The following is a 57671-nucleotide window of genomic DNA, read 5'->3' as shown; positions in this document are numbered from 1 at the left end:
AGCAATTGAACCTTTATCAAATGGTGAAATCAAAAGGACACGTGCTTCAGGAACCGTAATTGAAGCCAATTGGTTAAGTGGTGTTGGAGCACCATAGTATTCTACAGTGATGCGGTCAAGAAGTGAGGCATTGGCACGACCTGCACGGATAGAGCCAAATTCACGGGCCAATGACTCGTGTGAGTGGGCGAAACGTTCTTTTGCTTTTTCAATAATTGCGTTTGTCATAAATTCTCTCTTTCTTACTTGTGTGATTCTGCTTTGTTAGATACAGTTGTCCCAATTTGCTCACCAAAGATAACACGTTTGATGTTTCCTGGTTCGTTCATGTTGAAGACAACAAGGTCAATGTCATTATCCATTGAAAGGGTAGAAGCTGTGGCATCCATAATTTTCAAACCACGTTTGATAACTTCCACGTGTGTCAATTCATCAAATTTGACAGCATCAGCGTTTTTACGAGGGTCGTCATTGTAGACACCATCAACGCCGTTTTTGGCCATAAGAATAGCATCAGCTTCAATTTCAGCTGCACGAAGAGCCGCTGTTGTATCTGTTGAGAAGTACGGTGAACCAATACCTGCTGCAAAGATAACAATACGACCTTTTTCAAGGTGACGAAGGGCACGACCACGAATATAAGGCTCTGCCACAGATTTCATATCAATCGCTGTCTGAACACGTGTATCAACACCGAGTTGTTTCAAACTATCTGCCATAACAAGGGCATTCATAGTTGTTCCAAGCATACCAGTATAGTCCGCTTGAACACGATCCATTCCTGCTTCAGCTGCAGGTTCCCCACGCCAAAGGTTACCACCACCGATAACTAGAGCAATTTGAATACCTGAATCCGCTACCTCAGCAATTTCTTTAGCCATAGCTTGGACAGTTGGAAGATCAATCCCAACACCTCGTTCACCAGCTAGAGCTTCACCTGAAAGCTTAATGAGGACACGTTTGTATTTTGGTTCTGCCATGATTTCTCCCTATTAACTATTTTGTTTTATGATTTAATTCTTAGCTGAGATTCATCTTTCCTAAGTCGTCAATTACCATCCTTTAAAGATGGTTAAGGGGCTTATTCGAGCAACTCCTTTTTATGATTAGGATAGGAAAATGTTTTCTTTTTTTGCAAAGAAAACACTAAATCTTCATCCTTACTATTTTATCATAAATTAGGGTTTTCACCTAGTCAAATATTTAAAAAATATCCTTACAAGATAACTGTAAAGGTGATGGTGTCATTTTTATAAGAGGCAAAGATACGCCCCTTAAATAATTTGACCATACTTTGAGCCATGGACAGGCCAATGCCAAAACCTTTGTGTTCTCTGTTATTATGGGATTCTTCAATACGATAAAAACGCTCAAAAAACTTGCTATAGTCAACAGCCTTACCTTCTTTATAGGTGTTTGACACTTCTAAACGAGCCCGTTTTCGCGTTCTTCCAATCTGACGAAGTCTTACCGTAACTGTCCCTTCTGGATCACAATACTTGTTAGCATTATCCACAAGGAGAGTCACAAGTTCAAAGAGAGACTTCTCCTCTGCTTTTACATGAATATCCGGTGTGATGTCCATGACAAAAGATTTACCGTCTCGAACGACAGGTCCCTTAAAGTCCTCTGCTGCATCCTCAGTAATATAGGAAAAATCGACATCTTGAAGAACAATATCCGGCTGCTCCTCCAGACGAGATAGGGCTACCAGAGAATTGATTAGAGTGGTCAAACGTGCCACCTGGTCATTCGTTGACTTGGTCCATTCGTTCTCTCCAGTCATGAGTTCCTGTAGCTCCGTATTGGCAGAAATAATGGCCAATGGTGTCTTTAATTCATGACTAGCATTAGTAATAAAACGTCGCTGCTTTTCGTAGTTTCGAATGAAGGGACGAATGACGATTCCTGATAAGGCACTGACAATGACGACAAAAAAGATAAACCCAAACAGTGATAAAAGGATAGAAAGACTGAGCAAAGCTTGGGAAGAATTGTAATAAGAGGTCGTGTCCAGAAAGACCACCAGAATCTTATCTTTGCTGACTTTACTAACCTGATAACTCAGATTGATATTTTTTTCTCTAATTGTTCCAAGATTATTGGTTAAGCGACTAACTGTCAGGGCATATCTAGCCGCTTCCTCGTCGTTTATTAGGGACGTATGGCTGGTATCCTGGCTAACAATCTTATCATCAGACAAGGTCACACTGAAAAAACGAAAACTATCCGATGGAATTTCACGCCCTTGATTGGTCTCAATTTTTTTAGTTTTTCCGAAACTACCATTATTTTCTGTAAGCGTGTTGAGAACCTTACTAATTTCCTGTTCTGTCTGAAAGGACCTCACAGTATTGATGATTCCCACTGTAAAAACCAAGATAAAGAGAATAGCCAAGGAAGCAATCATAATAAATTGAAGTCGTAAACGTCTAAACATGAACTACTCCTCTCTAATTGGCAAGAAGGCAAAAGTCACCACCCTTTTCACCAAGAATGCTGATATCAGCCTGGATGGCTTTCAATTTCTGACGCAAATAGGAAATATAGACCCAGACAATCGATTCGTCCACATCTTCCTCATCATCCCAGATGGTCTTAAAAAGGTGCTCAGTCGTTAATTTCTTGGCAGGATTGAGCATGAAGTGAGCCATTAACTTGGTCTCTCTGCTCGAAAGTCTAATGGCGTTGCCAGCTACCAACTCCTGTTCCTCCTGATCCAAACGTACAGAACCAAGTGTCAAAATTTTGGCAGTAAAGGTCTCACTAACACGACGCTCTAGCGAGCGCAAACGAGCCAAAAGTTCCTTAAGAGAAATCGGCTTGGTCAAGTAGTCGTCTGCCCCAGCGTCAAGTCCTGTCACACGATCATCAACTTCAGCCATGGCCGTCAACATAATGACATGCGTCGTATTCCCAGAGGAGCGAATCTCTTTCAGGGCCTCAATACCTGTTTTAATGGGCATCATGATATCCATAATCATTACTTGATAGGCATTCTGTGCGGCTAGGTCAACTGCCTCTTGACCGTTAAAGGCCTGATCCACCTCATAGCCTTGATGCTCAAGAGCCGCCTTGTAAACTCGAGAAAGAGCTTCCTCATCCTCAGCTAGTAGAATTTTCAAAGCCATTCTAGTCCCCTCCTTCTTGAATTAAGTTACGGATGGTCTGCATGGTCAAATCACATGAAGCTAATTCATCCGCACAGCGCTTAAGCTCACGGGTAATCATTTCTGAATTCTTGATATCGTGCTTGTACTTCATCTGATGCTCCAAACTGGCCCACGAATCCTGAGCGATGGTCCGAAGCTGAACCTCAACAAAATAGGTCCCTTTATCATTACCCAGGACATCTGGAAAGTCTGTTTCCATTTCTAAAATGAGGTGGTAAGAACGATAGCCATTTGGCTTGGCATTTAGAATATAATCCTTCTCATTATAGATAGAGACTCCTGGAATAGCCTTGATTACATCGATAGTCTTGTAAATATCATCCACAAAACCACAAACAATTCGGATACCAATACTATCCCGGATTTCCTTGAGGGCAGACTGGCTGGTCTCAGGCAAATTTTTCCTACGACATTTTTCACGCATAGAATCACTTTCCTTAATTCTGGAAATGAAATGTTCATAGAGTTTAAAGCCTGTTTCTTTTTTGCTAGCAATATTAGCCGCAATAATTGGGTCTGTTATTTCTTGTAAAATTTTTGGGAGATACTGAGCATATTCCCCATAAATACTTGGAGTTGACATATAAACCTCCTCTAATATCATTCCTTAATTATAGCATAGATAGGCTTAAAAATAAGGAAAAAGCCGGCTTTGAGAAAGTCTTAAAGAATAAGAAAAACCTAGCCGAAGCCAGATTCATTTTTCCTATCTCAGTTTAATTTTCACTTAACTATTTATCAAGAGATTTGACAAAAGGCCAGTTGCCCAATTTGTTCTTCTCGTAAGTCAAGACCTTATAACCACATTGCTTGTAGCCATTTTTCTCATAGAAAGGCACATTGTAATCGCGATTGGTAATCAAGCCAAGACTACGACCTCCTGTACGACGTACAAAAGGTTCAACCCCTTCAAGCAAGAAACGACTTCCTATACCTTTTCTTTGATAATCTGGAGTTACTGCTAACATCATCAGGTACCAATCGTATTCTGCAGAATCCTCCAGATGTCTTTCAGACTCTTCAACAAAATTAAAGTACTTAAACAACTTAGTGATGCTTATGAAACGGAAAAGCTTGGTCGCTCCGTTCTGGAGATAGTTAAGCATAGAAATCGTCTGATGCTGTAAAATAGCTGCCGCAACAATGCGACCATCCTTTTCAGCCACTAAACACGAATCCATCTTTATAGCTAAACGCACCAACATTTCCTGCAAGGCTAAGACAAATTCCTCATACTGTTCAGGCTTCTTTAAATTAGCGGCAATCATTGAAAGATAGGGATAATCTTCAAAGGCATCTGCACATACTTGTGCCACTTCCTGAACTTCGTCTAGTCTTGCTTTGCGATATTGCATCTTAATCTCCTAATCTGTCTGTTTTTTTCAGTATAACACAAAACGCATGACTGACAGTCATACGTTCTATGGTTTTTTGTAAAATCTTATAATTTTATAAGAAAAGTTTAGGCAACTTCTTCTGTAAATTGACTATTATAAAGATCAGCATAGAAACCATCTGCTGCCATGAGCTCATCATGATTTCCTTGTTCAATAATATTCCCATCTTTCATCACAAGGATTAGATCAGCATTTCGAATGGTTGATAAGCGGTGAGCAATGACAAATGAAGTCCGACCTTCCATAAGTTTGTCCATGGCTTTTTGAATCAATTCTTCTGTTCTGGTGTCAACAGATGATGTCGCTTCATCCAAGATAAGAAGAGGGGCATCCTTCAGAAGGGCACGTGCAATGGTCAAGAGCTGTTTCTGACCAACTGATAATGTCACAGAATCATCCAAATAAGTGTCATAACCTTTTGGAAGTGTGGTGATAAAGTGGTGAACACCGACAGCCTTGGCTGCAGCAATAACTTGCTCGTCAGAGACATTTTCTTGGTTGTAAATTAAATTATCCCGAATCGTTCCTTCAAAGAGCCAAGTGTCTTGAAGTACCATAGAAAATTGGTCATGAACGGTCTCACGCTTCATGTCGTTCGTATCCACACCGTCAATGGTGATACGACCTTGATCGATGTTATAGAACTTCATAAGCAAGTTAACAATAGTCGTCTTTCCAGCACCTGTTGGACCAACAATCGCAATCTTTTGTCCTGGCTTAGCAAGAGCTGAAAAATCATGAATAATAGTCTTTTCAGGAGTATAGCCAAAGGAAACATGATCAAAGACAACTTGACCTTTAGTATCTGTCAATTCAGCTGTCTTGGCTGACTCATCGTCCATATCTTTTTCTTCCAAAAATTCAAAGATACGACCAATAGCTGCAGTGGCTGACTGAAGCTGTGTAATCCCTTGTGCAATTTGAGAAAGAGGTTGTGAGAAAATACGAACATAAGTCATGAAGGCTACCACATCACCAATAGTCAAGCTACCATCAATAACCTTAATAGCTCCCACAAGACAGACAATGACGTAACCAAAGTTCCCAATGAAAATCATAAGTGGCATCATAATACCTGAGATAAACTGAGATTGCCACATCGATTTATAGAGCTTATCATTAAGCTCCTTGAAAGCTTGACTACTTTCTTCAGATGCATTGTAACTTGTTACAACTGCTTGACCTGTGTAGATTTCTTCAATGTACCCGTTAATGTTAGCCAAATTTTCTTGTTGGCGTTTGAAAAGGGGTTGTGAGAAACCCATGATGAAGGCTACTAGAACAAATCCTATCAAGACAGAACCAATCGCAGTGAAAGCCATAGTGACATTTGAGTAAAACATCATAATAATGGCTGCGACCAAGAGAACACTTGAAGTAATTAGGGTACCCAGACCTTGACTAAGAGATTGTCCCAAAAGGTCAACGTCATTAGTCACACGAGAGAGGGTGTCCCCTTGAGAATGACTGTCAAAATAATTAAGGGGAACAGTGTTGATTTTCTTTTGGATAGCTGTACGGAAACGTTGTGAAAAGCGTTGTGTAACCGTCGCAACCGTAAAGCTTTGTAAGTAACCCACAATCGCTGAAATGGCATAGAGAACAGCTAAGGTCATAGCAATACTTGCCACCTTGTCCAAGTCAATGCCTGGAATCGTCCCCATTTTGGTAGGTGTAATACCTTCAGTAATAGTATTGGTAATTTCTTTAAGCTTATCTGGTCCAATAACTGTAATGACTGCTGAAATAATGGCTCCAACAATCGCAAGGACAAAGGGAACTTGGAAACCTTTAATATAGGGTTTTAAACGTTTATAGGACGATGTTTTTGGCTTATTTTCCATTTTCTAGCTCCTCCTTAGACAATTGTGAATAGGCAATTTCTTGGTAAACTTCATTATTAGCCAAGAGTTCCTTGTGGGTTCCTTGACCAACGACCTTACCTTTATCAAGAACCAAGATTTGGTCAGCATCCATTATAGTAGAGATGCGTTGCGCAACAATCAACTTGGTCATATCTTGTGTTTTTTCAGCCAATTCTTGACGCAACTTACGATCGGTCTTATAGTCCAAAGCTGAGAAGGAATCGTCAAAGATCAAGATTTCAGGCTTACGGGCAAGTGCACGCGCAATAGCCAAACGTTGTTTCTGACCACCTGAGAAGTTAGACCCAGCTTGAGCCACTTCTGCCTTAAGTTGACCTTCTTTATTTTCAACAAAGTCTTTTCCTTGAGCCAATTCGAGAGCTTCCCAAATTTTAGCGTCATCGAGAGGACTGTTATTGCTAGTTCCCATTGTCATATTTGATGTGATATCACCTGAGAAAAGCACAGCCTTTTGTGGAATATAACCGACAATATTGTGCAAGGTGTCATGATCATAATCTCGAACATCAACGCCATCAACCTTGATAGTTCCTTGCGTTGCATCGTAGAAGCGTGGGATAAGATTAACAAGCGTTGATTTACCAGATCCCGTTGAACCAATAAAAGCAACCGTATCTCCTTTTTTAGCTTTGAAGCTAACATGCTCCAAAACAGGCTCTGAAGTTTCAGAATAACGGAAGGAAACATCTTCAAATTCAACAGTTCCGACTTCTTTAGGCTTTTCAGAACTACGTTCAGGGTAAGCAACTGAAGATTGAGTATCTAAAACTTCATTGATACGTCCAGCTGCTACAACTGCTCGTGGAAGAAGGAAGAAGACAACAATCATCATCATGAATCCCATAACAACCTGCATGGCATAAGATGAGTAAACCACCATATCTGAGAAGAGATGGACCTTATTTTCCATGGCACTAGCAATCTTAGTTGGATCAGTTGGAATCTTAACATCTTCAATCAGATGCGCACCAATCCAATAAATAGCTAGCGTCAAACCACTAGATACAGCAGTCATTACCGGTGTCAGCAAGGCAAAAGAACGACCGATGAAAAGATTGTTTTGGGTCAGATCAGTATTGGCCTTTTCAAATTTATCCTCTTGATAACTCTCAGCGTTATAGGCACGTACCACACGAATCCCAGTAAGAGATTCACGCGTCACACTATTGAGTTTATCTGTCAAAGTTTGAATCAAGCGTTGCTTAGGCATGACCATAATCAAGAGGAAAAGCATGAGAATGGCAATTACTGCCACAGCCACAAGCAAAGCAAGAAGCCAATTTCCATTTTTATCAGCAATCTTTGTAATAGCCCAGATTGCCATAATAGGTCCCTGTGTAATAACCTGTAACCCCATGGTCAGTACCATCTGTAATTGTGTAATATCGTTTGTCGTACGGGTCAAAAGACTAGGAATAGAGAATTTCTTAATCTCGGCATCCGAAAAATCTAAAACCTGATGGAAGATATCATCACGAAGACGAGTGGTAAAACTAGCTGCTGTTCTGGCAGCTAGAAAACCAACCACTACAGAGGCCATAAAGCCCGCAAAGGACATTAAAAGCATTCGCATCCCTGGGGCATCCGTATTCCAAGCAAAAATATCCGACGCCTTAGTCCCCTTGGTTGATAAGAGGGTTGTAATGTCAGACATATAGTCTGGAATTTTCAAGTTTAGATAGACGTTCAAACAAACAAATATCACAGCTAAGACAATCATACTTAACTCTTTTGCCGTCAAACGTTTAAAAATTTTAAACATAAGTTACTCCTTATTTTTCTCTAAATTCTTACGAATTTGGTGAAAGACTCGAAAAGCTGTTTCTGCATCTTCTTTCGAAATACCATCTAACAACTGTCCATGGATAGCCTCTCGGAAATGTCCGACGTCTTGAGCCTTCTTTTTACCCAAGTCTGTCAGATGAACATACTTGTAGCGTTTATCCTTGTCAGATGTCACCAATTCAACGAAACCATTTTTCTCCATACGTTTGACCAAATTACTAGCCACTGACTTGGAAATAGATAGTTTTTTCTCAATATCTTTGATAAATATTTCTTTATCTTGGTTCTCAAACAAGTACCTGACGGCAAATCCTTGCGGGCCAGCCAGATGCTCAACGCCATACGCTTTACCTAACTCTTGCACGCGAGATTCCATAGTATTGATGAATTCTCTGAAGTCACTAAAAGGATCTTTTCCATGCATCGCAAGCTCCTCCTTAAATAATTCTCATGGAAACTATTTTAGTTCTTATGAGAACTATTGTCAAGAAAAAGTTCCTATGAGAACTAAAAAAGAGTGAGGTAGAAATTTTTAGTTCCTACTCTCACTCCCATAACTATTCTAATCGATGTTTCAAAGTCTAATGTCAGGCACTTCCTAAACCATGCTAGCTATATAATAATACCCTCCAAATGGTCCAATTCATGTTGAATAATTTGGGCTGGCATGCCAGAAAAGCTTAACTGTTTAGGCATCCATTGTTCATCTAAATAAGCTACCTCAATCGACTCATAACGTCTGGTTGGACGACTTCCTTCTAAAGATAAACAAGACTCCTCTGTTTGAAAAGGTGAGGATTTGCTGACTAAAACAGGATTAAACATGACTAGATTAACAAAACCGATATTTACGATAATGACACGCTTTTTAACTCCAATCATATTGGCAGCCATACCCACACAGGCATCCTTATGAAACTCCAATGTATCACGCAAATCTTTAGCCAAATAGAGGTCTTCTTTAGTCGCTTCTGTCGATTTTTGTCCAAGGAAAAAGACATCCTTTACGATAGTTTTTATCATCTATTTACTCCCTTTTCTTATCTAAACTATGAAATGATATATCCTTCTTTTATCGAAACCAAAGGTCTTCATTCCAAATAAATCACCTTGACCTATTATATCAAAAGGCCCACCCTCTAGTAAAACAGACAAAAAAAGAAACCCGCAGGCTCCTTTTTAGTCATCTTTCTTCACTCTATACAAATAACCAATAAAAACCAAAAGACTAATAGTTGAAACACTCATTGCCACTTTAGCAACTGTAGTATAGCTATAGGTCAAAACAACACCATGTTTACCTGGTGGTAAGACTAGATTAGTTGGATTCTTTTCCTTAGCTAAGTAAGTGGTTACTCGCTTCCCATCAATCCTTGCTTCTTGTCCTTTGTAGTAGAAAACTGGCAACGACAAGACCTTAGATTCTTTAGACTCGTTGGTCACTGTAAGTACTAGCTCGTTGGGAGAACGGCTGATGAATGGCTTGATTTCCTGATTATCCAAGAAAAGGTGTTTGTCAAAGACAAAGCCAAAAGGCACTTCTTTATTGGTATAATCCCCATTTATATTTTTATAAGTTCCCTTGGCCAGCATTTCTCTCGTGACTTTGGTATCGCTTGGCAATATATTCTTTGCTTTAGTCATCTTATCTTGAACAGTAACAATCTGAAACATATTTAGACAAAGACCTAACAAGACAAGTATTGTCGATGCCTTTATAGAAATATTTTCCATGATATTCGCCAAAGCTAAACTGAAGAAAAGCAGAGCAAAACTCCATAATCTCCAAGGAAATTGAAGGTTGGACACTGGACTTGCCTGTAAAAACTGCCAAGGAAAACTTTTCAAGGTTAAAAAAGCTAAAATAAGAGAAATAAAAAGGTAAATTCTAGCTTCCCCAACCTTAACAAAACGCTTAGTAAAAATCAGGCTTAGCACTAGGCCCAGGAGGTAGAGAAGATTAACTGATGGAGTCCTTAAATCACTTTTTAGAATCAACTCCCAGTTGTCTGCCAGACTTAAAGCTGTCTTTGATAGGAGCGGTTTAAAAGTCGTTCGTAGAGTGACAAACTTGAATTGCTCTATCATAGGAACAAAGAAAGCTAGAGACATACTAAGAGTGACAAGGGTGCCCTTAAGAAATCCTAGGACACGTTCTTTTTTATTATCCCAAATCCAAAAACTAGTTACCACCGCAAAGAAAATCCCAACAGAAGCCAAAAGGACCGATAAGACATGGGAATAAACTAAACCAAGCATCCCAAGAGTCAAGATCCACCATTTCTTGTAATCTCCAAAAGTTATCAAACGAACGCCAACGAAAACTAGAGGTAGAAAAATCATCGCTAGCGTTTCGCCAACGGCTGCCCGGTAATAAGAATTGTGCAAGAAATACCCCGAAAAGAGATAAAAGGTAGAAAATATCGTCACCTGTTTATCAGAATATTTCAATAAACGTAATCCGTAAAAACTAAGCAAACAAGTTACAAAGCGAACAAGAAACTGAAAACTCATCCAGGCTACAAAGACCGACTGAGTCAGCTTATAGATTATGAAAATTGGATAATAAGTTAACCAGGGATAAAAGGTATTGATTAATTGTCCGGTACCTCCGTTAGTCGTAAAATTAATAGGACTCTTCCAGACAGTATCCAAAGATAACAGTCGGTTAATGTGAAAGACAATATCATCACCATAAAGCTTGTCTCTAAAAAAGAACATAGGCAGTATTGACACCATACTGATTAAGAAACTTATTAGAATGATTGTCTGATTAGTATACTTCTTCTTTTTTAGCCCACAGGGACCCTTTCCAACACTCAAAATTATTCCTCTCATATTCTAATTCATAAAAATCTGCTCTAGAAAGAGATTTCTTACAAGGTCATTATACCAAAAAAAGCACAGAACTCCTCTTCCTCCTAAGTCTGTCTAAACAAAAAAAGAAACCCGCAGGCTTCTTTTCTTATTTTATCGAGAGGCTTATTAATCAGGTCAAGGCTGTTAATTAAACAATACCTTGAGCTGACATAGCGTCTGCAACTTTAAGGAATCCAGCGATGTTGGCACCCACAACAAGGTTACCTTCATGACCAAATTCTTTAGCAGCTGCTGCAGCATTTTCGTAGATACCTTTCATGATATCGTAAAGTTTAGCATCAACTTCTTCGAATGTCCATTGTGTACGTCCGCTGTTTTGTGCCATTTCAAGAGCTGATACAGCAACACCACCAGCGTTAGCAGCTTTGGCAGGACCAAATGATACACCAGCTTTAAGGAAGACATCAATAGCTCCCAAAGTTGAAGGCATGTTAGCACCTTCTGAAACAGCCAATACACCATTTGCTACAAGTGTTTCTGCATCTGTTTCATCCAATTCATTTTGAGTTGCACATGGGAATGCCAAGTCAGCTTTAATAGACCAAACTGTCTTTTCACCACCAGCAGGTGTGAAGGTTGCATTTGGACGAGCTTCTGCATATTTAACGATACGTTCACGTTTAACTTCTTTGATTTCTTTCAACAAGTCAACGTCGATTCCGTCTGGATCATAAACAAAACCAGATGAGTCAGAACATGTTACAGCTTTAGCACCTAGGCTTTGCAATTTTTCAATAGCGTAGATGGCAACGTTACCAGCACCTGAAACAACTGCTGTTTTACCGTTAAAGTTTTCACCACGTGCATTAAGCATTTGTTCTGCAAAGTAAACAGCACCGTAACCAGTTGCTTCTGTACGAGCAAGTGATCCACCCCAGTTCAAACCTTTACCAGTAAGAACACCTGTGTACTCATTACGAAGACGTTTGTATTGGCCATAGAGGTAACCAATTTCACGTCCACCAACACCGATATCACCTGCAGGTACGTCTGTATCTGCACCAATGTGTTTGCTCAATTCAGTCATGAAGCTTTGGCAGAAACGCATGATTTCGTTATCTGATTTACCTTTAGGATCGAAGTTTGATCCACCTTTACCACCACCGATTGGTTGACCAGTCAATGAATTTTTAAAGATTTGTTCGAAACCAAGGAATTTAATGATTGATTGGTTTACTGATGGGTGGAAACGAAGACCACCTTTGTAAGGACCAATAGCTGATGAGAATTGTACACGGAAACCACGGTTTACTTGTACTTGTCCTTTATCGTCAACCCATGGCACACGGAATGAAACGATACGTTCTGGTTCAACCAAACGTTCCAAAAGGTTTTCTTCAATATATTTAGGATATTTGTCGAAGACAGGAACAAGTGAATCGAAAACTTCTTCAACTGCTTGAAGGAACTCAGCCTCATGGCCATTTTGAGCTTTCACTTTTTCAAAAACGCTAGCAACGTACTCTTTACCTGTTGTCATATCAATTTTTCCTTTCAAATAATTACCTTAGTAATTTAATTACATGAATAGTATAAATTTTCAGAATCTTCTTGTCAAGTATTTTCTGCTATTTTTTTGATTTTTATGTTAGGTTTTATGACATAGCAAGTAATCTATCTTTTTTAAGCTACTCCTAAAAAGTTATCAATTCAACAATGTAAGCGGATTCTATTTTTCTAGTTTTTCTCCAAAATTTTTTAAACTTTTTTTCAACTTTAAAGCTAAAATAGCCTAAAAAATAATTTAGTAGATTTACTATTTTTACATTTACAAAGATCCCCAACTATGTTATTATGAATTTAGTAATTTTACTAAATCTTGAAAGGGATCATTTTTTATGAAAAGAAAGCAATTATCAGGAAAGCACATCGGCATTGTTTTTGGAACTTTCGCTCCAATGCATGTTGGGCACGTTGACCTTATTACCAAGGCAAAACGCGCTAATGACAATGTGCTCGTCATCGTAAGTGGCAGCAACACACAAGAAGATCGAGGGACACGCGCAGGCCTATCGCTCAACCGCCGTTTCCGTTATGTTCGAGAAGTTTTCTATGATGATGAATTAGTCGTTGTGGATAAACTGGATGAGGCTGGAATGCCAGCCTATCCCGAGGGATGGGTACCTTGGGTTAATCGTGTCAAAGAGCTTATCTCTAAAAATACGGATAATCCTGAAAAGATTACCTTTTATGTTGGAGAGCCAGAGTACGTGACTGAGCTCAATCGCTATTATCCTCAAGCTCAGGTAGAACTCATCGAACGCTCTATTATCAACATCTCTGCTACCGAGATTCGCGACAATCCTATGGAAAATTGGCGTTTTATCACCAAGCCTTTCCGTCGTCACTTTACTCGTAAGGTCCTTGTTGTGGGCTCTGCTAGCGGTGGAAAAACTACTCTTGTTAAAGATTTGGCCCGAACTTACAACGCTCCCTGCTCTCTTGAATATGCTAGGGAGTATCAAGAAAAGTATAATGTACGAGATGACGAGTTAGATACTAACGATTATATTCACCTCCTGACAGATCAATATGCCCAGACCTCTGATATCATTGATAAAGGGCAGCACTCAGGACTTATCTTTGCCGATACCAACTCAACCGTCACAAAAGTTTATATCGACTACTATTTGAAAGAAAATATTTCTAAAGAAGAATTTGATATGCTGGATCGGCTCTATCAGGTAACTCAAGCCCGTGAAAAATGGGATTTGATTTTTGTAATTCTGCCAAAATCAAACTATGTGGATGATGGCTTCCGTGACATGACTATGGCTGATAGCCAAACACGTGACTGGTTTACCAAGCATCTCTTAGACCTCCTATCACCATTCAAAGATAAAATCGTTATTTTAGGGGAAAATAGTAATAGTGACAGCTTCTTTGCGGATAACTACCACAAAGCCAAAAAAGCAATCAAAGAACGTCTACACATCGAGATTTAAAAGACCAATCCAACGTAATCATCACTTAAAACTTACAATACAAACATGGAGGAAACATATGACTAGAACCTTCGAAAACTCTGGTAGCGAAAAGGAATTTTTGGACATCTATCAGCGAAAGGAAATGGATAAGTACGTTAAGCCCTCAGTGACCGTTGACTCGGTCATCTTCCGCTATTATGAAGGAAGAGTCCAAACCTTACTTATCAAGCGAAAAAACCATCCTTTCATGGGGAAATACGCCTTCAGTGGTGGCTTCGTTCAGGAGCAAGAAGATCTCAATCTAGCTGTCTGTCGCGAAGTACAGGAGGAAACATCCATTACACTCAATCCTGATCATATTGAGCAACTCATTACTGTGGGAACACCTTATCGGGATCCTCGAATGTGGACCATTACAGTGGCTTACCTCTGCTTCATGACCTTCAATGACATTCAAGTGGAAAAGGCTGCCGACGATGCCGCGTCTACGCATTGGTTAGACATTGCCATGGTAGACGGTCAACTGCAACTTGTTGATGGTGATAAGACGCTGTCACATGATGACCTTGCCTTTGACCATTGGGAAATTCTCTTAACAGCTATGGAACGTATCAAGGGACGACTCGAATACTATCCAACTATCCTTTCCATTATGCCCGAGGAAAACACCTTGACCACCTACCGCCAACTTTTTGGTACCTTCAATGAAGACTACCTCAAGATGGATTCCACAAATTTCTTGCGTCGCTTTAAACACCTCTTCCAAAAAACAGGTCGTCAGGTAGCTACTAGAACCAGAAAGGCTGCCACCTACACTTATCATATCAAGCCACTCTAAAGTAAGGTCTTTGTTTGACAATTTGATACTTACATAGTAGTATTAAGAAAATTAATAAGAGGTATCCTATGAAAAGTTTTACATTGATTAGTGGAATTCTCATTACACTCTTGGGTGTCTTTTTCTTCGCTAATCCTACAAATCTTCTTGCCATCGTTGGTTGGCTATTTGCCCTAGTGATGCTGGTATCTGGTGTTTCAAGTCTCATGGTTTATTTTAAACGAGATAACGAAAACCGTTCCTTCTTCCAACTGCTTCAGAGTATCATTTCCATCGTTTTTGGTATTATCCTGCTATCAACATCGGCATGGGTGCTCTCGGGCGTAGCTGTAACCATTATCGCTTGGTGGCTTCTTGTCTCAGCATTTACGCAAGGCTTTCAAGCTTATCGCCAACGTCAATTCGGATTCTCAGGTCAACCTGCCCTATCAATCGCCTTGATTTGTCTAGTATTTGGACTCCTGCTCTTTAGCGCACCATTTTTCTCAGCCTTTCTTATTGGGCGCTTGGTAGCTTCCTTAATTATCTTCGCGGGGGTCTCTGTTCTCTCCTTTTCGTTCCGCTTGTGGTAGGAAGAAAATAGTCACTACATAAACATAAAAAAGCCTTGCAATTCACATTTGCAGGGCTTTTGTCATACTTTGATTACTAAAGAGCTTATCCTTCTAGCTCACTCAAATACTCATAGCGTTCATACTTTTCAAGCAAGGTTTCGTTAGTAGCATCCAAGTCTCGTTGGAGGGTGGCTAACTGTCCATAATCGCTAGCATTTTCAAGCATTGCTGCTTCAATCTCTTCGATTTTGGCTTCAAAATCAGCAATCTCATCTTCGATGGTCGCCCACTCTTGTTTTTCAAAGTAGCTCATGCGTTTTTTGTCTTCTTTGACTTTCTCAACTTTAACGCTAGCTTGCTCTTTTTCCTTCTCTAAGAGGGTTGCTTGCTCTTGGAAGAAGGCTTTTTCATCAAGGTAGTCAGTGTAGTTACCAAAGAACTCTCGCACACCACCCTCTTCAAAGGCTAGAATCTTGTTAGCCACCTTGTCCAAGAAATAGCGGTCGTGACTTACGGTAACGACAGGGCCACCAAAACCATTGAGAAAGTTTTCCAAAACCGTCAAAGTCGCAATGTCTAAATCATTTGTCGGCTCATCCAAGAGCAGAACGTTAGGCTTTTCAATCAGAATCTTAAGTAGATAAAGACGTTTCTTTTCCCCACCAGAGAGCTTGGCAATCTGTGTCCCATGGGTAGAACGAGGAAAGAGGAATTGCTCCAAGAGCTCTGTGATACTGGTTGTCCCAACCGTTGTCTTAACTTCATCTGCAACTTCTTGCAAGTAGTTAATGACACGCTTGCTCTCATCCATATCTTTAATTTGCTGTGAGAAATAACCAATACGTACCGTCTCACCAATATCCAGAACACCAGCTGTAGGCACAAGGTCACCATTAATCAGATTAAGCAAGGTCGATTTCCCGACACCATTATCCCCAACAATACCGATACGATCACGGTTTTGCATGATAAGATTGAAATCACTGAGAATTTGCTTGCCATCTTCATAAGCAAAATCGACATGCTCGAAGTTCACTACTTTCTTACCAATACGGCTAGTCTCAAAGTTAATTTCAAGATCGTCATTATTGATCGTTTGGTGAACCTCACCCTTAAGCTCCTTAAAACGATTGATACGAGCTTGTTGCTTGGTCGCACGTGCCTGTGGTTGCGTTCGCATCCATGCCAATTCCTGCTTATAGAGTTGCTTTTTCTTGTGAAGAGCTGCTGCATCTCGTTCATCTTGTTCAGCCTTTAGACGAACATAGTCTTGATAATTTCCCTGGTATTCAATCAGATTAGCCTGGTCTAGCTCAAAGATACGTGTGGCCACATTGTCCAAGAAATAACGGTCGTGGGTAATAAAGAGGACCGTTTTTTTAGAAGACTTGAGAAAATTAGTCAACCAAGCAATAGTATCAATATCCAAATGGTTAGTTGGCTCATCCAAGAGCAAGAGATCTGCATCATTCAAGAGAACCTGAGCCAACTGCACACGGCGACGAAGACCACCTGAGAGGTCCCCGACCTTTTGCGAGAGGTCTGACAATCCCAACTTAGACAAGACTGTCTTAACCTCGCTCTCAATGGACCAAGCATCTAGACTATCCATCTCAGCCATTACCTTCTCCAAGCGAGCCTGATTCTCCTCAGAATATTCTGCCATAAGGGTTTCATATTCTCGAATCAAAGCCATCTCACGAAGGTCTGATGACAAGACAGTTTCAAGAACCGTCTTGCTATCATCAAATTCTGGCTCTTGAGTCAAATAAGAAATCTTATAGCCATTAGCCTTGGTGAAAGGTGACACATCACCATCAAAACCAATACGCTCAGATACAACATCTAGCAAGGTTGTCTTACCTGTCCCATTGACACCAATAATCCCGATACGATCTAGATCATGGATAATGAATGAAATCTCTTTAAAAACCGTCTTGTCCCCAACGGACTTGGTTAATTTTTCAACAATAAAATCTGACATCTTTCTTCCTTTTTACAAATAACACCGCTACGGATCCTACGCATGCTCTGTAGCGGTGTGTCATTTTTATCACGTCTCTAGACTTATTTCATAGCTTGAACAAAGGCCATGATGGCTTCCTCGGCATTAGCTAGTTGACCATCAACGATGGCATTTTCGATAGCCTTAAGTGCACGACCAAGGTCCGGACCAGGTTTGAATCCTAGCTCCTTCATCAGTGTGCCACCATTCACAACGATTTCGTGCTTATCATGGATGAGCAACTGACCATCCAACTCGGCAATACGCTCATAATCGACGTCCAAGCCCTGAGCCCGTCTCAAGGTTTCAGCCTCCTCTATGAGTTCCTTACCATACTGATAAACATCTTGCTTGGTCACAGCTCTCTCCAAACGGAAATTGAAAATGTCAACCAGGGACTGAACTGTCTTTTGGAAATTAACAGACGTCTTCCATTTTTTAAGAAAAGAGCGTGGATTATCGTGCTTGAGAGCCAAAAGAGTTGCCGCCCAAGCCTGCTCAGAACTTGTAAATCTAAAGTCATCAGCATAATCTGATACAAAAGACTGCCATTTCTCTGCTGTCTCTTGAAAATCTGGAAGATACTGATAAGCCTTAGTCGCTAGAAGTGCCTTAACCCCTTTTTTCCAATGTGTTGCCAAGAGCAACTTATCAAATTCGATGAAACTTCGCTCAATCGAAATCTTTTCCAAAAGAGGAGCATGGCTGGTCATAGCCTCAAAAGTCTTTTCTTCGATATCAAAGTCTAAACTCGCTGCAAAACGTAGGCCCCGCATGATACGAAGAGCATCCTCGTTAAAGCGTTCCTCAGCCTTACCAACAGCCCTTAAGACACGGTTGTCTAAATCATCAAGACCGTTGAACTTGTCAATAACCTCAGCATTTTCATTAAGAGCAAAAGCATTGACTGTAAAGTCACGACGCTTGAGATCCTCTTCCAATGAACGCACAAAGGACACGCTAGACGGACGACGATAATCCACATAGACGTCCTCTGTTCGGAAGGTCGTCACCTCATACTCACCGCCATTTTCCAAGACCAAAACGGTCCCATGCTCAATACCAATGTCTACCGTACGTTCAAAAATCTGTTTAGTCTCCTCAGGATAAGAAGACGAAGCAATATCAACATCGTGAATGGGACGGTTGAGAAGGGCATCGCGGACCGATCCACCAACAAAATAAGCCTCAAACCCTGCAGCCTTAATTTTCTCTAATATTGGTAAAGCCTTCTGAAATTCAGAAGGCAAATAACTTAATCTCATAGTAAATGTTCCAAACCATAAACAAGCTGATTACGTTTAACAACTTCTTTAATCCCAAGATTAACACCACCCATAAAGGAAATGCGGTCGTAAGAGTCGTGACGCAAGGTCAATCCTTCTCCTTGGGCACCAAAGATAACCTCTTGGTGAGCCACAAGACCTGGCAAACGCACACTGTGAATACGGAAACCATCAAACTCCACACCACGTGCCCCAGCAAGTGTTTCCACCTCATCCTCAGCTCCCTGACGTTTAGTCTCGCGAACCTCACGAATAAGTTCAGCCGTTTTCACTGCTGTACCTGATGGCGCATCTTTCTTTTTATCGTGGTGAAGCTCAATGATTTCAAGATCTGGGAAATATTTGCTAGCTTCTGCCGCAAACTTCATAAGTAAAATAGCACCGATAGCAAAGTTAGGCGCAATCAAACCACCAATAGACTTGTCTTTAGAAAGGTCTGTTAATTCCTGAATTTGTGCTTCAGTAAATCCTGTTGTACCCACAACTGGTGCAAAACCATTCTCCAAAGCAAAACGAGTATTTTCATAGGCAACAGCAGGCATAGTGAAATCCACCCAGACATCTGCATCAAAGCCAACCAAATCCGATTTATCTGTGAAGACAGGAATACCGTCCACTTCTTTTTCTGTCGCAAATGGGTCAAGCAAGGCAGCCAAAGTCAATTCGTCATCTCCCTTGACCATCTCAACCGCAGTTGAACCCATTCTTCCTTTAAATCCAGCAACAATAACTCTAATAGACATGTCATTTTTCCTCTCTATTGATCTTAATCATAGACAAGCCCCCATCCCACATGGATAGTACTTATTTGGTAAATTTAGGTGTTAGACCTAACACTAGTGCTCCTTCACCCAAGTGTGTCGCAATTACGGCACATAAGGATACCACTGTTGAAACGCTAATTCCCTGTGCTTCTAGCTGTCTTTTAAATTCCTCAGCTTTTTCAGGAGCATTAGTGTGAAGGATACTAAACTCCATTTCACGATTTTCCTCAGCTAGGGCAACCAAACGTTTCACAGCTTTCTTCTCTGTACGCACCTTTTCAAAAACAACGATTTTTCCTTCGTCATTAAAATTCAAAATAGGTTTGATAGACAAAAGATTTCCTAAAATCGCCGAACCATTCGACAAACGACCACCCTTAACCAGATGATTAAGATCATCCACAAGAATATAGGCCGTCGTTTGGTCAACTTGCTCCTCAAGCTTCTTCAAAATGTTCTCAAAAGACATTCCTTGGGCTGACCAATGCAAAACGTTTCTCACCATAGCTCCCATAGGAGCTGCTGTGATTTTTGTATCAGGAAAAGCAATCTTCAACTTGGCATGGTCCTCAATCAAAAACTGACTATTGGCCCAAAAACCAGAGATTCCTGAAGAAAGGAAAAGCCCAATGACATGGGTATAACCTTCTGCCTCCAACTCCATAAGCAAGTTATCCAAGTCAGCTAGATTTGGTTGTGACGTCTTGAGCAGTTCCTCAGAGTTTGCCATTTGTTCATAAAACTGATTGACATCCAAGTTTTTTCCTTCAACAAAAGGCTGCCCCTCAATGATGACTGGAATATCTAAAACATAAACATCAGCATGGCCCTGAATCTCAGCAGGGAGATTAACCGATGAATCCGTAATAACTGCAAGAGACATCTTAGAACTCCAAGTTTATACCTGGGCGATCCAAGGCAATTTCAGTTACTTCATAAGTCAAACGTTGAAGCGTATCCAAGAGCGGTGCAGCCAAGGCTTCTGCTTCTTCTTGTGAGAAGTCTTTTGGTTCATTGACGATACGGTTTTGAATATGGTCCATTTGAGAAACAATCCCTGAGATAACAAACTCATCACGGACAATCATAAATTGCAAAACAGCTACAACAGACGTATTGTTAGCTTCTTCATCTTTATTGTGCAACTGGAAAGTTACTTCAACATTTGTTTTAGGCACACCATTCTCTTTTTCCCACTCATGGTTACGAACATCATAGTGGTAACGGTTAACAAATACTTTTTCGCGAATTAAATCCATTAGTCATATTCTCCTTGATACAATTACTCTTTATTATAGCATAAATATGCTTTATTATGGGAATATTATTGACAGAAAAATGAGTATTTAGACCGAGTTTGACAGCAATAATAATCACTAGAAAAGTAGGAGCTTTGATTTAGGTCTAAGAACACTAAAATAAGGCTCCTTCATCAGAAAAGAGCCTTACATTGACAGCTAACAGTCCCTCAAAGAACGTTTCTGCTGTCCCTGTTCATCAAAATTCTCAGGAGACAACCAATTCTCAAATCGTTTCTTAAGCGCTGGCCACTCACTATCAATAATCGAGAACCAGTCCGTATCACGGCTACGTCCCTTATAGATAGCATGGTTACGAAAACGCCCCTCATAGGTGAACCCTAAACGCATGGCTGCATTGGCAGAAGGGCGGTTGAGACTATCACATTTCCACTCATAACGACGATAGTTAAGATCCTCAAAGACATATTTCATAAGCAGGTATTGAGCTTCTGTGGCTGCTCGAGTCTTTTGTAAGACAGGTGCCAAAATCACTCGCCCCATCTCAACACTGCGATTTTTGGGTGTAATAGCCATGAGTGAAAAGGTTCCTAGAACCTTACCTGAAGCCTTATCCCTGATGGCAAAGAAATAAGGATTCTGGGATTGCTCATAATCCTCCAAACACTGACGTACAGCTTCTTCAGATTCAAAAGGGTCCGCATACATATAGGTCCAATCCGAAAGAATCTGATTAGTAAAGTAAAAGTCTAAAATGTCCTCATAATGCTCTGCCACTGTCAAATGTTCAACGCTACAATAACGACCTTCTAATAGAGCAACATCTGGCATTTTACCCAGACTAGCATCTGCTAGACTTGGCCCTACTTCTTGTTGGTAGTGATTTAAAGGCATAGGATTCTCCTTTTTTCATAAAGAAAAGCCTACACAAAAGTGCAGACTTTAGCTTAATTATTTAGCAACTGGGTATACAGATACTTGTTTTTTGTCGCGACCTTTACGTTCGAAACGTACAACACCTTCAACTTTAGCGAAGAGTGTATCGTCACCACCACGGCCTACGTTTACACCTGGGTAGATGTGTGTACCGCGTTGACGGTAAAGGATTGATCCACCTGATACAGTTTGTCCATCAGCTGCTTTAGCACCAAGACGTTTAGCTTGTGAATCACGACCATTGGAAGTAGAACCCCCACCTTTTTTGTGGGCGAAAAGTTGCAAGTTTTCAAGAGTTTTCAACATAAGATTGTGTCCTTTCTTAGTGATTAGTCGCTAACTTACGCGTTGATAGCGTTGATAACAACTTTTGTATAAGGTTGACGGTGACCTTGTTTACGGTGGCTACCTTTTTTAGGTTTGTATTTGAAAGTAACAACTTTCTTTTGTTTACCTTGTTTTTCGATAGTTCCGACAACAGTAGCTCCCTCAACAACTGGAGTACCTACTACAGTTTTATCACCACCGACAAGAACAACTTCGTTAAAAGTTACTTCTGATCCAGCTTCAGCGTTGATTTTTTCAACGTAGATCGCTTGACCTACTTCAACTTTAACTTGTTTTCCACCAGTTTTGATGATTGCGTATGTGCTCATGATGCACCTCCTATTAAAATTTTTAATGTGTCTGAGGTTTCCCTCTGTGAAGACTCGCCTAGTACTGCGGGGACGAACCCACTTGCAAACAGTAGTCGTGCGGTTGCACAGGACGTGCATTTAGTCAACGTTACAATTCTATCATTTTTTCCCTCTAATGACAAGAGAAAAAGTTATTTTGATTATTCTTATTCTGCTCATTGAAATTTATCAAAGTAACGATTACCCTAATCAACTCTTATTCCATATCTTCCTAGGAAAGTCTTAGCTAGAGCCCGCTCCAGATTAACTAAGGAAAGGCTCTTATCCGTTGTCAAAATTTGATAGCGTTCACTTCCTTCGAAATAGAAGTGATTCAATGCCTGATAGCCATTTCGTTCATAAAATGCTAAACGTTTTAGACGTTGAGCCCTATTAGAGACTTGCTCCTCATCCATAGGCTCAATCGTAAGCACACACGGTCGTTCTCCTGCTTCTTCCCTAACTTGTGCCAAAATCTGACTGCCATATCCCTGAGACTGTTTACTTTCTTTAACCGCGAGAAAGAGTAGGTAGACCAGGTTATCAGTACAGATTGCATAGGTAAAACCAATAAAAACTCCCTGATCAAAATAAGCCAAGAAAGATTGTCCATTTTTCAAACTGTTCCAAGACAAGTGCCAGAGTGGGAGCCTCTCCTCCACAGGAAAAGCCGCTTCATAAAGTGAAGCGACCTTCTTGAATGTTGGTGTCAGAGGATAAATGTTACGAACCTCTAGTGTCATTTTCCTAACCAATAACCTTCTTATAATCTTCTGGTGTTGCTACATGAGCGTGCTCACGTTGACGATCAAGCAAGTGACTAAGGAAGTCACGGTTGCCCAAGGCTTCTTTAAGGGTTTGCTTAAATTGCCCAGCATTCATTGGTGAGAAGATATTGCTTGGTGCAGTATAATCTAGACCATGGCTTGTATTCGTGAAAGCCAGGATAAGCAGGTTATTTTCAAAGGCAGCACGTGTCGCTGACAGGATTTCATTTTGGTGGTTAATATCTAAATAGAAATCAGCCTCTTGATAGAGACGCTTAACCTGTTCTGTTGTAATATTCGGATAAAGGCTAACATTACTATATTTAGCTAAATCCATCAAACGACTTGACATTTCAGTGATTGCGCCAATATGGTAGTGCATGGTAGGCACTTCACTAACAATGCTTTCCAAGTGTTCAATCTGATCTGAGTTGGTCAAGATCAGTGCTTGATTTTGGAAATTATTCTGACGAGCAAATGGATACATGAAGCCAAGGAAAGCCACGCGAGAAGCCTGCTCTGGACTAACCAACTTTAGAAGATTCGTATATGCTGTGTATTCTTGCACTACAATCTTAGTTTGACGGTGATTGCTATCAAGAAGGAGGCGCATATTCCCAGGGACTGAATCAGTGATAGGCTCTTGCCAGAAGAGGACATCTTGACCAGAATTCGGAAGATTCATAGCTGTCAAGAAAGGCGTTGACAAGGAGTTATAAAGGATACGTCGCAAATCATAGCCAGCTTCTTTAAGATAAAAGACTACAAACTCCGATTTGTTTTTGAAAATGTAGACCTTGTCTTTCCAATTCAAGATAACGTCTTTGGTCAAATGGTTAATGACGATAACTTCCTTGTTATCTGGAGTGAAATAACTAGTAATGGTCGCTTCTTGCTTAACATTGTAAGTTGTTTGTGAGAAACGATAACCCTTATTATTGTAGCGATCAGTCACACGCAGGCGACCTGACTCATCATACCAATCCACAGCTTTAACTAGACGCTGATGAGCAGGATGTGCATAGTGAATATGACCACGTTTCTTATCAAAACGGAAGATTTCCGCGTTGCTATTTGTTCCTAAAATTTCCCAGTAATCAGGCACAGGAACCTGATTAAAGTAAAGTGCAGAACCTTGAACCTTGTCAAAACCAGTGAAATAAAGGTAAGGTGAGGTCACATCACTAGGCAGAAAGCCATCATCTGAAAGACAAACTGTTGTATTTACATAGCCAGCGACAATCAGCGAGTAATGGAGATCCCAACTACCTTGACTATAGTTCTCAAATAAATTAATCATGATTAGTCATCTCCTTTACTAAGTTAAGCCACTTCTGCTCGATTTCCTCTGTCAAAAAGCCTTTGGCGATATCATAAGAGACTTGATGAACATGATCTAAATCTGAACGATTGAAGAAAGCTACAATTTTCTCTGCCAAGGCAGCCACAATAGCAAGCTCGTCATCTTTTTCAAATCGAGGGATTAAGTAACCATTTTCATTATCCTTGATAAAAGTTTGGTTCCCATAACGGACATCAAAACCAATCATACCAAGGCCCGATCCAACAGCTTCTAGAAGTGTCAAGCCAAAACCTTCACTCTTAGAACCTGATAGGTAAAGTTCGTAATCCTTGTAGACTTCTGTTAAATCTTGGTGACCCTTAAGATGGATGTAATCCTGAGCGTGATTTTCCTCGATAATGGCCTTAAGCTTAGCTTCTTCAGCACCTGTACCAAAGATATCAAAGTTCACTTGTGGCAGACTTTCTTTAGCCTTAACAACAGCCTTAGCCAACCAGTCTACGTGCTTTTCATTGGCCAAACGTGAAGCTGTGATGATTGAGAATGGTTTACGCTCTCCCTCAGGCTCTCTCAGTTTATCCAAACTTCCCACAGGAATCGTTACGATATTAGGTGTAAATGGTGTGTATTTGTTGAACTGATCTAGCATAATGCTGCGTTGACGCTCTGTCGCTGTGATGAAGAAATCAACCTTATCTGCATTGCTGAATTGGTACTCATAGAAGTTATTCCAAAGAATAGTCTTGTCTGTCACAGCATTTTCACTAAAGTGCTCTGCATGGACAACAACTCCAAGCTTAGCAGGTTTAGTATTACGGAAAACAGCCTGCCCTGTGCCAGTTGCACGGTCCAAAATGACAATATCTTGGTCAGTTAGACCAAGTTGCGACATGAAGTAGGCAATAAATTCATGTTTAGATGACAAAATCTTATCTGGGAAACGGAAGACACTATCCTTACCATCAACAATTTCATCATAAGCAACACTACCATCCTCATTGAAGAAACGACGTTGATAGAGGTGGGCCTTGTTATCTACAGGGGTGTAGTACTCCGTGAACATCTTAGTGTAAGAGTAAAAGTCTTTACGAATTAAGCAACCACGCGATACTTTTTCCACACGGTGAACGATATCTTCACCCTCTTTACGCAAGTAGGCTGCATAAAAAATATCTTCCTTGGCACAAAAGAGCTTAACCACCTTGCCATTAATCTCACGACGCGTGATGTCATAAGGGATTTCCTTTTCCAAATCCTTGACAGTATAGGTCGTTGGAGCAATTTTCAGGTCTGTAAAATAGCTATATAGCCAGATGACGTCTTCATCTTCAAACCCCATGTTACGGGTCAAATCAGAAAGATTGTCCTGCAGGAACATATCCATAAAGACAAATTTGGCCTTAATACCTGTGTTTTTGAAAATTGTAGAACGATAGGCCTGGGCGTACTCAACACCACTTGATGCCCAACCGATTCCTAAATTGATGTTATAAACAGTCATGTATTTTCCTTTCTGGGTAAAAGTTCAACATCGACATTTCTTTTTGGACATACCTAACTCTAGTAGCACCTAAATACTACTATGTTAGTACTATATCCTCCTAGACTAGAGCAAGTCTTCAATAAGTGTATCCACTTCGTCTTGCGCTTCTTCAATAGGTGTGATTTCAGTCACCATGATTCCCGCAACCGCACGTTCAACCAAGGCTTCAACATCCATACGACGTTCATATTGTTCAACGTTTTTGATTTTTGGATTAGTCTTTGGACGGTCAGGTGCAAAGATAGTACAGCAATCCTCAAAAGGTTGGATGGAAATGTCAAAGGTATCAATTTTTTGTGCCAAATCAATGATTTCCAACTTATCCATAGTGACAACTGGACGAATCACTGGCGTACATGTAACAGCATTAATCGCCTGCATAGACTCCATAGTCTGACTGGCAACCTGACCAAGACTCTCACCATTGATAATCACAAGACCTCGACGTTCTTCTCGAATGCGGTCAGTAATACGCATCATAAAACGACGCGTCAAGGTCATCAAATAAGCCTCAGGCGCTTTTTCTTTGATTTTCTCTTGGATTTCAGTAAATGGCACTTCGATGAACTGGATATTACCACCAAACTTGGTCAACTTACGGGTCAAATCTTGAGCCTTTTTCAGTGCACCAGGACTGGTATAAGGAGGGCTTGCAAAGTGGACAGCTTCAATATCCACACCACGTTTAAGTGCAAGATAACCTGCCACTGGCGAATCAATCCCACCTGAAAGCATGAGCATTCCTTTACCGGCAGTCCCTACAGGTAGTCCACCTGCTCCTTTGATTTCCTCGTGAGAAATATAAGCCGCCTCGGCACGAATTTCTACCTTAAGGTTGACATCTGGGCCCTTCATCTGAGCCTTAATGTCAGGCAATACATCAAAAACTGCATTTCCTAAAGTAAGATTGAGTTCACGACTATCGAGAACAAAATCATGGTCACTACGTTTAGCAGTCACTTTAAAGGTAAGACCGTCACGATAGAGCCCAGTCATAATGTCTTGAACAGCCTTTTTCAAGACCTCGACATCTTTTTCAAACTTGTAAACAGGACTAAAGGCTTGAATACCAAAAATTTGCTTCAAAGACTCTGCTACTGGCTCATAGTCTGTACCGTTGAGGTAGATGTGACCACGGTCTCGGTCAAAAGTCACTTTAACATCTGGATAGATGGATAGAACATCCTTGATGTTATTTCTAAGTTTATTGATAAAGCGCATACGATTTTTGCCCTTGGTAGACAATTCACCATAGCGAACCATAATTTCTGAATATGTTAGTGTCATTCCTTTTCCTTTTACATTTGAATTTAGTTTTATTGTTTAATTGCTTAAATCTTACTATCTCACTTTTTGTGTCTTGGCGTAGACCTGCTTGAAAATCGTGAGAAACTGTTCTACCTGTCCCATATCATTGTCATCATCAAGACTGATACGTACAGCCGTTTGAGCTAATTTAGTCGGAACACCCATAGAAATGAGAGTCCCTGCTGGTTTTCCCGCCTTAGATGAACATGCAGATGTCGTTGAAATATAGATTTGATGCTCTTCAAAAGCATGGACAATAACTTCACCACGAACACCCTTGATTCCAAAGGTCAAAATACTGGGCGCAAAGTCTTCACCCTCACCTGAGAAAATAGTAATGTCCTCATACTTAGCCAATTCGTCAAAGATAATTTTTTTCATCTTGGCAATTTTCGGAAGAGAAAACGCCTCTTTGTCAGTAACTAAGCGCAAGGCCTTAGCCATACTCGCAATGCCAGCAACATTCTCAGTCGTTGAACGAAAGTCTTTTTCTTGACCACCACCTGTTAGGAGCGGCGTAATCTTTTTCCCTGCCTTTTTGTAGACAAAACCGACACCTCGAACAGCATGGAACTTGTGACCAGAAAAAGTTGCAAAGTCAACACGGTCTGTTAAATAAGCTGATACAGGAATCTTCCCAATGGCCTGAACAGCATCCACATGGAAAGATATCGTCGGCTCATCAGCCAATATATCCGAGATAGCTTGAATAGGTTGGATTGATCCGATTTCGTTATTAACGGCCATAACCGAAACCAAGATCGTGTCGGGGCGTAATAATCCAGCAAGAGCTTCAACATCCACAAATCCTTGCTCATTAACTGGTGCATAGGACACTTCGAAACCATGCTCTGAAAGCCATTTGGCAGACTCTTTCACCGCAGGATGTTCAATATCAGAAACAATAATGTGTTTGCCGTAAGGCTCTTTTTCAAAAGCAACTCCTTTAATGACCCAGTTGTCGCCTTCGGTTCCTCCAGACGTAAAGAAAATCTCATCGGCTGATTTTCCAATGAGGTCCGCAACTTGCTTACGAGAAGCCTCCAAAATACGTGTCGCAGATGTTCCTAATTGGTGCAGGCTGGATGGGTTCCCAAAAATTTTAGTAGCCACTTCTTGATAGGTTCTAAGTGCCTCTGGATAAGGCACCGTAGTGGCTGAATTATCAAAATAAATCATGATTTTTCCTCGATTTTTATTTACTATTTATTATAGCATAATTTTTTTAGCAATTTTTGCGAGAAAATCATATAATAGAAAGTACGAAATATTTTTAAGGAGAGCATCATGTCTGAAAATTACTCACGCCGTAATCATTCATCAAAAGAAGAAAAAAAATCTGCCCCAAAGGTGACTGAACACGTTACAAAAGGCTTCACTGCCTTCCAAAAAGTCCTTACTGCCGTCGGGACAATTTTGTCAATCATCGTGGCTTCAATCACCATCATGAATTTCACAGCCTCTAAAAATAAGGACACCTCTGATTCATCAGCCAATCAATCAACTGTAGTCATCAAAGAAGGCAATAATAAGACTCAAGAATCAAGCGCCGCTTCATCTAGTTATGGCAATGCGACTGATTCAGAAACACAAACAAGTAGCCAAGCAGGAACTAACACCTATTCGTCATCTGCAGATACAACAACGGGTGGCAATACAACTACCTCTTCATCAGCAGCTACTGCAGACACAACATCTGGCAATGCGACTACTGGTGGTGCAACAACTGGTGACGCCGCTTCTAACTAAGACATGTAAAAGGCTAGGAAACCCTGCCTTTTTTCTATAATCCTATGAACTATACAGAAACTCTAAATTTTATCCATTCTTTCAAGGGCAATGGCCGTCGCCCTCAACTCGAACGTATGCGTTGGCTCTTGAAACAAGCCGGAAATCCTCAGACTCACTTTCCAACGGTGCATATTGTCGGGACCAACGGTAAGGGATCAACAACAAGCTACCTACAAAATATCCTAACAAAGTCAGGTTATCAGGTCGGGACCTTCACCTCCCCTTATATTACTCGTTTCAACGAACGTATTAGTATTAACGGCACAGAAATTCCTGATAAGGATTTGATTAGCCTTGTTGCGAAAGCTCAGGTTCTTCTCGATGATTTAGAAGAGCACACTGATTTTGACCGACCAACGGAATTCGAGTTGGTCACCTTACTCATGTTCCTCTACTTCGACCTTAAACAGGTTGATATGGCTATCATTGAAGCAGGTATTGGTGGACGCCTTGATTCGACCAATGTCCTTTCGCCAGAGCTTGTCATCTGTACTTCGATTGGATTTGATCACACTGAGACCTTGGGCGATAGCCTTTTGGACATTGCCAATCATAAAGCAGGCGTCATGCGAGAAAACACACCTATCTTACTTGGTCGTGTCTCTACAGAAGTTGAACATTTTTTCAACCAAAAATCACATGACCTACAAGCTCCTTTAGCCGTCATTGATAGAGAAATTCAGCTGCTTCCGCAAGACAATCAAACGATCCAAGTTTCTTATGACCATTGGGAAAGTCCAGATCTTAAGCTACCAATGCTAGGACGACATCAAGAAAACAATGCTGGATTAGCTGTCACTGCTGCCCATCTCTTGACTCCAACATTTCCTAAGATTACTAATAAGAGCATTCAAGATGGTATTTGTGACACACACTGGCCTGGTCGTAGTGAGTGGATAGGAAACAATATTTATCTAGACGGTGCCCATAACCCTCAAGGAATTGCCAGCTTAAAACAGGTACTAAAAGATAACTTTACCAATCGTAAAATCCACATCCTCTTTGCAGGACTGAGACGAAAACCTTTAGCAAACTTACTAGAAGAACTGAAAGATTATGATATTACGGTAACCAACTTTGACTTTTTTGAAGCACTGCCCTTGGATGACTATCCTCAAAACTTCAAATGTGCGACCGACTATAGAGAATGGCTAGCACAAGCTGAATCAGCAGATTCTGATGACCTATTTGTTGTCACAGGATCCCTTTACTTTATCTCAGAAGTAAGAAACTACTTATTAAACGAAAGAAAGGCCTAAAGGTCTTTTTTATTTAGACAATATACAGTTACACACAAAATATAGGTTGTTATTTGAACACAAAGAAAAGTCTATCTATTTGGCTAGACAGACTTCACCTTTTTACCTCATCGTTACAAATTCTTCTGAACCGGTTGGATGAATGGTTTCCATAGCCAAAAAGGCTATGGAAATTCGCAAGGGACCTCCTTGCGATCACTTTCAATTGAGGCCATTCAGACACAAAGAAAAGTCTATCCATTTAGGTAGACAGACTTCACCTTTTTATCTCATCGTTACAAATTCTTCTGAACCGGTTGGATGAATGGCAACCGTATTATCAAAATCAGCCTTAGTTGCTCCCATCTTAATAGCCACAGAGAAGCCTTGAATCATCTCGTCAACACCGTAGCCAATGCCATGAAGACCGATGATTTTTTCATCCTCACCAAGTGTTACTAATTTCATAGTTGACGGCTGACGATTGTTTGCAAGAGCTGTATACATTGGAGTGAAACTAGATTTATAGACCTTGATATTCTCCGCACCATATTTAGCAATTGCTTTTTCCTCAGTCAAACCAACAGAACCAATGACTGGATGGCTAAAGACCACAGTGGCTACATCAGTGTAATCAAGCTTAGCATCGGCTTTATTGTTGAAGAGTCGCTCTGACAATTGACGTCCCGCCTTGATTGCAACTGGCGTCAAATCTAGTTTACCAGTCACATCACCAAGGGCATAGATACCAGGAACTGATGTATTTTCAAAGGCGTCTGAATAAATGTTACCTCGTTCAGTCAACTCAACGCCCGTCTTTTCAAGACCAAAGCCAGAGGTATTGGCAGCACGACCAATAGCCCAAATGAGGCAATCAACAGTGATCGTTTCTCCATTGTCAAAGCTAATGGTCAAAGAATCGTCAGCATTTTTCACTACTTCTGTAGCATTAGCATGCGTGTGAAGGGTCGGACCTGATTTAGCCATCTCATCGACTAAGACATCGATAATATCCTTGTCAAAGGTACGTAATGGGCGATCCTTACGAACAAAGAGATGCGTGTCACTACCAAGAGCATTGAGAACACCAGCAACCTCAACGGCGATATAGCCAGCACCGATAACAGCTGTACGTTTTGGTACCTCATCTAACTCAAAGAAACCATCTGAAGTAATCCCATATTCACTACCTGGAATATTTGGATAAAGAGCATGACCACCTGTTGCAATAAGGATATGGGGTGCTGTATAAAGCTCCCCCGCTACTTCAACCGTATGAGGATCAACAAATCTTGCATACTCGTATACACGTTCAACGCCATTGCTATCAAAACCACGCTCAAAAGAGCCCTGGATACGGTCGATATAAGCCTGACGATTGGCCTTAAGCATTGCAAAATCAAACTTATTAACCGTCACATCAAAACCATACTCGCCTGCATAACGGTGAAGGGTCTCAGCAACCTGAGCACCATACCACATGACCTTTTTAGGTACACAGCCCACATTGACGCAGGTACCGCCGACCTCTTTTCCTTCAAAGAGAATAACCTTAGCGCCGTGCATAGCAGCACGATTAGCACTGGCAATCCCACCAGAACCACCACCAATAACAATATAATCGTATTCTTTTACCATATTTTACCTCTTATATTTCTTTATACAGCGTATTAGCTACTAGATAAGCCATTTCTGCCTATACTTTATCATAAAATAGGTACCCTGACAAAAATCTGCTACGACATAAAAAAACAACCCCGTACTCAACGAGATTGTTTAATCATATCTTATTTATCAAGTGGTTTGCGGAGGAATCCGAAAAGGATACCTGATACCACAGCACCAATCAAGATGAAGAGAAGGTAGAGAAGGGCATTTGATGTGAGGGCGATAACGAAGATACCTCCGTGTGGTGCCATCAATTTGATTCCTGCCATACCTACAAGAGCACCTGTAAGGGCTGAACCGACGATAAAGCTTGGGATAGCGCGTGCTGGGTCAGCTGCACCAAATGGGATCGCACCTTCAGTGATGAATGAGAGTCCCATAACGATGTTTGTCAAACCAGAATCACGTTCTTCTTGTGAGAATTTATCTTTGAACAATACGGTTGCTACAAAGACTGCCAAAGGAGGAACCATACCAGCTGCCATAACTGCTGCCATAACAACTGAACCACCTGAAGTTACAGTTTCAGCAAGAGTACCTGTAGCAAAAACATAAGCTGCTTTATTGACTGGTCCACCCATATCCACTGCCATCATACCACCTACAAGGAGACCAAGGAGAACTGCTGAGCTACCTGACAAGCTTGACAAGAAGTTATTAAGACCAGTATTGATTGCTGCCATTGGGATATTCACTGCTAGCATGGCAAATCCTGTGAGGGCCACTCCAAGAAGAGGCATCAATAAGATTGATTTTGCACCTTCGAGTGCACGTGGAACCTTAATGTATTTTCTCAACAAAAGTACAATTCCACCAGCTAAGAAACCACCTACCAATGCTCCAAGAAATCCTGATGACACTTGATGAGAAGAAATCTTATCAACTGCTTCTTTTGCTGCATTCTCATCTAAACCTGCAACTTTTGCATAGACTACGATATTTCCATAAGCAAGACCTGCTTTCGCAATAGCCCCAGCTGCAAAACCGGCAATCAAACCTGGTTTCTCAGCAATTGAATAGGCAATATATCCTGCAAGAATAGGCAACATGAAACTGAAAGCAATATCACCAATTGATTTAAAGAGAGCCGGAAGTTCATTGTAACTACCCAAATGTGACAATTGATCTTTAGGAACACCCATGATTTGGTCAAGCAAGAAAGCAAGCGCAATCATGATACCACCACCGATAACGAATGGAAGCATTTGTGATACCCCACTCATCAAGTGTTTGTAAAAGGCACCACCGAGGCTCAATTTCTCTGTTGATTCTTGAGCAGCTCCAGCATTTTCGGTATGGAAGACTTCAGCCTTACCATCCAAGATATTTTGGATTAATTCTTGAGGTTGACGAATACCTGCAGCGACTGGTTTGGAAATCAATTTCTTACCATTAAAGCGTGCTGTTTCAACTGCCTTGTCCGCTGCCACGATAACACCAACAGCCTTGTTGATTTCTTCAGCGGTCAATGGTGTTCCAACACCTGATGCACCGTTAGTTTCAACACGAACATTGACACCCATTTCTTCACCTGTTTTAATAAGTGATTCTTCAGCCATGTAAGTGTGAGCAATACCGGTTGTACAAGCTGTTACTGCTACGATGAGTGGTTTATCGCTTGAAGCTGCTTCTTTAACAGCTTGTGCTTTCTTGGCTTCCTCAGCTTGCGCTTCTTCTTCGCCGGTATTAAACGCTGCAATCACATCGTCCGCAGATGTTACCTTACGCAAGCGGTCTGCAAAACCATCTTGCATGAGGTATTTTGACAATTCAGCAAGAGCTGCCAAGTGAGTGTCATTTGCTCCCTCTGGAGCTGCAATCATAAAGAAGAGGTCGGTAGGTTGACCATCAAGTGATTCGTAATCCACACCTTTATTAGATTTAGCAAAAAGTACAGTTGCTTCTTTTACAGCAGCATTTTTACTGTGTGGCATAGCAATTCCATCACCCAAACCAGTTGATGTTTGTGCTTCACGAGCCATAATGCCTGCTTTGAAAACATCAAAGTCAGTCACGACACCATTGTCAACCAAGCTGTTAATCATTTCATCGATAGCAGCTTCCTTTGTAGTTGCTTGAAGGTCAAGCAACATAACTTTTTTGTTCAGTAAGTCCTGAATTTTCATAGTTTTTCTACCTCTACTTTATTGTATGTTTCTTTAATAAATTCAATTGTCGCCAAGTCATCTGAGAAAGCTGTAGATGTTCCACACGCTACTCCCCACTTGAGAGCCTCAATTGGATCACCTGATTTAACAAACTCACCAGTGAAACCAGCAACCATTGAGTCACCCGCACCAACAGAGTTTTTAACTGTCCCCTTAATTGGTTTGGCAAAGTAAGCAGCCTCTGGTGTGACAAGCAGAGCCCCATCACCTGCCATTGAGATGATAACGTTCTGTGCACCCTTAGCAAGGATTTCACGCGCATATTTTTCAACATCAGCCAAACCATTAAGTTTGACATTGAAAATAGCTTCTAACTCATGGTTATTTGGTTTTACCAAGAGTGGTTGGTAAGCCAAGGAATCAAGCAAGGTTTGACCTTCAAAGTCACAGACAACCTGTGCACCCGTTTCACGCACTAGTGGAATCAATTTGTTATAGACCTTGTTTCCAAGATTGCTTGGTGCTGATCCAGCAAAAACAACTACATCATCAGCACTTACACTTGAAAGAACTGCTTCCAATTCAGCCAATTGATACTCATTAATGACAGGTCCTGCACCGTTAATTTCAGTTTCTTGGTCAGCCTTGATTTTAACATTAATACGTGTGTCTTGATCCACAGCTACAAACTTAGTTTTAATACCTTCTGCATCCAAACCATCTGTCACAAAACGTCCTGTAAAACCACCGATGAAGCCCGTTGCAGTATTATCAACACCTAAACGTTGCAAAATACGACTAACATTAATCCCCTTACCGCCAGCGAACTTATCATCACTCTCCATGCGGTTAACTTCACCAATCTCTAATTTGTCGATACGAACAATGAAGTCGATTGATGGATTCAGCGTTACAGTATAAATCATACTTCAATAACCCTCGTTTTCTCTTTTAATTCTTTTAGGAGCTCTTCTTCCGAAGCATTTGTAATTATGGTTACTTTCTCGACCTCGGCTACCTTAGCATAGGTAATCTGACCAAGTTTAGAAGCATCCGCTAGAACATAGGCTTTTTGCGCATTAGCTATAACCGTCCGTTTAATAACTGCCTCTTCCATGTCTGGTGTGGTGAAATAATTAGCATCAACACCATTAGCACCAATGAACGCACAATCAAAATTCAGTTGTCTGATTTGCTCTTGAGCAGTACTTCCAATAGAAGCATCCGTTGAATGTTTAACCTTTCCTCCAACAATCCTAGTGCTAACACCAAGATCTACCAGCTTAACCGCATGGTGGATAGAATTAGTCACAACCGTTACCTGACGATTAGCCAAATGTGGAATCAAAAGTTCATTTGTTGTACTAGCCTCAAGAAAGACGACATCACCTTCCTTAATCAAATCGGCAGCATAACCAGCTAATCGAGCCTTTTCTTGAACATTTCTGATAGCTTTTTGGCTATTGGCAATTTCTTCCTTTAGACCATGAATACTTTCAGCACCACCATGAACACGTTTAAGTTGGCCATCTGCCGCTAACTCGTCCAAGTCGCGACGAATCGTCGACTCGGAAGTATCACTTAACAAAACAGTTAGGTTTTCCAAAGTGACAAAACCATCTTGTTTCAACTGAGACAAGATAATCTGCTTACGTTCAGACTTTAGCATAATCTCTCCTTCTGTAATCGTTTACAAAATCTATTATACTAAATTTTTAATAACTGTCAACTAGAAACAGTCAAAAATAATCAAAATATTTCATTATAAAACACTTATCTACCAAAATGACGCAATTTGATAAGAAAGTTCTTACATTTTCAAAAAGAATACCCCTTTCAGTATGAAGGGCAAAATAAAAAAGCCTTTCGGCTCTCTTATCTTATTTGGCATAGTCAACCGCACGGAATTCTCGAATGACTGTAACCTTGATATTTCCTGGGTAATCCAAGTTTTTCTCAATTTGTTCACGTATCTTGTGAGACAAGATCGTAACTTCATCATCTGAGATTTTATTTGGATGAACCATAATACGAATTTCACGACCAGCTTGAAGGGCGAAGCTTGTTTGAACACCGTCAAAGCTTGATGCAATCTCTTCCAGATCACGAAGGCGTTTAACATAATTCTCAACAGATTCATTACGAGCCCCTGGGCGAGCCGAACTCAAAGCATCTGCTGTAGCTACAATAACTGCAATCACACTCTCAGGTTCCACATCTCCATGGTGACTGGCAATGGCATTAACCACGACTGGATGCTCTTTGTACTTACGTGCAAACTCAGTACCAATCTCAACGTGACTACCTTCGACTTCTTTGTCAATAGCTTTCCCAATATCGTGAAGGAAACCAGCACGACGAGCGAGAGCCACATTTTCACCCAATTCACCGGCCATAATACCTGCTAGTTTACCAACTTCAACTGAGTGACGAAGTACGTTTTGACCATATGAAGTACGGAATTGCAATCGTCCCATAATCTTGATTAGATCAGGGTGGAGATTCATAGCCCCAATTTCGTAAGCCGCCTCTTCACCATATTCGCGGATACGGTTATCCATTTCCTGACGACTCTTCTCAACCAACTCCTCAATACGAGCTGGGTGGATACGTCCATCCTTAATCAAGGCTTCGAGAGTCATACGAGCAATCTCACGACGGACTGGATCAAAACCAGAAAGAACAACCACTTCTGGAGTATCATCAATAATAACATCGATACCTGTTAAGCTTTCAAGTGTACGAATGTTACGCCCCTCACGCCCAATAATACGACCTTTCATATTATCATCTGGGAGGTGAACAGTGGTTACGGTTTGTTCAGTAACATAATCCCCAGACAAACGTTGCATAGCTTGCGCCAACAAGTTTTTGGCCTTCTTATCAACAGTATCTTTGACCTGTGCTTCTGCATCTTTGATACGTGTTGCAATCTCATGAGTAAGATTATTCTCTGTCTCTGTTAAGATTACCTCACGCGCCTCTGCAATGGTCATTTGACCAATACGTTCAAGTTCAGCTTGCTTCTCAGCCTCCAACTGAGTCACATTCTCTTCACGCTCATTAAGATGTTTAGATTTGTCAGCAAGACTCTGCTCTTTTTTCTCGAGGGCGAGTTCTTTACTTGATAGATTTTCATCCTTACGATCAAGGCTGGTTGCACGTTCTGTTAAACGATTCTCCATTTGTTTAAGCTCTTGACGTTCAGATTTGAATTCTTTTTCAATATCTTCTCGATATTTCCTAGCTTCCTCTTTTGCCTCTAACAAGAACTCTTTACGTTGAGCCCTACTTTCGCGTTCAGCAGTTACACGCAGGTGGTCTGCATCATGTTCTGCCTGACTACGAAGGTTCACAGCGTCTTGTTCTGCCTTTAGCAAGGTAGTTTCTGCTTGTTCCTTAGCTTTGCTAAGTTTGATAGAAATTGCTAAATATCCAACGACTAAACCAATGAGTGCAAAGACAACTAAAATGATTATGTTTATCATGTCTTTACCTCAACTTTTCTAAGGTTTCCCTAAAGAAAACCGTCTTCTAGTGTATCATATTTGCAGCTATTTCTCAAATAAATACTAGAACTTTAAGTTGATTTTATGGTATGATAACTCTATTAGAATAGGGAGGTATTATCATGCCAAAGGACGTTACTGTTGAAAGTTTTGAACTTGATCACACTATTGTAAAAGCACCTTATGTCCGTCTTATTTCGGAGGAAGTTGGACCCAAAGGAGATATCATCACAAACTTCGATATCCGTTTGATCCAACCTAACGAAAATAGTATCGATACAGGCGGTCTTCATACTATCGAACACCTACTCGCTAAACTGATTCGCCAACGTATCGATGGACTTATCGATTGTTCACCATTTGGTTGTCGTACAGGTTTTCATATGATCATGTGGGGAAAACAAGATCCAACGGAAATTGCCAAAGTTATCAAATCTTGTCTTGAAGCTATTGCTAACGAAATCACTTGGGAAGATGTTCCAGGAACTACCATTGAATCCTGTGGTAACTATAAGGATCACAGCCTTCATTCGGCTAAGGAATGGGCTAAACTTATCCTTGAACAAGGCATCTCAGACCAAGCCTTCGAACGTCATACCGTCTAAAAAACATTGGGAGTTATATCCCAATGTTTTTTAATATTTTCTAAAACGTTGATAACGCGCTTCAAGCAAGTCTTCTGTTGATAATTGACTTAATTCTGCCAATTCATCTACGATGGCTGTCTTAATCGCTTCAATAATTTCGCTAGTAAAGTAACCACGTTCTGGAATAACCTTGTCAACGATTCCCATATTGAGTAACTCGCCTGATGTAATCTTCATCAACTCTGCTGCCTCTTCTGATCGTGAACCATCTTTCCAGAGAATGGTTGCAAACCCTTCAGGACTCAAGATAGAGTAGATGGTATTTTCAAGCATCCAAACCTTATCAGCTACCGCCAAGGCAAGGGCACCTCCAGAACCACCTTCACCAATAATGATGGCAATAATTGGCACCTTAAGGTCACTCATTTCCATAAGGTTACGAGCAATAGCCTCACCCTGTCCACGTTCCTCTGCTCCGACACCAGGATAAGCACCTGCAGTATTGATAAAGGTAACAACTGGACGACCAAACTTTTCAGCCTGTTTCATGAGGCGAAGAGCCTTACGATAGCCCTCTGGATGAGGTTGACCAAAGTTACGATTGAGATTATCTTGTAGGTTTTTACCTTTTTGGATACCCACTACTGTAACGGCTTGGCCATTTAAGCGACCAATACCACCGATAATGGCACCATCATCACGGAAATTACGGTCACCATGAAGTTCGATGAAATCATCAAAGATTCCTTGGGCAAAGTCCAAAGCAGTTAAACGGCCTTGATCACGCGCTTCTTTTAAAATACGTGCTACGTCGCTCATTGAACACCTCCATGGAATGATAAGAGTGTGGCAATAGTATCAGCCAACTCTGTACGTTTGACAATGGCATCAACAAAACCATGTTCCTGAAGGAACTCGGCCTTTTGGAAATCATCCGGCAAAGTTTCACGAACTGTATTTTCAATGACACGACGACCTGCAAAACCAATCAAAGTTTGTGGCTCAGCCAAGATGATATCGCCTTCCATGGCAAAACTTGCTGTAACCCCACCTGTGGTTGGATCTGTCAAGACAGTCAAATACAGCAAGCCAGCGTTTGAATGACGTTTTACTGCTGCTGATATCTTAGCCATTTGCATCAAACTCATGATTCCCTCTTGCATACGGGCACCACCAGAAGCTGTAAAAATAACTACTGGAAGTTTTTCCAAAATCGCATACTCAAAGAGTTTTGTGATTTTTTCACCAACAACGGTTCCCATTGAAGCCATGATAAAGTTGGAATCCATGATAGCCAAGGCTGTTTTTTGTCCCTTGATAGTTGCAACACCCGTCACAACTGCTTCATCAAGACCTGTTTTTTCCTTGGTAGCTGCTAACTTCTCCATATAACCTGGGAAGTTCAATGGATTTTCAGTTTTAATACCTGTAAACAGTTCTTGGAAAGATCCCTCGTCAACCGTTAAATCAAGACGTTCTTTTGCTGAAATACGGAAGGTATAAGAACAGTTTGGACAGATTTTAGCTTGCCCCAAGTCCTTTTGATAAATAGCTTGCTTACAGCCAGGACATTTGGCAAAAAGCTCATCTGGTACTTCTGGCACCTGGTGATCAACCCCATTACGCACAGAACGGTTAGGATTGATACGGATATACTTTTCTTTTCGATCAAATAATCCCATAAACTCTATTCCTCACGATTCTGGTATTCTGGTAAGAAAGTTTCCATCAAGAATGACGTATCATAATCCCCAGCAATAACGCTACGGTCTGAAATTAAATCCAACTGGAAGTCAGCATTTGTCACAACTCCATCGATTTCAAGCTCGTAAAGAGCACGTTGCATCTTCATGAGTGCCTCAAATCGATTTTCTCCATGAACAATGATTTTAGCAATCATTGAATCATAGTAAGGTGGAATGGTATAGCCTGGATAGACAGCACTGTCCACACGAAGGCCAACACCACCACTAGGTAGGTAGAGATTGCTAATTTTCCCTGGGCTTGGTGCAAAGTTGAACTTAGGATTTTCCGCATTGATACGACACTCAATGGCATGTCCCTTGATTTCAATATCATCTTGAGACACAGATAATTTTTCACCTGCAGCAATACGGATTTGTTCTTTAACAATATCCACACCACTTACAAATTCAGTAACTGGGTGCTCAACTTGAACACGGGTATTCATTTCCATAAAGTAAAACTGACCTGATTTTTCATCAAGAAGAAACTCGATAGTACCCGCATTTTCATAATTAACAGCCTTAGCAGCACGGACAGCTGCAGACCCAATTTCATGACGAAGTGTCTTACCAATGGCAACAGAAGGCGATTCTTCCAAGACCTTTTGGTTATTACGTTGAAGAGAACAGTCACGCTCACCTAGGTGGACAATGTTACCATAGCTATCTCCCAAAATCTGAACCTCAATATGACGAGCTGGGTAAATAACTTTCTCGATATACATTGCCCCATTACCAAAGGCTGCTTTAGCTTCCTGTGACGCAGATTCGAAGGCAGGAGCCAACTCTTCTTCAGTGTTGACCTTACGAATTCCTTTACCGCCACCACCTGCAGAAGCCTTAAGCATCACTGGGTAACCAAGACGATTGGCAACTTCTAAAGCCTCTTCAGCCGTAAAGACTTCACCATCTGAACCAGGGATTACAGGGACATTAGCCCTAATCATTTCAGCACGGGCATTGATTTTATCACCCATTTTGTCCATAACTTCACCTGAAGGACCAATAAACTTGATGTTCATTTCCTCACAGAGAGTGGCAAATTTAGAGTTTTCACTCAAGAAACCAAACCCTGGGTGAATAGCTTGAGCCTCAGTTACAATAGCTGCTGACAAGACACGGTTCATATTCAAATAAGAATCAGTTGATTTTGCTGGACCAATACAGATAGCTTCATCAGCAAGCATAGTATGGAGAGAATCCTTATCCGCTTCAGAATAGATAGCAACCGTTTGGATTCCCAATTCACGCGCTGCACGAATAATACGAACTGCAATTTCACCACGATTGGCAATCAATAATTTTTTAAACATAAAACAAGATAACATCAGACATTTTTTTGATAGTCTGTGTTGATTTCCTTTCTATGTGATAGACCAATGTCTAAAGAAAAATCCTTTCCGACTGTCGCCAGAAGGATTTTCACAAAACATTAGCTTCCAATAGCAAAAGTCAAGGTACCTGATGCAGCAAGTTTACCATCGACTTCAGCCTTAGCTTCAACAACAGCAATTGTTCCACGACGTTTAACAAACTTAGCTGTCATCACAAGTTGGTCCCCTGGGACAACCTGTTTTTTAAATTTAACCTTATCCATACCTGCGTAAAAGACTAGCTTGCCTTTATTTTCAGATTTTGACAATTCAAGAACACCAGCAGTTTGCGCAAGAGCTTCCATGATGAGAACACCTGGCATAACTGGGTATTGTGGGAAATGCCCATTAAAGAAAGGCTCATTGATCGTAACATTTTTAATAGCTATAATTTCGTCTTCTGAAACTTCTAAAACACGGTCAACCAAAAGCATTGGGTAACGGTGTGGCAAAGCCTCACGAATAGCATTAATATCAATTGTCATTTGATGCGTACCAATCCTTTTCCGTAGTCAACGACTTCTTCATTTGCTACCAAGATTTCAGTGATAACACCATCTTTAGGTGCAGGCACTTCATTCATGACCTTCATAGCTTCAACGATAAGAAGCGTTTGCCCTTTTTTAACTGTATCGCCAACAGAAACAAAGGCTGGTTTTTCAGGCGATGGTGACAAGTAAGCCACACCGACAAGTGGACTTTCAACCACTTCTCCTTCAGCAGCTTGAGCTGGTGCAGAAGCTTCTTCAACCGGTGTTGCTGGTGTTTCAACAGCAGCGGGTGCTGCTACTGGAGCAACTGGGGCCTGAGAAGCTGGTGCAACCACTTCGACTGTAGGGGCTACTGGGGCAGCTGTTACTGAACTTGTTTGATTCTTGCTCAAGTTCAACTCTTCTCCATTGTTTTTGTATGAGAACTCACGCAAAGTTGAGGCATCAAATTGAGCCAATAAATCTTTAATTTCAGAAATATTCATGAATTAGCCCTCCCAACGTTTAAAGGCAAGAACAGCGTTGTGTCCACCAAAACCAAAGGTATTTGAGATTGCATACTCAATATCAGCTTCTTTACCTTCACCGTAAACAACATTAGCTTCAATGTAGTCAGACAATTCTTTTGTACCAGCAGTTTTTGGTACAAAGCTGTGACGAATAGCTTCAATTGTTGCAATAGCTTCAACAGCACCAGCGGCACCAAGCAAGTGACCTGTAAATGATTTAGTAGATGAAACTAGAACATCTTTACCAAGTACAGACACAATAGCACCACTTTCACCTTTTTCATTAGCAGGTGTTGACGTACCGTGAGCATTGACATAGTCAACATCTTCAGGCTTGATACCAGCTTCGTTGATAGCCAATTTAATTGCTTTAGCAGCTCCTGAACCGTCTGGAGTTGGCGTTGTCATGTGGTAAGCATCACAGTTTGATCCGTAACCAACAATCTCAGCCAAGATGTTGGCACCACGTTTTTGCGCATGTTCCAAGCTTTCAATAACGAGAACCCCAGCACCTTCACCCATAACAAAACCATTACGGTCTTTATCAAATGGAATTGAAGAACGTTCTGGATCTTCTGTTGTTGAAAGGGCTGTAAGAGCGTTAAAACCACCAATACCAATTTTAGTGATTGAAGCTTCAGCACCACCAGCCAAGACAACATCGTGCAAACCAAATTTAATTTCACGGAAGGCTTCACCGATAGCATCATTGGCAGAGGCACAGGCAGTTGTCACTGATTTACATACCCCTTGAGCACCAATTTTAAGAGCAATGTTACCAGCACCCATGTTTGAAAGTGCTTTAGGGATAAACATTGGTTTGATACGTTTCATCCCACGTTCGTGCATACGAATGATCTGATCTTCAAGTTCTTGAAGACCACCGATACCAGATGACACGATGACACCAACACGATCACGATCTTCTTCTTCCATGTTAAGTCCTGAATTTTCAAGAGCTTCCATAGCAGCATAAATCGCATAAAGTGAGTAAGTGTCCATACGGTTAGTATCTTTTTTCACAAAGTACTTATCGAACGGGAAATCTTGGATTTCACCAGCGTTAAAGACTGGAATTTCAGAAGCATCGAACTTCGTAATTGGTTTGATACCAATTTTACCGTCATGAAGACTGTTCCAAAATTCTTCTGGTGTATTACCGATTGGTGAGGTTACGCCGTAACCTGTAACAACAACACGATTTGTAGACATATATATTCTCCTTTTGTCGGATGGATATTCTAGTAAATGATTTTTTTGATATTGACATTCAATTATTGCATGGTCATACCACCATCAATAGCGATGGTTTGACCTGTGAGATATTCTTGACTAGCCAAGAATGCTGCAACTTCAGCCACTTCTTCTGCTTGACCAATACGTTTCATTGGCACTTGAGCAATCATGGCATCTTTCATTTTCTCTGGAATAGCGTCAGTCATATCTGATTCAATGAAACCAGGAGCAATAGCATTGACACGGACACCACGAGCCGCAACTTCACGTGCCACTGATTTTGTAAAACCAATCAGACCAGCTTTTGAAGCCGCATAGTTAGCTTGACCAATATTCCCCATGAGACCTACAACAGATGACATATTGATGATGGCACCTTGACGAGCCTTAGACATTGGTTTTAAGACAGCCTGTGTCATATTGAAAGCACCAGTCAAGTTGATTTTCAAGACACGTTCAAAATCTTCTTCACTCATCTTCAACATCAACTTATCGTTAGTGATACCAGCATTATTAACCAAAACATCAACACTACCAAGCTTTTCAATAGCTTCAACTACCATACGTTTAGCATCTTCACCGTTAGAAATATCACCTGAGATACCTACAACAGTTACACCATAATCTGCAAACTGTGCAAGCAAGTCCTCAGAGATTTCAGAACGTCCATTTAGAACAACATTGGCACCAAGACTAGCAAATTTGTGTGCCACAGCTAATCCAATTCCACGTGTTGAACCTGTTACAAAAACATTTTTATTCTTAAGTTCCATGTTTACCTCGTTTTAAGCATTAAGAAGGGCATCAAGACTAGCTTGATCTTCAACATTATGAGTTGGTAGGGTTTTATCAATTTTCTTCAAGAAGCCTGACAAGACTTTTCCTGGACCAATCTCAATTACTTCATCTACACCAAATTCTTGGATAGTGGCAATCGAATCATAAAAACGTACAGGTTCCATCACCTGACGAGCCAAAAGTGCTTTGACATCTTCTGACTTCATGATTTGAGCCTCAGTATTACCTACTAAAGGAAGCGTAAAGTCCTTGAATGACACTTTCTCAAGTTCTACTGCCAATTTTTGACTAGCTGATTCAAGTAAAGCTGTATGGAAGGGTCCTGAAACATTAAGAGGAATCAGACGTTTAGCACCAGCTTCTTTAAGCAATTCCACAGCATAATCAACAGCCTCAACCTCACCACCAATAACAATTTGTGCTGGAGTATTATAGTTAGCAGGCGTTACTACACCCTTTTCAGATGCTTTTTGACAGATTTCTTCAATCAAACTTGGATCTGTATTCATGACAGCAACCATTTTCCCACTTCCAGCAGGAGCAGCTGTTTCCATGAATTCTCCACGTTTAGCAACCAAGGCTACCGCATCCTCAAATGAGAGTGCTCCAGCCGCAACTAGGGCAGAATATTCACCCAAAGAGAGACCGGCAACAATATCAGGAGTGATACCATTTTCTGCCAAAAGGCGATAAATGGCTACTGACGTTGTCAAAATAGCTGGTTGAGTATAGCGTGTCTGATTAAGTTTTTCTTCGTTAGAATCAATCAATTCACGCAAATCATAACCTAGAATACGACTAGCCGTATCAAATGTCTCCTTGACAACGGGATAAGTCGCATACAAATCGCTCGCCATGCTCAATTTCTGAGCCCCTTGACCAGCAAATAAGAACGCACGTTTTGTCACTATCCTAATCCTTTCGACGTTTTTAGACGTTTACATCTGCCCAACGAGCAGCTTCTTCTTTAATCACCTTAGCAGCACCTGTGTATAGGTCTTCCAAGATTTCTGCACATGTTTCTTCTTTACGAACAAGACCTGCAATTTGTCCAGCCATAACTGAACCATATTCCACATCTCCATCAACAACCGCGTTACGAAGGGCACCTGCACCAAGCTCTTCAATTTCCTCTTGAGTCTTCTTACCAGCCAAGAAATCTTTTTCAGCTTGGTTATATTCAGTAGCTAATTTATTCTTAATCGCACGAACTGGGTGTCCAACAACTGAGGCTGAAATAACAGTATCAATATCTTTAGCCTTCAAAATCTTATCTTTGAAGTTTTGGTGTGCATTAGATTCTTTGGCAACAGCGAAACGCGTACCAACCTGAACAGCTTCTGCTCCAAGCATAAGAACAGCAGCCATACCACGTCCATCAGCAACACCACCAGCTCCAATAACTGGGATAGATACCGCATCAGCAACTTGGCGAACAAGTGCCATAGTTGTCAATTTACCGATGTGACCACCAGCTTCCATACCTTCTGCGACAACAGCATCTGCTCCAAGTTTTTCCATACGTTTAGCAAGTGCTACCGATGGAATAACTGGGATTACTGTAATTCCAGCTTCATGGAAACGCTCCATATATTTACCTGGGTTTCCGGCTCCTGTTGTAACAACCTTAACGCCCTCTTCGATAACGAGGTCGACGATGTCATCTGCAAATGGTGACAAAAGCATGATATTAACACCGAATGGTTTATCAGTGATTTGTTTTACTCTATCAATATTAGCTTTTACCACTTCTTTAGGGGCATTACCACCACCAATAATTCCGAGTCCACCAGCATTTGAAACGGCTCCTGCCAAGTCGCCATCAGCAACCCAGGCCATACCACCTTGGAAGATTGGATATTTAATTCCTAACAGTTCTGTAATACGAGATTTCATTTTGCACCTTTTTTCGATTTTCTAATCAAATAAATAGTTTAATAATCAAAGTAATTGTATAAACAAAGGAGAATATCCCAAATAAGAATATTCTCTATGCCCTGCTTATTTAGTTTTTTCTTCTACGTAAGCAACAAGGTCACCAACAGTGTTAAGACCTTCTTCAGTTTCGATTTGGATATCGAACTCATCTTCGATTTCTGAGATAACTTGGAACACGTCAAGTGAGTCAGCGTCAAGTTCGTCAAAAGTAGTTTCTACTTTTACTTCTTCTGCATCTTTCCCAAGTTCTTCAACGATGATTTCTTGTACTTTTTCAAATACTGCCATTTTAATTTCTCCTTTAAGATAAATATATTTCTTATAATCTATGCTGGTGCATAATTTATATAACTAGATTTTAACAATAAGACTGCCCCATGTCAAACCCCCACCAAAACCTGATAAAAGAATTGTTTGACCGCTGTCTAATTTTAAGGTCCCATTCGCCACGTTTTCAGAAAGCAGAATTGGGATACTTGCCGCACTGGTATTACCATAAGACATCATGTTTGCCAAGAATTTATCACGACTGACATCGATTTTCTTAGCCATAATATCCAAAATACGAATGTTAGCTTGATGAAGAAGGAAGTAATCAGGCTCACCTTTTTCTTCAACCAAGGCCTTAATACTCTTTGAAACCGTCTTAACGGCAAAATCAAAGATTGCTTTCCCATCCATTTGCATATAGGGATTAGGCTGATCAGACTCATCTGAATAAGGCGAGATAACTGCAGAGGCTCCTGACTCAAGACCACCCTTGCTACCATCGGTATTTAAAGATTCACCAAAGAAATGTTCTTCTTCAGATTCTTCTAATAAAACACCGCCAGCACCATCTCCGAAAAGGACTGCTGTTGTGCGATCAGACCAGTCTAACGTTTTAGAAAGAACTTCAGAACCAATGACTAAACCTTTTTTGTAGACACCTGACTTTATCAATTTTTCTGCGGTTGCTAAAGCAAAGACAAACCCACTACATGCCGCAGTAATATCAAAAGCAAAGGCATTGACTGCTCCAATTGTTCCTTGAACACGCGCTGCCACCGACGGCATCGAGCTATCAGGAGAAATCGTTGCAACCAAAACAAAGTCTAGCTCCTCAGGAGCTAATCCTGATTTTTCTAATAGCTGATGAGCAACATTGGTAGCTAAATCACTCGTATTCTCATTCAATGAGATGCGACGTTCCTGAATACCTGTACGTGAGCGAATCCACTCATCGCTAGTATCCATGATTTTTGATAGGTCATCATTAGTCACGACCTGAGCAGGTGCATAATGGGCAACCTGACTAATTTTTGCAAATGCCATTATTTCAACTCCTCAAGAAAGGCGTGGAGATTTTCCAATCCCTTGCTCATAACCTTCAATTCCTCGTCGTTAAAGCCTTCTGTAATCCTCATCACCATTGATTTATGAAAACGACGGTGAAGACGATATACCAAACGACCCTTTTTAGAAAGTGAAAGATGGACCACACGGCGGTCAACTGATGAACGCGTACGGACAATATAACCTTTCTTTTCAAGTTTATTGAGAGACGTTGTTACAGTACCAAGAGTTAGCATGAGTTCTTTAGCTACTGCACTTGGTGTCGTATCTGGATGTGTACCGATCACATCAATGGTATGCATTTCCTTGAGGGAAACATCGTTAAACTTTGAATTCTTTAAACTTGCTTCTTCGATAATAACTACGTTATTAAAAATATCAACAAGATAGCCATCAATTTTGTCGTAATTCACACCAGACTCCTTTCAATAAAACTTTGACTTTCAAATTATATCAGACTCAAACTAATTTCGCAAGCCCGATTAAAAAACTTTAGTTTTTCTTTTAGAAAATGTGGCTATTTCCCTTGGAATTTAGGTCGACGACGCTCACTATAAGCACGTACCCCTTCTTTGAAGTCTTCTGTGAAAGCAAGAGATTTTTGCAAGTCAAGTTCCAACTTAGCGTAATTTTCCCATCCTGCAAATTCAGATTCCCAAACCATTTCTTTAATGGCTTTAAAGGAATTCACTGAAGAGCGATTCAATTTTTTAATCAATTGACTCACAGTTTTTTCAAGTTTTTCTGACTCAACAACTTTGTAGGCAATTCCCCAGTCCAAGGCTTTTTCAGCTGATACTGGCTCTCCAGTCATGGTAATTTGAGTCGCACGGTTAATACCGATTGAACGTGTCAAAAGGTAGAGACCTCCAGCGTCAGGTGCCAAACCAACACCTACAAAAGCTTGGATGAATTTAGCTTTATCAGATGCAATCGTAAAGTCTGCTGCAACAGCTAAGTTAGCTGCAGCACCTGCACATGGTCCATCAACTACCATGATGACTGGCTTAGGCAATTTTTTAAGAGCAAAAGAAATTTCATTTACCTGCTCAGCAATACGAACCAAAGACTGTACATCATCTACAGCAACCGCTTTTTGCATTTGATCAAGGTCACCACCAACAGAAAAGACTTTTCCATTAGCATTGATTACCAAGAATTTTACTGACGCATCTTGTTTAGCTTGCTCAATTGCAGCCATAATCTCATCACAAACTGGAATATTAAATCCATTTTGCACTTCTGGACGATTAAGCGTTAAAGTTGCTACTCCATCTTCAACACTATAAAGAATTGTTTCGTAAGCCATTTTTTGCATTCCTCCGATAACTAGTTCCTATATGAAAACCGTATGTTCTTTATATTTTTATCACAATTTTATTTGATGAATAGATAATTTGATTATCAAATCATTCATCGTTAATTTCTAGTATACCATAGTCCATCTAAAGGTCAACAAAAACTTAGAGTTTTTTAATTTGATACATCAAAACACCGAGTTCTACAACTCGGTGTCTCTTCTATTTTAATAAATCTAAAACATCCATAAGGTTATCCAACAAGCCTTTGGCTGCACCTTGATCCATGCCAAAACGATTATCTTTAATGGCCCAAACCTCAACACCTGCTGCAACTCCAGCAGCAATCCCCTTTTCGCTATCTTCGATAATTAGCGCCTGATTTGCTTCCACGTTCAAATGCTGTAATGCTGTCAGATAAATCTCTGGATTAGGTTTACTCTCCTTAAATTCTTCTCCTGAGAGAACCACATCAAAGAAACCATTCAAATGATTTTCCTCCAAAGCTCTAAGGATATCTGCCTTTACTGAGCTAGAAGCTAAACCTATTTTCAACCCTCGAGAATTCACTTCATTCAAGACCTTGAAAACATCAGGAAAGATTAATTCTTTATAGGGTAAGGGGTTGTCTTGTTTATAGGCATTGTACTCTTCTTGTAAAGTTGGCACATCCCAGTTATCATAGTCATCTCTGAGAATATTTTCCCAAACTTGCTTGGTATTTCCACCTATAAAGAAAGACGGGGGTAAATGGTCTATTGAAATTCCCTTTTGAGCTAAAAAATTTGCACGTCGATCATAATAATATTTTTCAGTGTCAAAAAGGACACCATCCATATCAAAAATAATTGCCTCTACCACGGGATATCCTCCTTTTCTTTCCTTATTGTACCATAATCAGACTAAATCTTACTTGCTTTTAAAAACAATGTGACAAATTGTCAGAATTTTGCTATAATTGTAGAGTAATTTAAAATTTTTGGAGTAACTATGAAAGTCATCAAATTCGGTGGAAGCTCACTTGCTTCAGCCACACAATTAGAAAAAGTCTTAAACATTGTAAAATCTGACCCTGAACGTCGCTTTGTCGTAGTATCAGCCCCTGGTAAGCGTAACGATGAAGATACCAAAGTCACAGACGCCTTGATTAAATACTATAAACACTACACAAAAGGTGCTGATGTCAAAGCTGACCAAGAATGGATTATTAACCGCTACCAAGCTATGGTCGATGAGCTAGGCTTCAAATCAACAGAAATGGCGAAGATTGCTAAATCTATCAACGATCTTGCCACTCTTCCTATTGAAGACAATGATTTCCTTTATGATACTTTCCTAGCTGCAGGGGAAGATAATAACGCAAAATTAATCGCAGAATATTTCCGTAATAACGGTATTGAAGCACGTTACGTTCACCCTCGCCAAGCTGGTATTTTTGTCTCAAGCGAACCTGGAAATGCTCGTATCCTTCCAGGAGCTTATGACAAGTTGGAAGAGCTTCGCGAATCAGATGAGGTTCTTGTTATCCCTGGTTTCTTCGGTGTTACCCCTGATAATCAAATTTGTACTTTCTCACGTGGAGGCTCTGATATCACTGGTTCTATCGTTGCAGCTGGAGTTAAGGCAGATTTATATGAAAACTTCACAGATGTAGATGGTATTTTCGCAGCCCATCCTGGTGTCGTTCATGAACCACATTCAATTCCAGAGTTGACTTACAAGGAAATGCGTGAATTGGCGTATGCTGGCTTCTCAGTTCTTCATGACGAAGCCCTTCTCCCTGCCTACCGTGGTAAAATTCCACTCGTTATTAAAAATACAAATAACCCAGACCACCCAGGCACACGCATTATTCTTGAACACAAGGGTGCAACTGTTCCTGTCGTTGGTATCGCGAGTGATGATAAATTCGTCAGCATCAATATGAGCAAATACCTCATGAACCGTGAAGTTGGTTTTGGACGTAAGGTTCTCCAAATTTTGGAAGATTTAAACATCCGTTGGGAACACATGCCTTCTGGAATCGATGATCTCTCAATCATTATTCGAGAACGTGAACTTACCCCAATCAAAGAACAAGAAATTCTTTCATACTTGACTCGTGAACTCGGTGTTGATGAAGTTGAAATTGAACATGGCCTTTCAATCCTCATGATTGTTGGTGAAAATATGAAAGACCACATCGGTGTTACAGCGACAGCGGCTAAAGCGCTCTCTGAAAAACATATTAACCTAGAAATGATTTCCCAAGGTTCTAGTGAGGTTTCTGTTATGTTTGTAATTGAAACCGAGCAAGAAAAGGCAGCTGTCAGAGCTCTTTACGATGCTTTTTTCCGTAGTGGCGATTAATCTAAAAACCTATCTCCTTCAAAGGATAGGTTTTTTCTTTATGAAAAAATAAGTCATCTCTCATGATATCTACTCCAATAGAAAATTCGTTGAGCAATTATACACAGCAATTGCTAACCAAAAAACACTAACTTTCGTTAGTGCTTTTTTTTACAAGATATTTTCGTAATTTTCACGAACGGCATCTGGCCAAACTGAAGTTTGAACCTCACCAATATGTTTCTTACGAAGCAAGAACATAGCCATACGTGACTGACCAATACCTCCACCAATTGTTAGTGGGAAAAGGCCATGTAACAAGGCTTGGTGCCAATCCAATTTCAAACGATCTTGGTCGCCAGTAATTTCAACCTGACGTTTAAGGGCATCTTCATCAACACGAATACCCATTGATGACAATTCAAAGGCATGTCCTAATTGTTCATTCCAAACCAAGATATCCCCATTCAAACCATGGTAACCATTCTCAGACTCAGTTGTCCAGTCATCATAGTCAGGTGCACGACCATCATGTGGTTTTCCATCAGGAAGAACACCACCGATACCAATCAAGAATACAGCACCATATTCCTTAGTAATAGCATCTTCACGCTCTTTTGGTGTCAAATCAGGGTACTTCTCAACAAGTTCTTCTGAATGGATGAAGGTAATTTTCTTAGGTAAAATAGCTTCAATATCGTAACGTGCTTCAACTGCTAGCTCAGTCAAACGAATAACCTTATAAATGGTTTCAACAGTTTCTTTCAAGTAAGCGATATTACGATGTCCGTCAGGAATAACTTTTTCCCAGTCCCATTGGTCAACGTAAACAGAGTGCGTTGCATCCAATGAATCTTCATCTGGACGAAGAGCCTTCATATTAACCACGAGCCCTTCACCTTCATTGAAACCAAAACGAGCCAAAGTATGGCGTTTCCATTTTGCTAATGAGTGAACAACTTCGTATGTTGCGTCAGGAATCTGAAGCACATTAACAGTTACAGGATTTTCAATACCGCTCAAATTATCCTGCATACCATCCCCGACCTTACTCAAAATAGGCCCTTGCACTTCAACGACGTCAAGTTTATCAATCAAATACTGTGTAAAAGTATTCTTCACAAAAGAAATTTCCTCTTGTTGATGAATGAAGCTCTTTTTCATACGCTCCTCCTTTAAAAAATCGATAAACCTATTATACTCCTATTTTTCAGAAAAATAAAGAAATTTTCCAACAATTTTGAAAATTTCTTGTTTTTTATGTTAGGTTTTATCACATTTTCTTAGTTAGCTTCACAACTGCTTCTGTTCGAGCTGTATGAGGAAACATGTCTACTGACTGAATATAATTAACATCATAAACTTTAGCCAAAGAAACTAGGTCTCTAGCCAAAGTAGATACATTACATGAAACATAAACCATTTTTTCAGGAGTGTAGGCCAGTATCGTTTTAAGTAGCTTATCATCTAAACCAGTTCTAGGTGGATCCACAATAAGAGCATCTGCTCGATAGCCTTCCTTGTACCAACGAGGAATGATATCCTCAGCCTTACCCACCTCATAGTGAGCATTCTCCAACCCAAGTGATTTAGCATTCTTTCTAGCATCCTCAATAGCCTCTGGAATAATATCCATACCTCGAATACTCTTTACCTTATTTGCAAAAGCAAGTCCAATAGTACCAACCCCACAATAAGCATCAATAAGGTGTTCAGCCTTACCTACATCCAAAGCTTCAACGGCCTGACCATAGAGTACCTCTGTTTGTTGAGGATTCAACTGGTAAAATGCACGAGGAGAGAGAGCAAAGTTATAGTCCAGTACCTCTTCTTGAATAGTGTCTTGCCCCCAAAGAATTTCCGTCTCTTGACCATAAATCTCACTGGACTTCGAATAATTATAATTGACAGCAATTGTTACAATTTCTGGAAAACTTTCCGTCAATTCCTTAACTAATTTAGTGAAAGAAACTGATTTAGAGGTTACAAAAATCAACTGGACCTGATTTGAACCCAAAGCACGTCGTATCATAACAGTCCGAATTCCAGAAATTTTACGCTCATTATAAATTGGCAACCTGTATTTATCTAACAAATTTGTTACCTTATTCATGATGACTTGAGTTAGCTCATCCTGAACTAGGCAATCATCAATATTAATGAGGCGATGACTCCCTTCCGCAAATAAGCCAGCTTTGACTGAACCACCAAAAGAACGGGTTTGAAATTGTAGTTTAGCTCGGTAATGTTGTGGTTGCCCCATCCCTATTGTTGGACGAATGTCATATGACTCAAAATTAGCTGGTTTAAACTTCTTCAAGGCTTGTCCTAATAAGTCAGTTTTAAACTCTAATTGCTTATCATAACGAAGATGCATTAACTGGCAACCACCACAGTCTTCATAAATACTACATGAAGGTTCGACACGAAACTTAGAAGGTTTATTAATCTTTAATAATTTCGCCTGAACAAAGTTTCTCTTGACAGAAACAACCTGACAGAACACCTCTTCACCCTTCAAAGCCCCTGGCACAAAAACTAGAGTTTTCTTATAAAAACCAATGCCTTCGCCATTGATTCCTATGCGTTTTATCTTAAGCGGGATACGCTGTTTCACTTGTAAATTCATACTACCATTCTAACATTTTGATATAATAATAACTATGAAAATCACAAAAATTGAGAAGAAAAAGAGACTTTATCTCCTTGAGATAGACAAAAAAGAGAGTCTCTACGTTACAGAAGATACCATCGTTAAATACATGTTGACCAAAGAAATGATACTGGACAAAAATCAACTAGAGGACATTAAATCCTATGCCCAGTTCTCACATGGTAAAAACTTAGCCCTCTATTTTATTTCCTTTAAACAACGTACTGAGAAAGAGGTAAAAGATTACCTTTTTAAACATGAAATAAACCCTCATATAATTCCAAAAATTATTGATAATCTAAAAAGAGATCACTGGATTGATGATTACAAACTCCTAGAAAGTCTGGCTCAACAAAATCTGAATTCAGGCGATAAAGGGGCCTATGTGCTGAAGCAAAAATGGCTTCAAAAAGGTTGTAACAAACAGATCATTGACGATGTTTTAAGTCAATTTGATTTCTCAGAAATAGCCATTAGAGTAGCTTCAAAACTGTTACGAAAATATCAGGGAAAACTACCATCTAAAGCCCTAAAAGATAAATTAACTCAAAACCTTATCAATAAAGGTTTTTCATTTCAAGAAAGTATACTAGCAATCGATCATCTAGAACTTGAAGCAGATGAAGAAAATGAACAAGCTCTCCTTTATAAAGAGATAGATAAGCAATTTCAAAAATTTAGTAAAAAATACGACGGTTACGAGCTAAAGCAGCGCTTGACACAATCTTTAGCCCGAAAAGGTTATGACTTTGATGCCATAGCATCCGCTCTAAGAGAATATTTATAGGAATTCCCCCTCTTTTCACAAAATTATGATACAATAATGGAGATAACCCTTATTGTAGAAAGAGGACGCCATGAAATTACCAAAAGAAGGCGACTTTATCACAATTCAAAGTTATAAGCATGATGGTAGTTTGCACCGTACTTGGCGCGATACTATGGTACTAAAGACAACTGAGAATGCTGTTATTGGCGTTAACGACCACACCCTCGTTACTGAAGCAGACGGAAGACGATGGGTAACACGCGAACCTGCTATTGTTTATTTCCACAAAAAATACTGGTTTAATATTATAGCCATGATTAGGGATAACGGCATTTCCTACTACTGCAATTTAGCTAGTCCATATATCTTGGACCAAGAAGCACTAAAATATATTGACTACGACCTAGATGTCAAAGTCTTCGCTGATGGTGAAAAAAAATTGCTAGATGTAGATGAGTATGAAACACATAAAAAAGAAATGCATTACTCTCCTGATATTGACTATATCTTAAAGGAACATGTTAAAATCTTGGTAGATTGGATTAACAATGGTAAGGGGCCATTTTCACAATCTTATGTTAACATCTGGTACAAACGTTATCTTGAACTAAGGAATCGTTAAAGTTGTCATAAAAAAGACTAGTAATAATACTAGTCTTTTTTTGCACTAAAAACTAATGCTTCGGAATCTAAATCCATATTCAAAAGATAACGCCCTTCTTCTACTTGAATAAGATACCCTAATAATTCTAAAGCATCAACAAAAATATTCTTCCTTTTTTGAAGTACATATTCCTTCCTAACGTATTTCAATAGAAAAGTCGTTACATGTTTCAAAAAATATTCAGGATTAACATCCCCTAATATGTCATATAATTTATTTTGCTTTTCCGATAATGGTAAATTTTGTCTTAATTTATAAAAATAATTTGAAATCGAAAGTTCGTCTCTCGTGATACCCGTTTGTTCGATAATAACAACATCATTAGTAGAATTAGATATCTCAGTAACAAAACTACGATTTAATAGTTCTAAATAACAAGAAGAATCATCATTAATAAAAAAATGCTGGTCTAAGTCAATTTTAGAAGAATTCGTCACTAGATTAATTAATAAACGGTAACGTTTCTCGAATCGTTCAATATAGCCTGCTTTTACAAACTCCTCAATTAATTTATCTATATTCTTTTGAAAAGGGAACTGCCTTTTTATTGCTCTCAGGGTCACAGGCTGATTAAGATATAAATAATTCACTATTTCCATAAAAAAAGCTTGCTTACATAGTTTGTTTGGGTTAAATTGTATTATCATAAGAAGTATTATACCATTAATCAGGCCACTAAAAAAAGGCCTGACGGCCTAATTTTATGCATTAAAGCTTTCAGTTAACTGTGGTACAACTTGTTTCTTACGAGAAACAGCACCTTCAAGGAAAGCATGATTATTATCTAAAACAAAATCAAAAGCATTTTCAACTTTATCAGTATTTGACCCAAGTGCAAGAATTTCTGAATTTGAATTAAGAATATCTGTAATCATTAAGACAAAGTCAGAGTATCCATTGTTTTTAATTGAGTTATTAATAGCTTCTTCGATTTCCTCTTGACGAGAAAGAACATCAGAAATATCAACTGTATTAACTTGTGCAACACGAACTTGATTACCATTCAATTCAAAAGTTTTGGCATCAATATCAATAAGTTCTTCAGCAGATTTAGAAGAAAGATTAGTACCAGCTTTAAGCATAGCAAGTCCATATTCTTCCAAATTAACACCAGCAATTTCTGCAAGTTCAGCAGCAACTGCAGGATCTGAAGCATGTGTAGTTGGAGATTTAAGGAGAAGAGTATCCGAAATCAAACCTGACAAAAGCAAACCAGCCACTTCCTTAGGAACTTCAACATTGTTTTCTTTGAACATACGATAAACAATTGAAGAAGCTGATCCAACAGGTTCCAATCGCATCATTAATGGATTAGCGGTTTCAAAGTTAGCCACACGGTGATGGTCTACTACCTCAATAACCTCAACATCCTTAATATCTGAAATAGATTGTTGAAACTCATTATGGTCTGTAAGAATTACTTGATTAACTCCCTCTGACAAAGATGATTCAACAACTCGTGGTGCCTCAACACTAAAATAATCAAGAACGAAAGCAGTTTCTTCGTTAGGAGTACCTAAAGCAACGGCTTCAGCATCAACGCCAAGTTGACGTTTCAAATAAGCGTATCCATAAGAAGACCCGATCGCATCAGAATCAGGATTTTGATGACCAAAAACAAAAACTTTAGACATAAATTCACCTCAAAAATAGTATTATAAGCTATTATAACATATAAAAAAAAGAAACAAAATAAAAAGAGTAACCTAAGTTACTCGAAATATAGTCCGTACGGGATTCGAACCCGTGTTACCGCCGTGAAAAGGCGGTGTCTTAACCCCTTGACCAACGGACCTTCTTTATGCCGGCTACATGACTTGAACACGCGACCCTCTGATTACAAATCAGATGCTCTACCAACTGAGCTAAGCCGGCTAACTTTTCTAATGCGGGTGAAGGGACTTGAACCCCCACGCCGTTAAGCGCCAGATCCTAAATCTGGTGCGTCTGCCAATTCCGCCACACCCGCATATATGACCCGTACTGGGCTCGAACCAGTGACCCATTGATTAAAAGTCAATTGCTCTACCAACTGAGCTAACGAGTCTCAAATATTTCTACTTGAACGGTCCCGACGGGAATCGAACCCGCGATCTTCGCCGTGACAGGGCGACGTGATAACCGCTACACCACGGGACCTATGGGAGTTAACGGGATCGAACCGCTGACCCTCTGCTTGTAAGGCAGATGCTCTCCCAGCTGAGCTAAACTCCCTTTGCGCTAAGCGACTACCGTATCTAACAGGGGGCAACCCCCAACTACATCAGGCGTACTAGGGCTTAACTTCTGTGTTCGGCATGGGAACAGGTGTATCTCCTAGGCTATCGTCACTTAACTCTGAGTAT

General features: G+C 40.2%; 57 protein-coding genes, 6 tRNA genes, 1 rRNA gene and 1 other annotated feature (1 of these 65 running past the window's edge). Of the genes, 9 read left to right on the top strand and 55 right to left on the bottom strand.

Annotation, left to right across the window (positions count from 1 at the left end):
- The 12 genes from frr to gdhA all read right to left on the bottom strand — a co-directional run.
- Positions 1–228, bottom strand: the 5' end (the start) of a protein-coding gene (frr, locus tag ACYVQ1_RS00320; protein WP_002885567.1) for a ribosome recycling factor. Its footprint begins 330 nt before the window's first position; the window shows 228 of its 558 coding nt (coding positions 1–228); the start codon lies at positions 226–228; its stop codon lies beyond the left edge, outside the window.
- Between the two features lie 14 nt (positions 229–242).
- Positions 243–980: a UMP kinase gene (pyrH, locus tag ACYVQ1_RS00315; RefSeq protein WP_002885551.1), complete on the bottom strand. Its 738-nt coding sequence runs from the start codon at positions 978–980 to the stop codon at positions 243–245.
- A gap of 236 nt (positions 981–1216) precedes the next feature.
- Positions 1217–2440, bottom strand: a complete 1224-nt coding sequence (locus ACYVQ1_RS00310; RefSeq protein ID WP_175061643.1) for a sensor histidine kinase — start codon at positions 2438–2440, stop codon at positions 1217–1219.
- Between the two features lie 13 nt (positions 2441–2453).
- A complete protein-coding gene (locus ACYVQ1_RS00305; RefSeq protein WP_461249448.1) occupies positions 2454–3131 on the bottom strand; it encodes a response regulator transcription factor in 678 nt (225 codons plus the stop codon).
- A gap of 1 nt (position 3132) precedes the next feature.
- Positions 3133–3756, bottom strand: coding sequence for a GTP pyrophosphokinase (locus ACYVQ1_RS00300; RefSeq protein ID WP_461249447.1), 624 nt, complete (start codon positions 3754–3756; stop codon positions 3133–3135).
- A 148-nt stretch (positions 3757–3904) separates the two neighbouring features.
- Complete coding sequence (locus tag ACYVQ1_RS00295) at positions 3905–4528, bottom strand: GNAT family N-acetyltransferase (RefSeq protein ID WP_461249446.1); 624 nt, start codon at positions 4526–4528, stop codon at positions 3905–3907.
- A 107-nt stretch (positions 4529–4635) separates the two neighbouring features.
- A complete protein-coding gene (locus ACYVQ1_RS00290) occupies positions 4636–6414 on the bottom strand; it encodes an ABC transporter ATP-binding protein (RefSeq protein WP_461249445.1) in 1779 nt (592 codons plus the stop codon).
- Complete coding sequence (locus ACYVQ1_RS00285; protein ID WP_461249444.1) at positions 6404–8218, bottom strand: ABC transporter ATP-binding protein; 1815 nt, start codon at positions 8216–8218, stop codon at positions 6404–6406. The genes ACYVQ1_RS00290 and ACYVQ1_RS00285 overlap by 11 nt, the downstream gene beginning before the upstream one ends.
- Positions 8219–8221: 3 nt before the next feature.
- Positions 8222–8665, bottom strand: a complete 444-nt coding sequence (locus tag ACYVQ1_RS00280; RefSeq protein ID WP_002945408.1) for a MarR family winged helix-turn-helix transcriptional regulator — start codon at positions 8663–8665, stop codon at positions 8222–8224.
- A 188-nt stretch (positions 8666–8853) separates the two neighbouring features.
- Entirely contained in the window at positions 8854–9264 is a 411-nt protein-coding gene (locus ACYVQ1_RS00275; RefSeq protein WP_002886693.1) for a peptide deformylase, read from the bottom strand.
- Positions 9265–9420: 156 nt separating this feature from the next.
- Positions 9421–10962 (bottom strand): hypothetical protein, encoded by a 1542-nt coding sequence (locus ACYVQ1_RS00270; RefSeq protein ID WP_461249443.1) that lies wholly within the window; start codon positions 10960–10962, stop codon positions 9421–9423.
- A 286-nt stretch (positions 10963–11248) separates the two neighbouring features.
- Positions 11249–12601: an NADP-specific glutamate dehydrogenase gene (gdhA, locus tag ACYVQ1_RS00265; RefSeq protein ID WP_037597452.1), complete on the bottom strand. Its 1353-nt coding sequence runs from the start codon at positions 12599–12601 to the stop codon at positions 11249–11251.
- 358 nt (positions 12602–12959) lie between these two features.
- On the opposite strand from gdhA, the gene ACYVQ1_RS00260 reads away from it, so the two are divergent.
- From ACYVQ1_RS00260 to ACYVQ1_RS00250, 3 genes are all read left to right on the top strand, one after another.
- Positions 12960–14066, top strand: coding sequence for an AAA family ATPase (locus tag ACYVQ1_RS00260; RefSeq protein ID WP_461249442.1), 1107 nt, complete (start codon positions 12960–12962; stop codon positions 14064–14066).
- A gap of 58 nt (positions 14067–14124) precedes the next feature.
- Complete coding sequence (locus ACYVQ1_RS00255) at positions 14125–14886, top strand: NUDIX domain-containing protein (protein WP_461249441.1); 762 nt, start codon at positions 14125–14127, stop codon at positions 14884–14886.
- A 68-nt stretch (positions 14887–14954) separates the two neighbouring features.
- Positions 14955–15458, top strand: a complete 504-nt coding sequence (locus ACYVQ1_RS00250; RefSeq protein ID WP_002886681.1) for an HdeD family acid-resistance protein — start codon at positions 14955–14957, stop codon at positions 15456–15458.
- A gap of 85 nt (positions 15459–15543) precedes the next feature.
- Here the strand turns inward: ACYVQ1_RS00250 and ACYVQ1_RS00245 are convergent, their stop codons facing one another.
- The 13 genes from ACYVQ1_RS00245 to ACYVQ1_RS00185 all read right to left on the bottom strand — a co-directional run bounded on the left by ACYVQ1_RS00245 (position 15544) and on the right by ACYVQ1_RS00185 (position 28467).
- Positions 15544–17424, bottom strand: a complete 1881-nt coding sequence (locus tag ACYVQ1_RS00245; RefSeq protein ID WP_461249440.1) for an ABC-F family ATP-binding cassette domain-containing protein — start codon at positions 17422–17424, stop codon at positions 15544–15546.
- A gap of 83 nt (positions 17425–17507) precedes the next feature.
- Entirely contained in the window at positions 17508–18710 is a 1203-nt protein-coding gene (locus ACYVQ1_RS00240; RefSeq protein WP_461249439.1) for a CCA tRNA nucleotidyltransferase, read from the bottom strand.
- Entirely contained in the window at positions 18707–19474 is a 768-nt protein-coding gene (dapB, locus tag ACYVQ1_RS00235) for a 4-hydroxy-tetrahydrodipicolinate reductase (RefSeq protein ID WP_461249438.1), read from the bottom strand. The genes ACYVQ1_RS00240 and dapB overlap by 4 nt, the downstream gene beginning before the upstream one ends.
- Positions 19475–19535: 61 nt before the next feature.
- Positions 19536–20378: a DegV family protein gene (locus ACYVQ1_RS00230; RefSeq protein ID WP_461249437.1), complete on the bottom strand. Its 843-nt coding sequence runs from the start codon at positions 20376–20378 to the stop codon at positions 19536–19538.
- A gap of 1 nt (position 20379) precedes the next feature.
- Positions 20380–20754, bottom strand: a complete 375-nt coding sequence (locus ACYVQ1_RS00225) for a DUF1149 family protein (protein WP_002885550.1) — start codon at positions 20752–20754, stop codon at positions 20380–20382.
- A gap of 198 nt (positions 20755–20952) precedes the next feature.
- Positions 20953–21648, bottom strand: coding sequence for a GNAT family N-acetyltransferase (locus ACYVQ1_RS00220; protein WP_461249436.1), 696 nt, complete (start codon positions 21646–21648; stop codon positions 20953–20955).
- 57 nt (positions 21649–21705) lie between these two features.
- Positions 21706–21996, bottom strand: coding sequence for a 50S ribosomal protein L27 (gene rpmA, locus ACYVQ1_RS00215; protein ID WP_002885483.1), 291 nt, complete (start codon positions 21994–21996; stop codon positions 21706–21708).
- A gap of 35 nt (positions 21997–22031) precedes the next feature.
- Positions 22032–22346: a 50S ribosomal protein L21 gene (gene rplU / locus ACYVQ1_RS00210; protein ID WP_002885597.1), complete on the bottom strand. Its 315-nt coding sequence runs from the start codon at positions 22344–22346 to the stop codon at positions 22032–22034.
- A 40-nt stretch (positions 22347–22386) separates the two neighbouring features.
- Positions 22387–22461 (bottom strand) — a sequence feature (ribosomal protein L21 leader region).
- 112 nt (positions 22462–22573) lie between these two features.
- The gene (locus ACYVQ1_RS00205; RefSeq protein ID WP_461249435.1) at positions 22574–23110 is read right to left on the bottom strand and encodes a GNAT family N-acetyltransferase; all 537 of its coding nucleotides are present in this window, start codon (positions 23108–23110) and stop codon (positions 22574–22576) included.
- Positions 23111–23114: 4 nt separating this feature from the next.
- Positions 23115–24434 (bottom strand): accessory Sec system glycosylation chaperone GtfB, encoded by a 1320-nt coding sequence (gtfB, locus tag ACYVQ1_RS00200; RefSeq protein WP_461249434.1) that lies wholly within the window; start codon positions 24432–24434, stop codon positions 23115–23117.
- On the bottom strand, positions 24427–25938 hold the full coding sequence (gtfA, locus tag ACYVQ1_RS00195; RefSeq protein ID WP_002890077.1) for an accessory Sec system glycosyltransferase GtfA: 1512 nt from the start codon (positions 25936–25938) through the stop codon (positions 24427–24429). Before gtfA ends, gtfB begins: the two co-directional genes overlap by 8 nt.
- 105 nt (positions 25939–26043) lie before the next feature.
- Complete coding sequence (gene thiI, locus ACYVQ1_RS00190; protein ID WP_461249433.1) at positions 26044–27267, bottom strand: tRNA uracil 4-sulfurtransferase ThiI; 1224 nt, start codon at positions 27265–27267, stop codon at positions 26044–26046.
- A gap of 54 nt (positions 27268–27321) precedes the next feature.
- Positions 27322–28467, bottom strand: a complete 1146-nt coding sequence (locus ACYVQ1_RS00185; RefSeq protein ID WP_461249432.1) for a cysteine desulfurase family protein — start codon at positions 28465–28467, stop codon at positions 27322–27324.
- Between the two features lie 108 nt (positions 28468–28575).
- Between ACYVQ1_RS00185 and ACYVQ1_RS00180 the strand changes: the two genes are divergently transcribed.
- Positions 28576–29037, top strand: coding sequence for a DUF6556 family protein (locus ACYVQ1_RS00180; protein ID WP_002890074.1), 462 nt, complete (start codon positions 28576–28578; stop codon positions 29035–29037).
- A 44-nt stretch (positions 29038–29081) separates the two neighbouring features.
- The gene (locus tag ACYVQ1_RS00175; RefSeq protein ID WP_461249431.1) at positions 29082–30338 is read left to right on the top strand and encodes a bifunctional folylpolyglutamate synthase/dihydrofolate synthase; all 1257 of its coding nucleotides are present in this window, start codon (positions 29082–29084) and stop codon (positions 30336–30338) included.
- 264 nt (positions 30339–30602) lie between these two features.
- Here the strand turns inward: ACYVQ1_RS00175 and gorA are convergent, their stop codons facing one another.
- The 5 genes from gorA to ACYVQ1_RS00150 all read right to left on the bottom strand — a co-directional run bounded on the left by gorA (position 30603) and on the right by ACYVQ1_RS00150 (position 37581).
- Positions 30603–31955, bottom strand: coding sequence for a glutathione-disulfide reductase (gorA, locus tag ACYVQ1_RS00170; RefSeq protein WP_461249430.1), 1353 nt, complete (start codon positions 31953–31955; stop codon positions 30603–30605).
- Positions 31956–32104: 149 nt separating this feature from the next.
- A complete protein-coding gene (locus tag ACYVQ1_RS00165; protein WP_461249429.1) occupies positions 32105–34111 on the bottom strand; it encodes a PTS fructose transporter subunit IIABC in 2007 nt (668 codons plus the stop codon).
- Positions 34108–35019 (bottom strand): 1-phosphofructokinase, encoded by a 912-nt coding sequence (gene pfkB, locus ACYVQ1_RS00160; RefSeq protein WP_461249428.1) that lies wholly within the window; start codon positions 35017–35019, stop codon positions 34108–34110. Before pfkB ends, ACYVQ1_RS00165 begins: the two co-directional genes overlap by 4 nt.
- Positions 35016–35762 carry a DeoR/GlpR family DNA-binding transcription regulator gene (locus tag ACYVQ1_RS00155; protein ID WP_139724723.1) on the bottom strand — a complete coding sequence of 249 codons (747 nt, stop codon included), beginning with the start codon at positions 35760–35762 and terminating at the stop codon, positions 35016–35018. Before ACYVQ1_RS00155 ends, pfkB begins: the two co-directional genes overlap by 4 nt.
- A gap of 211 nt (positions 35763–35973) precedes the next feature.
- Positions 35974–37581, bottom strand: a complete 1608-nt coding sequence (locus ACYVQ1_RS00150) for a ribonuclease Y (RefSeq protein WP_461249427.1) — start codon at positions 37579–37581, stop codon at positions 35974–35976.
- 143 nt (positions 37582–37724) lie between these two features.
- Between ACYVQ1_RS00150 and ACYVQ1_RS00145 the strand changes: the two genes are divergently transcribed.
- A complete protein-coding gene (locus ACYVQ1_RS00145) occupies positions 37725–38207 on the top strand; it encodes an S-ribosylhomocysteine lyase (protein ID WP_314676106.1) in 483 nt (160 codons plus the stop codon).
- A 30-nt stretch (positions 38208–38237) separates the two neighbouring features.
- Here the strand turns inward: ACYVQ1_RS00145 and ACYVQ1_RS00140 are convergent, their stop codons facing one another.
- The 14 genes from ACYVQ1_RS00140 to ACYVQ1_RS00075 form a co-directional block, all read right to left on the bottom strand.
- Positions 38238–39008, bottom strand: coding sequence for an acetyl-CoA carboxylase carboxyl transferase subunit alpha (locus tag ACYVQ1_RS00140; RefSeq protein ID WP_049553801.1), 771 nt, complete (start codon positions 39006–39008; stop codon positions 38238–38240).
- A complete protein-coding gene (accD, locus tag ACYVQ1_RS00135) occupies positions 39005–39871 on the bottom strand; it encodes an acetyl-CoA carboxylase, carboxyltransferase subunit beta (protein ID WP_461249426.1) in 867 nt (288 codons plus the stop codon). Before accD ends, ACYVQ1_RS00140 begins: the two co-directional genes overlap by 4 nt.
- 5 nt (positions 39872–39876) lie before the next feature.
- Positions 39877–41247 carry an acetyl-CoA carboxylase biotin carboxylase subunit gene (locus ACYVQ1_RS00130; protein WP_461249425.1) on the bottom strand — a complete coding sequence of 457 codons (1371 nt, stop codon included), beginning with the start codon at positions 41245–41247 and terminating at the stop codon, positions 39877–39879.
- 119 nt (positions 41248–41366) lie between these two features.
- Complete coding sequence (fabZ, locus tag ACYVQ1_RS00125; protein ID WP_461249424.1) at positions 41367–41792, bottom strand: 3-hydroxyacyl-ACP dehydratase FabZ; 426 nt, start codon at positions 41790–41792, stop codon at positions 41367–41369.
- A complete protein-coding gene (accB, locus tag ACYVQ1_RS00120) occupies positions 41789–42283 on the bottom strand; it encodes an acetyl-CoA carboxylase biotin carboxyl carrier protein (RefSeq protein ID WP_461249423.1) in 495 nt (164 codons plus the stop codon). Before accB ends, fabZ begins: the two co-directional genes overlap by 4 nt.
- Positions 42284–42286: 3 nt before the next feature.
- On the bottom strand, positions 42287–43519 hold the full coding sequence (gene fabF, locus ACYVQ1_RS00115; protein ID WP_461249422.1) for a beta-ketoacyl-ACP synthase II: 1233 nt from the start codon (positions 43517–43519) through the stop codon (positions 42287–42289).
- Between the two features lie 62 nt (positions 43520–43581).
- The gene (gene fabG, locus ACYVQ1_RS00110) at positions 43582–44316 is read right to left on the bottom strand and encodes a 3-oxoacyl-[acyl-carrier-protein] reductase (protein WP_461249421.1); all 735 of its coding nucleotides are present in this window, start codon (positions 44314–44316) and stop codon (positions 43582–43584) included.
- 12 nt (positions 44317–44328) lie between these two features.
- On the bottom strand, positions 44329–45249 hold the full coding sequence (fabD, locus tag ACYVQ1_RS00105; protein ID WP_461249420.1) for an ACP S-malonyltransferase: 921 nt from the start codon (positions 45247–45249) through the stop codon (positions 44329–44331).
- 22 nt (positions 45250–45271) lie between these two features.
- On the bottom strand, positions 45272–46237 hold the full coding sequence (gene fabK, locus ACYVQ1_RS00100; protein ID WP_002886654.1) for an enoyl-[acyl-carrier-protein] reductase FabK: 966 nt from the start codon (positions 46235–46237) through the stop codon (positions 45272–45274).
- A gap of 105 nt (positions 46238–46342) precedes the next feature.
- A complete protein-coding gene (locus ACYVQ1_RS00095) occupies positions 46343–46567 on the bottom strand; it encodes an acyl carrier protein (RefSeq protein ID WP_002885495.1) in 225 nt (74 codons plus the stop codon).
- Positions 46568–46630: 63 nt separating this feature from the next.
- Positions 46631–47593: a beta-ketoacyl-ACP synthase III gene (locus tag ACYVQ1_RS00090; protein ID WP_461249419.1), complete on the bottom strand. Its 963-nt coding sequence runs from the start codon at positions 47591–47593 to the stop codon at positions 46631–46633.
- A complete protein-coding gene (gene fabT / locus ACYVQ1_RS00085) occupies positions 47593–48027 on the bottom strand; it encodes a fatty acid biosynthesis transcriptional regulator FabT (RefSeq protein ID WP_002885562.1) in 435 nt (144 codons plus the stop codon). The genes ACYVQ1_RS00090 and fabT overlap by 1 nt, the downstream gene beginning before the upstream one ends.
- Before the next feature lie 104 nt (positions 48028–48131).
- Positions 48132–48923 carry an enoyl-CoA hydratase gene (locus ACYVQ1_RS00080; RefSeq protein ID WP_037601410.1) on the bottom strand — a complete coding sequence of 264 codons (792 nt, stop codon included), beginning with the start codon at positions 48921–48923 and terminating at the stop codon, positions 48132–48134.
- Between the two features lie 211 nt (positions 48924–49134).
- Positions 49135–49773, bottom strand: coding sequence for an HAD family hydrolase (locus tag ACYVQ1_RS00075; protein WP_002886650.1), 639 nt, complete (start codon positions 49771–49773; stop codon positions 49135–49137).
- 129 nt (positions 49774–49902) lie between these two features.
- Between ACYVQ1_RS00075 and ACYVQ1_RS00070 the strand changes: the two genes are divergently transcribed.
- Positions 49903–51261 carry an aspartate kinase gene (locus ACYVQ1_RS00070; protein WP_070576611.1) on the top strand — a complete coding sequence of 453 codons (1359 nt, stop codon included), beginning with the start codon at positions 49903–49905 and terminating at the stop codon, positions 51259–51261.
- A 150-nt stretch (positions 51262–51411) separates the two neighbouring features.
- Here ACYVQ1_RS00070 and asnA read toward each other — a convergent pair whose 3' ends face one another.
- Together asnA and rlmD are read right to left on the bottom strand one after the other, a co-directional pair.
- Positions 51412–52404 (bottom strand): aspartate--ammonia ligase, encoded by a 993-nt coding sequence (asnA, locus tag ACYVQ1_RS00065; protein WP_461249418.1) that lies wholly within the window; start codon positions 52402–52404, stop codon positions 51412–51414.
- Between the two features lie 109 nt (positions 52405–52513).
- A complete protein-coding gene (gene rlmD / locus ACYVQ1_RS00060) occupies positions 52514–53869 on the bottom strand; it encodes a 23S rRNA (uracil(1939)-C(5))-methyltransferase RlmD (RefSeq protein WP_461249417.1) in 1356 nt (451 codons plus the stop codon).
- Positions 53870–53903: 34 nt separating this feature from the next.
- Here rlmD and recX point away from each other — a divergent pair, with 34 nt between their 5' ends.
- Positions 53904–54680, top strand: a complete 777-nt coding sequence (recX, locus tag ACYVQ1_RS00055; RefSeq protein ID WP_461249416.1) for a recombination regulator RecX — start codon at positions 53904–53906, stop codon at positions 54678–54680.
- Between the two features lie 70 nt (positions 54681–54750).
- Positions 54751–55284 (top strand): nucleoside tri-diphosphate phosphatase, encoded by a 534-nt coding sequence (gene ntdP, locus ACYVQ1_RS00050; RefSeq protein WP_002886644.1) that lies wholly within the window; start codon positions 54751–54753, stop codon positions 55282–55284.
- A 29-nt stretch (positions 55285–55313) separates the two neighbouring features.
- On the opposite strand, the gene ACYVQ1_RS00045 is transcribed toward ntdP, so the two are convergent.
- The 9 genes from ACYVQ1_RS00045 to rrf form a co-directional block, all read right to left on the bottom strand.
- Positions 55314–55973 carry a DUF1803 domain-containing protein gene (locus tag ACYVQ1_RS00045; RefSeq protein WP_461249415.1) on the bottom strand — a complete coding sequence of 220 codons (660 nt, stop codon included), beginning with the start codon at positions 55971–55973 and terminating at the stop codon, positions 55314–55316.
- A gap of 54 nt (positions 55974–56027) precedes the next feature.
- The gene (locus tag ACYVQ1_RS00040; RefSeq protein WP_461249414.1) at positions 56028–56960 is read right to left on the bottom strand and encodes a manganese-dependent inorganic pyrophosphatase; all 933 of its coding nucleotides are present in this window, start codon (positions 56958–56960) and stop codon (positions 56028–56030) included.
- Between the two features lie 89 nt (positions 56961–57049).
- Positions 57050–57121: transfer RNA gene (locus tag ACYVQ1_RS00035), tRNA-Glu, on the bottom strand.
- A gap of 7 nt (positions 57122–57128) precedes the next feature.
- A tRNA-Thr gene (locus ACYVQ1_RS00030) sits at positions 57129–57201 on the bottom strand.
- A gap of 12 nt (positions 57202–57213) precedes the next feature.
- Positions 57214–57295 (bottom strand) — tRNA-Leu (locus tag ACYVQ1_RS00025).
- Positions 57296–57300: 5 nt separating this feature from the next.
- Positions 57301–57373: transfer RNA gene (locus ACYVQ1_RS00020), tRNA-Lys, on the bottom strand.
- Between the two features lie 19 nt (positions 57374–57392).
- A tRNA-Asp gene (locus ACYVQ1_RS00015) sits at positions 57393–57465 on the bottom strand.
- 2 nt (positions 57466–57467) lie between these two features.
- Positions 57468–57540, bottom strand: a tRNA-Val gene (locus ACYVQ1_RS00010).
- Positions 57541–57545: 5 nt separating this feature from the next.
- Positions 57546–57661 (bottom strand): 5S ribosomal RNA (gene rrf, locus ACYVQ1_RS00005).
- Positions 57662–57671: the final 10 nt, after the last annotated feature.

The sequence above is a fragment of the Streptococcus parasalivarius genome (assembly GCF_054785155.1).
This window is presented reverse-complemented; position numbering and strand designations above follow the sequence as displayed.

Coding starts and splice junctions, on each gene's coding strand:
- dapB (WP_461249438.1), bottom strand. CDS start 19,474: ATGTCTATTAGAGTTATTGTTGCTGGATTTAAAGGAAGAATGGGTTCA.
- ACYVQ1_RS00285 (WP_461249444.1), bottom strand. CDS start 8,218: ATGTTTAAAATTTTTAAACGTTTGACGGCAAAAGAGTTAAGTATGATT.
- recX (WP_461249416.1), top strand. CDS start 53,904: ATGAAAATCACAAAAATTGAGAAGAAAAAGAGACTTTATCTCCTTGAG.
- ACYVQ1_RS00095 (WP_002885495.1), bottom strand. CDS start 46,567: ATGGCAGTATTTGAAAAAGTACAAGAAATCATCGTTGAAGAACTTGGG.
- ACYVQ1_RS00310 (WP_175061643.1), bottom strand. CDS start 2,440: ATGTTTAGACGTTTACGACTTCAATTTATTATGATTGCTTCCTTGGCT.
- thiI (WP_461249433.1), bottom strand. CDS start 27,267: ATGACACTAACATATTCAGAAATTATGGTTCGCTATGGTGAATTGTCT.
- fabZ (WP_461249424.1), bottom strand. CDS start 41,792: ATGACAATTGATATTAATGCTATTCGTGAGGCTTTGCCACACCGTTAC.
- ACYVQ1_RS00255 (WP_461249441.1), top strand. CDS start 14,125: ATGACTAGAACCTTCGAAAACTCTGGTAGCGAAAAGGAATTTTTGGAC.
- asnA (WP_461249418.1), bottom strand. CDS start 52,404: ATGAAAAAGAGCTTCATTCATCAACAAGAGGAAATTTCTTTTGTGAAG.
- gtfB (WP_461249434.1), bottom strand. CDS start 24,434: ATGATTAATTTATTTGAGAACTATAGTCAAGGTAGTTGGGATCTCCAT.
- ACYVQ1_RS00090 (WP_461249419.1), bottom strand. CDS start 47,593: ATGGCATTTGCAAAAATTAGTCAGGTTGCCCATTATGCACCTGCTCAG.
- gtfA (WP_002890077.1), bottom strand. CDS start 25,938: ATGACTGTTTATAACATCAATTTAGGAATCGGTTGGGCATCAAGTGGT.
- ACYVQ1_RS00080 (WP_037601410.1), bottom strand. CDS start 48,923: ATGGCTTACGAAACAATTCTTTATAGTGTTGAAGATGGAGTAGCAACT.
- ACYVQ1_RS00270 (WP_461249443.1), bottom strand. CDS start 10,962: ATGTTCTTTTTTAGAGACAAGCTTTATGGTGATGATATTGTCTTTCAC.
- ACYVQ1_RS00140 (WP_049553801.1), bottom strand. CDS start 39,008: ATGAGCGACGTAGCACGTATTTTAAAAGAAGCGCGTGATCAAGGCCGT.
- gdhA (WP_037597452.1), bottom strand. CDS start 12,601: ATGACAACAGGTAAAGAGTACGTTGCTAGCGTTTTTGAAAAAGTGAAA.
- rpmA (WP_002885483.1), bottom strand. CDS start 21,996: ATGTTGAAAACTCTTGAAAACTTGCAACTTTTCGCCCACAAAAAAGGT.
- rplU (WP_002885597.1), bottom strand. CDS start 22,346: ATGAGCACATACGCAATCATCAAAACTGGTGGAAAACAAGTTAAAGTT.
- fabK (WP_002886654.1), bottom strand. CDS start 46,237: ATGAAATCTCGTATTACAGAACTGTTAGGAATTAAATATCCAATCTTC.
- ntdP (WP_002886644.1), top strand. CDS start 54,751: ATGAAATTACCAAAAGAAGGCGACTTTATCACAATTCAAAGTTATAAG.
- ACYVQ1_RS00150 (WP_461249427.1), bottom strand. CDS start 37,581: ATGATAAACATAATCATTTTAGTTGTCTTTGCACTCATTGGTTTAGTC.
- ACYVQ1_RS00300 (WP_461249447.1), bottom strand. CDS start 3,756: ATGTCAACTCCAAGTATTTATGGGGAATATGCTCAGTATCTCCCAAAA.
- gorA (WP_461249430.1), bottom strand. CDS start 31,955: ATGGTAAAAGAATACGATTATATTGTTATTGGTGGTGGTTCTGGTGGG.
- ACYVQ1_RS00230 (WP_461249437.1), bottom strand. CDS start 20,378: ATGTCTCTTGCAGTTATTACGGATTCATCGGTTAATCTCCCTGCTGAG.
- ACYVQ1_RS00220 (WP_461249436.1), bottom strand. CDS start 21,648: ATGCCTTTAAATCACTACCAACAAGAAGTAGGGCCAAGTCTAGCAGAT.
- pfkB (WP_461249428.1), bottom strand. CDS start 35,019: ATGATTTATACTGTAACGCTGAATCCATCAATCGACTTCATTGTTCGT.
- ACYVQ1_RS00130 (WP_461249425.1), bottom strand. CDS start 41,247: ATGTTTAAAAAATTATTGATTGCCAATCGTGGTGAAATTGCAGTTCGT.
- ACYVQ1_RS00245 (WP_461249440.1), bottom strand. CDS start 17,424: ATGTCAGATTTTATTGTTGAAAAATTAACCAAGTCCGTTGGGGACAAG.
- rlmD (WP_461249417.1), bottom strand. CDS start 53,869: ATGAATTTACAAGTGAAACAGCGTATCCCGCTTAAGATAAAACGCATA.
- ACYVQ1_RS00280 (WP_002945408.1), bottom strand. CDS start 8,665: ATGCATGGAAAAGATCCTTTTAGTGACTTCAGAGAATTCATCAATACT.
- ACYVQ1_RS00250 (WP_002886681.1), top strand. CDS start 14,955: ATGAAAAGTTTTACATTGATTAGTGGAATTCTCATTACACTCTTGGGT.
- ACYVQ1_RS00290 (WP_461249445.1), bottom strand. CDS start 6,414: ATGGAAAATAAGCCAAAAACATCGTCCTATAAACGTTTAAAACCCTAT.
- ACYVQ1_RS00040 (WP_461249414.1), bottom strand. CDS start 56,960: ATGTCTAAAGTTTTTGTTTTTGGTCATCAAAATCCTGATTCTGATGCG.
- ACYVQ1_RS00205 (WP_461249435.1), bottom strand. CDS start 23,110: ATGACACTAGAGGTTCGTAACATTTATCCTCTGACACCAACATTCAAG.
- pyrH (WP_002885551.1), bottom strand. CDS start 980: ATGGCAGAACCAAAATACAAACGTGTCCTCATTAAGCTTTCAGGTGAA.
- ACYVQ1_RS00185 (WP_461249432.1), bottom strand. CDS start 28,467: ATGATTTATTTTGATAATTCAGCCACTACGGTGCCTTATCCAGAGGCA.
- ACYVQ1_RS00070 (WP_070576611.1), top strand. CDS start 49,903: ATGAAAGTCATCAAATTCGGTGGAAGCTCACTTGCTTCAGCCACACAA.
- ACYVQ1_RS00240 (WP_461249439.1), bottom strand. CDS start 18,710: ATGAGATTAAGTTATTTGCCTTCTGAATTTCAGAAGGCTTTACCAATA.
- ACYVQ1_RS00145 (WP_314676106.1), top strand. CDS start 37,725: ATGCCAAAGGACGTTACTGTTGAAAGTTTTGAACTTGATCACACTATT.
- ACYVQ1_RS00180 (WP_002890074.1), top strand. CDS start 28,576: ATGTCTGAAAATTACTCACGCCGTAATCATTCATCAAAAGAAGAAAAA.
- ACYVQ1_RS00175 (WP_461249431.1), top strand. CDS start 29,082: ATGAACTATACAGAAACTCTAAATTTTATCCATTCTTTCAAGGGCAAT.
- accB (WP_461249423.1), bottom strand. CDS start 42,283: ATGAATATTTCTGAAATTAAAGATTTATTGGCTCAATTTGATGCCTCA.
- ACYVQ1_RS00045 (WP_461249415.1), bottom strand. CDS start 55,973: ATGATAATACAATTTAACCCAAACAAACTATGTAAGCAAGCTTTTTTT.
- ACYVQ1_RS00260 (WP_461249442.1), top strand. CDS start 12,960: ATGAAAAGAAAGCAATTATCAGGAAAGCACATCGGCATTGTTTTTGGA.
- ACYVQ1_RS00225 (WP_002885550.1), bottom strand. CDS start 20,754: ATGGATTTAATTCGCGAAAAAGTATTTGTTAACCGTTACCACTATGAT.
- ACYVQ1_RS00305 (WP_461249448.1), bottom strand. CDS start 3,131: ATGGCTTTGAAAATTCTACTAGCTGAGGATGAGGAAGCTCTTTCTCGA.
- fabG (WP_461249421.1), bottom strand. CDS start 44,316: ATGGAACTTAAGAATAAAAATGTTTTTGTAACAGGTTCAACACGTGGA.
- fabF (WP_461249422.1), bottom strand. CDS start 43,519: ATGTCTACAAATCGTGTTGTTGTTACAGGTTACGGCGTAACCTCACCA.
- ACYVQ1_RS00295 (WP_461249446.1), bottom strand. CDS start 4,528: ATGCAATATCGCAAAGCAAGACTAGACGAAGTTCAGGAAGTGGCACAA.
- ACYVQ1_RS00275 (WP_002886693.1), bottom strand. CDS start 9,264: ATGATAAAAACTATCGTAAAGGATGTCTTTTTCCTTGGACAAAAATCG.
- ACYVQ1_RS00155 (WP_139724723.1), bottom strand. CDS start 35,762: ATGCTAAAGTCTGAACGTAAGCAGATTATCTTGTCTCAGTTGAAACAA.
- ACYVQ1_RS00165 (WP_461249429.1), bottom strand. CDS start 34,111: ATGAAAATTCAGGACTTACTGAACAAAAAAGTTATGTTGCTTGACCTT.
- accD (WP_461249426.1), bottom strand. CDS start 39,871: ATGGGATTATTTGATCGAAAAGAAAAGTATATCCGTATCAATCCTAAC.